Source organism: Vitiosangium sp. GDMCC 1.1324 (assembly GCF_003044305.1).
Taxonomy (GTDB): domain Bacteria; phylum Myxococcota; class Myxococcia; order Myxococcales; family Myxococcaceae; genus Archangium.
Window position 1 is genome coordinate 1 of sequence record NZ_PZOX01000005.1, and the last position, 57671, is coordinate 57671.

At 68.9% G+C, this 57671-nt stretch carries 48 protein-coding genes and 1 pseudogene (1 of these 49 running past the window's edge); 12 read left to right on the top strand and 37 right to left on the bottom strand.

Annotation, left to right across the window (positions count from 1 at the left end; translation table 11 throughout):
- Nucleotides 1-535: hypothetical protein (locus DAT35_RS60710; protein WP_233261509.1), on the top strand; the 535-nt coding region annotated here is incomplete at its 5' end.
- Between the two features lie 398 nt (nt 536-933).
- Here the strand turns inward: DAT35_RS60710 and gmk are convergent.
- A complete protein-coding gene (gene gmk / locus DAT35_RS16070; protein ID WP_108067919.1) occupies nt 934-1581 on the bottom strand; it encodes a guanylate kinase in 648 nt (215 codons plus the stop codon).
- A complete protein-coding gene (locus DAT35_RS16075) occupies nt 1578-2456 on the bottom strand; it encodes a YicC/YloC family endoribonuclease (protein WP_108067920.1) in 879 nt (292 codons plus the stop codon). Before DAT35_RS16075 ends, gmk begins: the two co-directional genes overlap by 4 nt.
- Nucleotides 2457-2532: 76 nt before the next feature.
- Between DAT35_RS16075 and DAT35_RS16080 the strand changes: the two genes are divergently transcribed.
- Nucleotides 2533-3636: a glycosyltransferase family 9 protein gene (locus DAT35_RS16080; RefSeq protein ID WP_108067921.1), complete on the top strand. Its 1104-nt coding sequence runs from the start codon at nt 2533-2535 to the stop codon at nt 3634-3636.
- Here DAT35_RS16080 and DAT35_RS16085 read toward each other — a convergent pair.
- From DAT35_RS16085 to DAT35_RS16110, 6 genes are all read right to left on the bottom strand, one after another.
- Nucleotides 3625-3798, bottom strand: a complete 174-nt coding sequence (locus DAT35_RS16085; RefSeq protein ID WP_108067922.1) for a Trm112 family protein — start codon at nt 3796-3798, stop codon at nt 3625-3627. The two genes, DAT35_RS16080 and DAT35_RS16085, sit on opposite strands and share 12 nt — an antisense overlap.
- 6 nt (nt 3799-3804) lie before the next feature.
- Nucleotides 3805-4296 (bottom strand): adenylyltransferase/cytidyltransferase family protein, encoded by a 492-nt coding sequence (locus tag DAT35_RS16090; RefSeq protein ID WP_108067923.1) that lies wholly within the window; start codon nt 4294-4296, stop codon nt 3805-3807.
- Nucleotides 4293-5306, bottom strand: a complete 1014-nt coding sequence (locus DAT35_RS16095; protein WP_108068410.1) for a bifunctional heptose 7-phosphate kinase/heptose 1-phosphate adenyltransferase — start codon at nt 5304-5306, stop codon at nt 4293-4295. The genes DAT35_RS16090 and DAT35_RS16095 overlap by 4 nt, the downstream gene beginning before the upstream one ends.
- Nucleotides 5307-5355: 49 nt before the next feature.
- Nucleotides 5356-6336, bottom strand: a complete 981-nt coding sequence (gene lpxK, locus DAT35_RS16100; protein WP_233261510.1) for a tetraacyldisaccharide 4'-kinase — start codon at nt 6334-6336, stop codon at nt 5356-5358.
- Between the two features lie 86 nt (nt 6337-6422).
- Nucleotides 6423-7445: a glycosyltransferase gene (locus DAT35_RS16105; RefSeq protein WP_108067925.1), complete on the bottom strand. Its 1023-nt coding sequence runs from the start codon at nt 7443-7445 to the stop codon at nt 6423-6425.
- On the bottom strand, nt 7442-8710 hold the full coding sequence (locus DAT35_RS16110) for a 3-deoxy-D-manno-octulosonic acid transferase (protein ID WP_108067926.1): 1269 nt from the start codon (nt 8708-8710) through the stop codon (nt 7442-7444). The genes DAT35_RS16105 and DAT35_RS16110 overlap by 4 nt, the downstream gene beginning before the upstream one ends.
- 268 nt (nt 8711-8978) lie before the next feature.
- On the opposite strand from DAT35_RS16110, the gene DAT35_RS16115 reads away from it, so the two are divergent.
- Nucleotides 8979-11144: a M4 family metallopeptidase gene (locus DAT35_RS16115; RefSeq protein WP_108068411.1), complete on the top strand. Its 2166-nt coding sequence runs from the start codon at nt 8979-8981 to the stop codon at nt 11142-11144.
- A gap of 135 nt (nt 11145-11279) precedes the next feature.
- Here DAT35_RS16115 and DAT35_RS16120 read toward each other — a convergent pair whose 3' ends face one another.
- The 6 genes from DAT35_RS16120 to DAT35_RS16145 all read right to left on the bottom strand — a co-directional run bounded on the left by DAT35_RS16120 (nt 11280) and on the right by DAT35_RS16145 (nt 20022).
- Nucleotides 11280-12425, bottom strand: coding sequence for a PHP domain-containing protein (locus tag DAT35_RS16120; RefSeq protein WP_108067927.1), 1146 nt, complete (start codon nt 12423-12425; stop codon nt 11280-11282).
- Nucleotides 12422-14203 (bottom strand): ABC transporter ATP-binding protein, encoded by a 1782-nt coding sequence (locus DAT35_RS16125; RefSeq protein ID WP_108067928.1) that lies wholly within the window; start codon nt 14201-14203, stop codon nt 12422-12424. The genes DAT35_RS16120 and DAT35_RS16125 overlap by 4 nt, the downstream gene beginning before the upstream one ends.
- The gene (locus tag DAT35_RS16130; RefSeq protein ID WP_108067929.1) at nt 14203-16086 is read right to left on the bottom strand and encodes a DUF4388 domain-containing protein; all 1884 of its coding nucleotides are present in this window, start codon (nt 16084-16086) and stop codon (nt 14203-14205) included. Before DAT35_RS16130 ends, DAT35_RS16125 begins: the two co-directional genes overlap by 1 nt.
- A gap of 251 nt (nt 16087-16337) precedes the next feature.
- Complete coding sequence (locus DAT35_RS16135) at nt 16338-16964, bottom strand: DUF2378 family protein (protein ID WP_108067930.1); 627 nt, start codon at nt 16962-16964, stop codon at nt 16338-16340.
- A 145-nt stretch (nt 16965-17109) separates the two neighbouring features.
- Nucleotides 17110-17643 (bottom strand): GNAT family N-acetyltransferase, encoded by a 534-nt coding sequence (locus tag DAT35_RS16140; RefSeq protein ID WP_146209737.1) that lies wholly within the window; start codon nt 17641-17643, stop codon nt 17110-17112.
- Nucleotides 17644-17688: 45 nt separating this feature from the next.
- Nucleotides 17689-20022, bottom strand: coding sequence for a bifunctional SulP family inorganic anion transporter/carbonic anhydrase (locus DAT35_RS16145; protein WP_108068412.1), 2334 nt, complete (start codon nt 20020-20022; stop codon nt 17689-17691).
- Nucleotides 20023-20745: 723 nt separating this feature from the next.
- Between DAT35_RS16145 and lpxB the strand changes: the two genes are divergently transcribed.
- The 3 genes and pseudogenes from lpxB to DAT35_RS16160 all read left to right on the top strand — a co-directional run.
- The gene (gene lpxB / locus DAT35_RS16150; protein ID WP_108067932.1) at nt 20746-21900 is read left to right on the top strand and encodes a lipid-A-disaccharide synthase; all 1155 of its coding nucleotides are present in this window, start codon (nt 20746-20748) and stop codon (nt 21898-21900) included.
- Nucleotides 21901-21939: 39 nt separating this feature from the next.
- Nucleotides 21940-22644: a polyprenol monophosphomannose synthase gene (locus tag DAT35_RS16155; protein ID WP_108067933.1), complete on the top strand. Its 705-nt coding sequence runs from the start codon at nt 21940-21942 to the stop codon at nt 22642-22644.
- 8 nt (nt 22645-22652) lie between these two features.
- A pseudogene (locus tag DAT35_RS16160) lies at nt 22653-23279 on the top strand (MarC family protein); the annotation flags it as partial.
- Nucleotides 23280-23305: 26 nt separating this feature from the next.
- Here DAT35_RS16160 and DAT35_RS16165 read toward each other — a convergent pair.
- The 15 genes from DAT35_RS16165 to DAT35_RS16235 form a co-directional block, all read right to left on the bottom strand.
- A complete protein-coding gene (locus DAT35_RS16165) occupies nt 23306-23755 on the bottom strand; it encodes a hypothetical protein (protein ID WP_146209738.1) in 450 nt (149 codons plus the stop codon).
- A 26-nt stretch (nt 23756-23781) separates the two neighbouring features.
- Nucleotides 23782-24798, bottom strand: coding sequence for an OmpA family protein (locus DAT35_RS16170; RefSeq protein WP_108067936.1), 1017 nt, complete (start codon nt 24796-24798; stop codon nt 23782-23784).
- Nucleotides 24799-25021: 223 nt separating this feature from the next.
- Nucleotides 25022-25825: an LpxI family protein gene (locus tag DAT35_RS16175; protein WP_108067937.1), complete on the bottom strand. Its 804-nt coding sequence runs from the start codon at nt 25823-25825 to the stop codon at nt 25022-25024.
- A gap of 6 nt (nt 25826-25831) precedes the next feature.
- Nucleotides 25832-26608 carry an acyl-ACP--UDP-N-acetylglucosamine O-acyltransferase gene (gene lpxA / locus DAT35_RS16180; protein ID WP_108067938.1) on the bottom strand — a complete coding sequence of 259 codons (777 nt, stop codon included), beginning with the start codon at nt 26606-26608 and terminating at the stop codon, nt 25832-25834.
- A gap of 20 nt (nt 26609-26628) precedes the next feature.
- On the bottom strand, nt 26629-27099 hold the full coding sequence (gene fabZ / locus DAT35_RS16185) for a 3-hydroxyacyl-ACP dehydratase FabZ (protein ID WP_369945773.1): 471 nt from the start codon (nt 27097-27099) through the stop codon (nt 26629-26631).
- Nucleotides 27096-28160, bottom strand: a complete 1065-nt coding sequence (gene lpxD / locus DAT35_RS16190; RefSeq protein WP_108067939.1) for a UDP-3-O-(3-hydroxymyristoyl)glucosamine N-acyltransferase — start codon at nt 28158-28160, stop codon at nt 27096-27098. Before lpxD ends, fabZ begins: the two co-directional genes overlap by 4 nt.
- An 11-nt stretch (nt 28161-28171) precedes the next feature.
- Entirely contained in the window at nt 28172-28738 is a 567-nt protein-coding gene (locus DAT35_RS16195; protein ID WP_108067940.1) for an OmpH family outer membrane protein, read from the bottom strand.
- A gap of 104 nt (nt 28739-28842) precedes the next feature.
- Entirely contained in the window at nt 28843-31281 is a 2439-nt protein-coding gene (gene bamA, locus DAT35_RS16200; RefSeq protein WP_108067941.1) for an outer membrane protein assembly factor BamA, read from the bottom strand.
- A gap of 88 nt (nt 31282-31369) precedes the next feature.
- Entirely contained in the window at nt 31370-32044 is a 675-nt protein-coding gene (locus DAT35_RS16205; RefSeq protein ID WP_108067942.1) for an ABC transporter ATP-binding protein, read from the bottom strand.
- A 5-nt stretch (nt 32045-32049) separates the two neighbouring features.
- Nucleotides 32050-34419, bottom strand: a complete 2370-nt coding sequence (locus DAT35_RS16210; RefSeq protein ID WP_108067943.1) for an ABC transporter permease — start codon at nt 34417-34419, stop codon at nt 32050-32052.
- A 12-nt stretch (nt 34420-34431) separates the two neighbouring features.
- Nucleotides 34432-35976 (bottom strand): lysine--tRNA ligase, encoded by a 1545-nt coding sequence (gene lysS / locus DAT35_RS16215; protein ID WP_108067944.1) that lies wholly within the window; start codon nt 35974-35976, stop codon nt 34432-34434.
- A gap of 77 nt (nt 35977-36053) precedes the next feature.
- Nucleotides 36054-36407, bottom strand: a complete 354-nt coding sequence (locus tag DAT35_RS16220; protein ID WP_108067945.1) for an anti-sigma factor — start codon at nt 36405-36407, stop codon at nt 36054-36056.
- Between the two features lie 26 nt (nt 36408-36433).
- A complete protein-coding gene (locus tag DAT35_RS16225) occupies nt 36434-37069 on the bottom strand; it encodes an RNA polymerase sigma factor (RefSeq protein ID WP_369945775.1) in 636 nt (211 codons plus the stop codon).
- A 117-nt stretch (nt 37070-37186) separates the two neighbouring features.
- A protein-coding gene (gene prfB / locus DAT35_RS16230) for a peptide chain release factor 2 (protein WP_233261511.1) occupies nt 37187-38306 on the bottom strand; the annotation gives its coding sequence in 2 pieces (ribosomal slippage) (nt 37187-38236 and nt 38238-38306; 1119 coding nt in all).
- 50 nt (nt 38307-38356) lie between these two features.
- Nucleotides 38357-39673: a DUF4105 domain-containing protein gene (locus DAT35_RS16235; RefSeq protein WP_108067948.1), complete on the bottom strand. Its 1317-nt coding sequence runs from the start codon at nt 39671-39673 to the stop codon at nt 38357-38359.
- A 662-nt stretch (nt 39674-40335) separates the two neighbouring features.
- Here DAT35_RS16235 and DAT35_RS16240 point away from each other — a divergent pair.
- The 4 genes from DAT35_RS16240 (at nt 40336) to DAT35_RS16255 (ending at nt 46198) form a co-directional block, all read left to right on the top strand.
- Entirely contained in the window at nt 40336-42219 is a 1884-nt protein-coding gene (locus tag DAT35_RS16240) for a methyl-accepting chemotaxis protein (RefSeq protein WP_146209739.1), read from the top strand.
- 29 nt (nt 42220-42248) lie between these two features.
- On the top strand, nt 42249-43610 hold the full coding sequence (locus DAT35_RS16245; protein ID WP_108067950.1) for a cytochrome P450: 1362 nt from the start codon (nt 42249-42251) through the stop codon (nt 43608-43610).
- A gap of 28 nt (nt 43611-43638) precedes the next feature.
- Nucleotides 43639-44619 carry a terpene synthase family protein gene (locus tag DAT35_RS16250; protein WP_108067951.1) on the top strand — a complete coding sequence of 327 codons (981 nt, stop codon included), beginning with the start codon at nt 43639-43641 and terminating at the stop codon, nt 44617-44619.
- Between the two features lie 61 nt (nt 44620-44680).
- Nucleotides 44681-46198, top strand: coding sequence for a prenyltransferase/squalene oxidase repeat-containing protein (locus DAT35_RS16255; protein ID WP_108067952.1), 1518 nt, complete (start codon nt 44681-44683; stop codon nt 46196-46198).
- A gap of 103 nt (nt 46199-46301) precedes the next feature.
- Here DAT35_RS16255 and ybeY read toward each other — a convergent pair whose 3' ends face one another.
- The 5 genes from ybeY to DAT35_RS16280 all read right to left on the bottom strand — a co-directional run bounded on the left by ybeY (nt 46302) and on the right by DAT35_RS16280 (nt 54381).
- Nucleotides 46302-47147 (bottom strand): rRNA maturation RNase YbeY, encoded by an 846-nt coding sequence (gene ybeY, locus DAT35_RS16260; protein ID WP_108067953.1) that lies wholly within the window; start codon nt 47145-47147, stop codon nt 46302-46304.
- Nucleotides 47148-47172: 25 nt separating this feature from the next.
- Nucleotides 47173-49665, bottom strand: a complete 2493-nt coding sequence (locus DAT35_RS16265; protein WP_199242918.1) for an HD family phosphohydrolase — start codon at nt 49663-49665, stop codon at nt 47173-47175.
- A gap of 107 nt (nt 49666-49772) precedes the next feature.
- The gene (locus DAT35_RS16270; RefSeq protein ID WP_108067955.1) at nt 49773-50870 is read right to left on the bottom strand and encodes a PhoH family protein; all 1098 of its coding nucleotides are present in this window, start codon (nt 50868-50870) and stop codon (nt 49773-49775) included.
- A 97-nt stretch (nt 50871-50967) separates the two neighbouring features.
- Nucleotides 50968-52149 carry a DUF4388 domain-containing protein gene (locus DAT35_RS16275; protein ID WP_108067956.1) on the bottom strand — a complete coding sequence of 394 codons (1182 nt, stop codon included), beginning with the start codon at nt 52147-52149 and terminating at the stop codon, nt 50968-50970.
- Between the two features lie 12 nt (nt 52150-52161).
- Complete coding sequence (locus DAT35_RS16280; RefSeq protein ID WP_108067957.1) at nt 52162-54381, bottom strand: tetratricopeptide repeat protein; 2220 nt, start codon at nt 54379-54381, stop codon at nt 52162-52164.
- Nucleotides 54382-54489: 108 nt separating this feature from the next.
- On the opposite strand from DAT35_RS16280, the gene mazG reads away from it, so the two are divergent.
- Both mazG and rpsT read left to right on the top strand, forming a co-directional pair.
- Complete coding sequence (gene mazG / locus DAT35_RS16285; protein ID WP_108067958.1) at nt 54490-55668, top strand: nucleoside triphosphate pyrophosphohydrolase; 1179 nt, start codon at nt 54490-54492, stop codon at nt 55666-55668.
- A 114-nt stretch (nt 55669-55782) separates the two neighbouring features.
- Complete coding sequence (rpsT, locus tag DAT35_RS16290) at nt 55783-56061, top strand: 30S ribosomal protein S20 (RefSeq protein WP_108067959.1); 279 nt, start codon at nt 55783-55785, stop codon at nt 56059-56061.
- Nucleotides 56062-56073: 12 nt separating this feature from the next.
- Here the strand turns inward: rpsT and lptE are convergent, their stop codons facing one another.
- The 3 genes in view from lptE to leuS are tightly spaced (at most 31 nt apart) and all read right to left on the bottom strand, a layout consistent with a single transcriptional unit that may run on beyond the window.
- Nucleotides 56074-56616, bottom strand: coding sequence for an LPS assembly lipoprotein LptE (gene lptE / locus DAT35_RS16295; RefSeq protein ID WP_233261512.1), 543 nt, complete (start codon nt 56614-56616; stop codon nt 56074-56076).
- Nucleotides 56617-56647: 31 nt separating this feature from the next.
- Complete coding sequence (locus DAT35_RS16300; RefSeq protein WP_108067961.1) at nt 56648-57232, bottom strand: zinc ribbon domain-containing protein; 585 nt, start codon at nt 57230-57232, stop codon at nt 56648-56650.
- A 13-nt stretch (nt 57233-57245) separates the two neighbouring features.
- A protein-coding gene (gene leuS, locus DAT35_RS16305) for a leucine--tRNA ligase (protein WP_108067962.1) crosses the window boundary here: on the bottom strand, nt 57246-57671 show its end. The gene runs 2073 nt beyond the window's last position; only the last 426 of its 2499 coding nucleotides appear in the window; its start codon lies off the right edge, out of view; its stop codon occupies nt 57246-57248.

The window sequence follows — 57671 nt, forward strand, 5'->3', positions numbered from 1 at the left end:
GACTGCGGTTTCCGCAATCGTCTTCTTCTTGGGCTTGCTATTTGGTTTTCAAAGACCGAGTCGCTTGTTGCTGCCGCGACTTCGTGCTACCGTTTTCTTCACTTCTCGGCTGCACCCCGTTCAACTTCGGGGCCGCCTTCTTTATTTCGAACCGGCTTCCCTGTCAAGCGACCGTTGCCGCTCCGTTTCACCGCTTCGTCCCGACTCGGCTTTGCTCGGCGCCGTTGCGCTTCGCTTTCCTTTTCGGGAAGGGCGCGGAATCTACTGCTTTTCCGCATCCGCTGTCAACCCGCTTCGTCGACTCTCTTCTTCCCGCCGTCTCGACTTCGTCGCCTTGGCGACTTCCGCCGTTTCGAGGGGCTGCGGCTTCTACCACCGCCGCGTCGGGAGTCAACTTCGCTCGCTGACTTTCTATTTCGTCTTTCACTGCTTCGTCGGAGGTCTCCGTCGCCAGTGCGACTTCGCCTTTCCGTCCGAGGGGCGCGGCTTCTACCACCACCGCGTTGAGAGTCAACCGCTCATTCAGACCGATTGATTCCGCTCGCCACCGGCTTTTTCCAGCCGCACTGGCGAGACCCCCAGTATCTAGGACCGCCTTCGGGACTTGTCAACTTCGCTGACTTGCCCGCTCGGCGCTGCCCAGTCACCGCATCTACCTTCTGACGCGGCTCTGGCGAGCCTTCGGTCCATATTGATGCTCAAAAGAACAGTCCTCACTTCGCTGGAATGTTGCCTGCGCGACACCGCGCCGTGAGGTGAGGCGGCTTATCCACCAAGTGATCAGGCAGCGCAAGCTATTTCACCCGCGCCACCCCGTGCGCCCTACCCGAACTTGCCGTTCGAGTCGAAGCGGCGCCTCCCGCCAGGTCATCGAGCTCCGATTCGTTGGCGGTGTAGGGGCAACACTCCCCGAAGCCCGAGCCATTCCCCGAGTCAGGGAACCGGCTCCTTCGTCGCGGACTTCTCCAGCCGGAGTTTCGAGAGATCCACGCGCCCCCGCCGGCAACGCTCGGCGACGACCACCGAGTGCAGATCCCGGTAGGCGCGATCGAAGTCATCGTTCACGATGATGTAGTCGTATGCGGCAACCCCTCGCTCGATCTCCGAGCGGGCGGCCAGCATCCGGCGGCGAATGGTGTCCTCCGCATCCGTCCCCCGGTCGCGCAAACGCCGCTCGAGTTCCTCCATCGAGGGCGGAACAACGAAGACGAGCACCGCATCGGGGTGCTTGCGCTTGATCGCAAGCCCGCCCTGCACGTCGATGTCGAAGATGGCCACGCCACGCCGTGCCCGGGCCTCGTCCACCACCGCCTGGGAGCTGCCGTAGAAGTGCCCGTAGACCTCGGCCCACTCGACGAACTCCCCCCGCTCGATTCGCTCCTGGAAGGAGGCAACGTCCACGAAGTGGTAGTCCACCCCGTGCTGCTCCCGGCCTCGCGGCTTCCGGGTGGTGACACTGATGGAGAAGATGGCGTCCGGCAGCTCGCCAAGCAGACGGCGCGCCAGGGTGGTCTTCCCCGTCCCCGAAGGCGCGGAGAGGACAAGCAGAGTGCCGGGCTGGAGAGTAGTGGGCTCGTTCATTCGACGTTCTGGACCTGTTCGCGGATGCGCTCGACTTCGGCCTTCATCGACACCACGCGCGTGGAGATCTCCGCGTGCTGGCTCTTCGAGCCCGTGGTGTTCACCTCGCGGTGCATCTCCTGAACGAGGAAATCCATGCGGCGGCCCGAGGGCTCGCTCCCCGCCATCAACTGGCGGAATTGCTCGAGGTGACTCGCCAGGCGGGTCATCTCCTCGGCAATGTCCGTCCGCTCGGCGAAGACGGCCACCTCCTGAGCGAGCCGCTGCTCGTCCACGGAGATGCCTCGGGCCAGCTCGGCCACACGCTCGGCCAGCCGCTGGCGGTACTCATCCACCGAACGGGGCGCCAGCTCCGCTACCTCCCGACTCCAGCGCTCGATGAGCCCGAGCCGGGTCTCCAGATCCGCGAGGATCGCCTCGCCCTCCACCTGCCTCATCTGCTCCAACGCACCCAGCGCCTGCTCCAGCGCCTCCCGCACCGCCTTCGTGGCCGACTCCACGTCCACTCCCCGCTCCTCCAGCCTCATCACTCCCGGCTGGCTGGAGACGTGGGTCCAGGACACCTCGGCCATCATTCCCATCGCCTCGGCGACCTGGCGGAAGGCCCGCGCGTACTCCCGCGCCAGCGCAATGTCCACCACCGGCACCGTCCCAGCCGCCGTCGCCGTCTGCCTCTTGATGAAGACCTCCACCGAGCCGCGGGCAAGCCGGTCCTTCACCTGCTTCACCAGCGCCGACTCCAAGGCCGCCAGCTCCCTCGGAAGCCGCGCCTTCACCTCGCAGAATTTGTGGTTGAGGGAGCGCAGCTCCACGGAGAACTCCTCGTCCCCCACTCGCGCGCGTCCCGCTCCGAACCCGGTCATGCTCTTCAGCATTCGCGGCTTGCTAGGCGCTTCCGGCCAGCAGGTCAAGCCACCTGCGCAGATCCTCTCTGCTATGGTCCGCCCCCCGATGGTCTGGCACAAGCGGCTCGAGTTGTGGGCGAAGCTGGCACTCGCCCTCGTAGCTTCCGCCCTCCTCTGGCGCCCCGGCCGCCGGCGGAAGGTGGGCTCCCCCCTCCCCTCCCCCCGGCGCGTCCTCCTGGTCCGTATCGACAACCGGGTGGGCGAGGCGCTCCTCACCACCCCCCTCCTCTCCACCCTCAAGGCCGCCCCACAACCCCCGGAAGTGCACGTCCTCGTCCACGCCAAGGTCGCCCGCGTCCTCGCCGGCCACCCCCAGGCCGACCGCATCATCCCCTTCGACCGCCGCCTGCTCTGGCTCGGGCCCCTCGCCCCCGGCATCCGCGCCCTGCGCCGCGAGCGCTATGACGTCGTCGTCGACTGCGCCAACTGGTCCACCCCCTCCGTCACCTCCGCCCTCATCTCCCGGCTCGTCGGGCCTCGCTCCATCGTCGTCGGGCCCCACATGTGGCCCGTCCACTACCTCCACTCGCTGTCCGTCCCCGCCCGCTCCGATACCAACCACGAGGTGCTCCAGCGCGTGCACCTGCTCTCCCCTTTCGTGGCCGGCGCTCCCCACGAGCGGATGTCCTTCCGCTCGCCCAACGTCAGCGAGAAGTTCCGCGCATGGCTCGAGGCCGGCTCGGGCTCGCCCCGCGCCGTCGTCAACCCCGGGGGCAGACTCGGCTGGCGCCGCATTCCTCCCGAGACCTTCGCCGCGGCTGCTCGCGCGTTGCTCGCCTCCGGACGGACTCCCATCGTCACCTGGGGCCCCGGTGAGGAGGAGCTCGCTCGCACCGTCGTGGCCGCGGCCCCCGGCGCCCAGCTCGCCCCTCCCACCAACATCGATGAGCTCGCCGCCCTCATGCGCTCGGCCGGCCTCACCGTCTGCAACAACACCGGCCCCATGCACCTGTCCGTCGCCGTCGGCGCCCCCACCCTCGGCCTCTTCCTCCGCATGGACATGGACCGCTGGGGCCACCCCTACCCGCCCCACCGCATGGTCGACCTCACCCCCGTGGTCGACTCCGGTGCCGACCTCCAGGCCCGCGTCTTCGAGGAGGTGCGCTCCTTCGCCGCGGCACTCCCCGCCCAGGCCTCCTCAGCTCGCTGAGGGCAGTGGGCGGGCTTCGTCCTGCAACAGCTCCGGCACCCCGTCCCGGATGGGGTACGCGAGACGGCAGCCCGGGCAGTGCAGCTCGTCCGAAGAGAGGGTCAGCGGACCCTTGCAGCGCGGGCACGCCAGCGTCGAGATCCACCACTCGGGAAGCTGCATGGCGGCCTACTTCATCCCTCGCTCCGCTTGCAGCTTCCGCGCGAGCTCCGTCGTGCTGTGGTTCTTCGGATCCCCCGCCACCGCCACCCGGCCCCCGTAGGCCCGGACCTCGTCTCCCTCGGGGATCGTGTCCGGCGTGTAGTCCGTCCCCTTCACGTGCACGTCCGGCTTCAGCGCCCGGATGATGTTCCGCACGTTCGGCTCGTCGAAGATGAGCACCCGATCCGTACACGCCAGCGCCGCCACCAGCTCCGCCCTCTCCCCCTCGGGGATGTGCGGCCGGCCCGGCCCCTTGTACGCCCTCGTCGACGCGTCCGAGTTCACCGCCACCACCAGGTGGTCCGCCAGCTCCTTCGCCCCCTCCAGGTAGCGCACGTGCCCCACGTGGAGCAGATCGAAGACTCCGTTGGCCAACGCCACCGTCTTCCCCTCCGCCCTCCAGCGCTCGCGCTGCTCCACCACCTCCGACAACCGCCGCACCTTGTCCACCGTGCTCACCGCGCGCTCCTCAGCTCGCTCAACAGCTCATCCCGCGCCACCGTCGCCGTGCCCAGCTTCTGCACCGCCAGCGCTCCCGCCACGTTCGCCAGCCTCGCCGCCTCTCCGAAGCCGCCTCCCGCCGCCAGCCCGAGCGAGAACGCCGCGATCACCGTGTCCCCCGCCCCCGTCACGTCCACCGCTTCCTTCGCGCCGTGCACCGGAATCAGGTCCACCCCGCCCTTCGCATCGAAGAGCGCCATCCCGTGCCGGCCCCTCGTTACCAGCAGCGCCTGGCACTTCATCCGGCGCACCATCTCGTGCCCCGCCTCCACCAGCTCCGCTTCCGTCCGCAGCGGCCGGCCCACCAGCGACTGCAGCTCCGGCTCGTTCGGCTTGCACACCGTCACCCCGGTGAACGTCGACAGGCTGTAACGGCTGTCCGCGCACACCGGCAGGCCGTCCGCCGCCAGCCGGCGCAGCGCCTCGCGCATCTCCTCCCCCACCACCCCCGCGCCGTAGTCCGACACCACCACCGCGTCCGCGTCCTTCGCCGCCTCCTCCACCCGCTTCACCAGCGCCCGGCGAACCTTCGAAGGCAATGGGCCTCGCTGCCCCCGGTCCAGCCTCAACATCTGCTGCCGCGTCGTGCTCACCCCTCCCGCCAGGATGCGCGTCTTCGTCTCCGTCTCCACGCCCTTCGCACCCACCGCGCTCAGCTCGATTCCCGCTTCGTCGAACAGCTTGCGCAACGCCCTCCCCATCTCGTCCGCCCCCAACACCCCCACCGCCGTTACCTGCCCCGACAGCGATCGCACGTTCGCCGCCACGTTCGCCCCGCCCCCCAGCTTCACCTCCGAGGACTCGTGGCGGACGATCAGCACCGGCGCCTCACGGCTCACCCGGTCCGTCTGCCCGTAGATGTAGTGGTCCGCGACCAGGTCCCCCACCAGCAGCACCCTCCGGCGCGCGAAGGCCAGGGGAAGCTGGGCCAGGGATGGAATCGCTCGAGCGGGCAGGACGGCAGCCATGGCGGCGCGTTGTCCCATAGCCACTCCCCTTCGACAAGCCGACCTTTTCCTACCCGAGCCCGAGCGCCCGGCGAAGGTGCGGCTCGCCCTCGAGCACCTCCACGCCCAGCCTCACCGTCCACGTCTCGAAGCCTTCCGGCAGCCGCACCCGGTCCTTCTCCGTCGTCACCACTCGAGCACCCAGGCTCGCCGCCCGGGCCCCCACCTCGTGGAGCTCCCGCGCACTGAAGGGATGGTGGTCCGGATAGAAGGCCGTTCCCCGGACGTCCGTTCCCAGCTCGCCCAGCGTCCGCAGGAAGCCCCCCGGCCGAGCAAGCCCCGCCAGCGCCAACACCGGTTGTCCGGTCAGCGCCTCGGGTGGATGGAGCGCTCCCGAGGGGTCCACCCACGCCGTGGGCCGGTACCGCGTCCGGACTCGAGGCGCTGGCAGCGGTGGCAGCGCCGGCCCGGGCGTCGCCGCGGCTCTCACCCAGAAGAGCGTGGCCCGGCTCAAACCGGAGAGCGGCTCGCGCAACGGGCCTCTCGGCAGCATCCGGCCATTGCCAAAGCCCACCGCCTCGTCCACCACCACCACGTCCTCGTCCCTCGCCAGCTTCCGGTGCTGGAAGCCGTCGTCGAGCAACACCACCTCCAGCCCGAACTCGTCCCTCGCCCGCCTCGCCAGCGTCCGGCGATCCGCTCCCACCAGCAGCCGAGCCTCGGGACAGCGGCGCGCGAGCAGCAACGGCTCGTCCCCGGCCTCCTCCACCGACGGCAGTGGGCCCGCTCCTGTGAACGTCAGCGGCTCCTTCGAGCCTCGCCCGTACCCTCGCGTCAGGATGCCCACCCGCCTCCCCTCTTTCACCAGCAGCTCCGCCAGGTACAGCACCGCCGGCGTCTTCCCCGTCCCTCCCACGTTCAGGTTCCCCACCGACACGACGCGCAGTCCCTCCACCCGCTCGCCCCGCCATAGCCCCGCGTCGTAGAGCGCTCCCCTCAGCCGCACTCCCGCTCCGTAGCCCCATGCCAGCACGTCCAGCGGCGCCAGCATCGCCCTCCGGCTCCAGGTCTCCGGCCTCCCTGGATAGAACACTCGTTCGATCGCCGTCGGCCCCTCCTGCCTCCCGGCCGGCCCGCTCACCGCTCCGCCCTCGCCTGTTCGTACAGCGCCAGCACCTCCGCGGCGATCCGCTCGTTGCTCGCGTGCTCCACCAGCGCCCTCGTCCCCGACTCCGAGGCCGCCACCACCGCCTCCGGTGTCAGCTCCTCCACCAGCACGTCCGCCAGCGCCGGCAGGTTGCCTTCCCCCACCGCCACCACGCGCACTCCACACGCCCTCGCCTGCGCCGCCGCCCTCGCGCTCCAGTCGTTCCCCAGCCCCAACACCCACACCTCGTCCAGCGCCCGCAGCCAACGCACGAAGGCCTCGCCCCGCTGGTACCCCGCGAACGTCACCGCCTCCTCCTGCCCCAACGCGCGCACCTGCTGGCGCACCGGTTCCACCAGCTCCCCGTCCCCCACCAGCACCAGCCTCGCTCCCGCGTGCCCCTGGCGCAGCCTCGCGAAGGCCTCCACTCCGAGCGCATGGCGCCTCGAGGCCTGGAAGGTGGACACCATTCCGATCAGCGGTGCGCCCGCCACTCCCAACTCCCGTCTCAGCGCCTCGCGATCCTCCGCCGGCCGGAACCGCGGATCCACCAGCGGCGGCAGCACCCGAACCCTCCGGCCCACCAGCCGCGTGATCACCGAGGACGACGGCACCGTGTACGCGTCCGCGGCCGGCAGCGAGGACCTCAGCGACCTCGGCGCATGCACCGAGCGAATCAACACCGCGCCCCTCGGCCTCCCCCACCTCGCCACCAGATGGTCGTGCGTGAAGTGCGCATGCACCACGTCCACGCTCCGCGCCCTCAGCCGCCTCATGTCGCTCCACACCTTCCACGGCGGCGACTTCACCGACAGCTCCAGCCCTCCCTCGTCCAGCAGCCCCAACGCCTCGAACCGCGGCACCGCCAGCTCCTCCGCCGCCACCTCCGTGCGCCGTCGATCCACCGCCACCGTCACCTCGTGCCCCGCCGCCCGCTGCGCCAACGCCAGCAGCGCCACGTTCTCCGCCGGGCCACTCCAGAAGGGACTCGCGAGCAGGTGGAGGATCTTCACGGGGTAAGCACTCGCGCCATGTGCTCCACGTTGCGCTGGCTCGCGCCCGACACCTGCCGCACCGTCCCCCTCGCCAGCTCCCCCAACGACGCCACCGTCTCCGGCTTCGCCAACAGCTCCGACATCACCCGGTACAGGTGCTCGGCGTCCTTCACCTGGATGCCTCCCCTCCCCACCAACACCTGCACGCTGTCCCGGAAGTTCTCCATGTGCGGCCCGAACAGCACCGGCTTCCCCTGCCCCGCTGGCTCCAGGATGTTCTGCCCCCCTCGCTTCGTGAACGACCCGCCCACGAACACCAACGTCGCCAACCGGTACGCCCTCGACAGCTCCCCGATCGTGTCCAGCACCACCACCCGCCCTCCCTCCTCGTTCCCCTTCGAGCGCAGCCCCACCCCCAGCCCCGCCTCCTTCGCCAGCGCGGCGATCCGCCCCGCCCGCTCGATGTACCTCGGCGCGATCACCAGCCTCAGGTCCGGGTGCTCCTCCAGCAGCCTCCGGTAAACCGCCAGCAGGTGCTCCTCCTCGCCCTCGTGCGTGCTCCCGGCGATCCACACCCGCTCCCCTTCCTTCAGCCCCAGTGCGCTCCGCAGCGCCTCGTCCTCCCGCCCCACGTCCGCCGCCGCCAGCGCATCGAACTTCGTGTTCCCCGTCACGAACACCCGCTCCCTCGGAGCCCCCAGCCCCAGCACCCGCTCCGCCTCGTCCTCCCCCCGCATCAGGAACAGCTCCATGTCCCGCAGCGGGTTGCCGATGAGCGAGAACAACAGCCGGTACTTCCCCTGGTGCGCCGGGGAAAAGCGTCCGTTCGTCAGCGCCACGTGCACTCCCGCACGCTTCGCCGCGCGGATGAGGTTGGGCCAGATCTCCGTGTACTCGAGCACCAGCAGGTCCGGGTGAATGGCCCGCACCGCCCGCCTCGTGGCGCCCCACAGGTCGTACGGCGCGTACACCACCCCGTCCACCTGCTTCGCCAGGCGATCTCGCCCCATCATGTAGCCCGAGTTCGTCATCGTGGAGAGCACGATGCGGCACCCCGGGAAGCGCGCCCTCAGCGGGCCGAACATCGGCGAGAGCGCCAACAAGTCCCCCGCGCTCGCCCCGTGCAGCCAGAACGTCGGCCCAGGCCCTCGGGGTGGCAGATCCCCTGGCGCGTAGAAGCCGAGCCGCTGCCGCAGCCCGTGCCGCGTCTTGCGGTGCAGCGACAACACCGGAAAGAGCACGGCGAAGAGCACATAGCTGGCGAGGACGTAGAGCAGGCGCATGGCAACCCGGGGGCCGCGTCCCTCTACCAGATGCCGTCACTCCCGGCAGCACGCGCAACCCTCCCCTCGGGCCACACCCACAGTCCTGCCTCGGACCCCTTTTTTTCTCACTTTGTGTGAAAACAGTAAAACAGTGTTTATTATGGAATACTTGAAATTGTCGGAGTTATTTGGCACACTGATCATCGTCCCTGGGTCATAGGGATCAGGAGGCAGCACTGTGGAGAATCGTATCCGCGGAGTCATTGGAGTCGCGGCGCTCTCGTTGATGATGAGCGCGTGCACCGAGGGCAGCCCGGCCTCGGCCAACAAGGTAGAGGGAACCCGGACGCTGAAGTCCGCCCTCGGAAACACCGTCGTGGACGCGGACGAAGCGGGAGTCGCCCGCTTCATCACTGGCGAGCTGGGCAGCCTGCCGGCAACCGCCTCTCCCGAGGCCGCACTCAAGGCGGACCTCAGCCCGGCGCTGGCGAGCATCGCGCCCCAGTTCCGGCTGGACCCGGCCAACCTCGTCCTCAAGCGCGCCCGTGCCGACGCGCAGGGGGACATCCACTACCGCTATGGCGTGCGCCACAACGGGCGGGCCATCTACGGCGGCGAGGTGATCCTCCACGCGCGCGGCGGGAAGATCATCGCGGCCAACACCAACGTCCGCGGCGACCTGAAGGGGCCGGAGAAGGCCACGGTCGCCCCCGAGGCCGCCATCACCGCGGCCGCGCAGGACCGCGCCGCGCCCAAGGCCGCCCGCGAGTCGGGCTCGCCGGAGCTCTTCTACTACCGCGCCGGGGACAAGCTCCTGCTGGTCTATGAGGTCCGCCAGACCGGCGAGCAGGCCGATGGCACCCCGGTGGACGACTCGGTGCTGGTGAACGCCGCCGACGGCTCGGTCGTCGAGCGCATCCCCCACGTGCACACGGGCCTGGGCCGGAAGCTGTACGACGGCAAGAACACGTCCACCCTGCCGGGCACCCTGACGCGCTCCGAGGGTGAGGCCGCGGTGGCCGATCCGATCGTCAACGAGAACTACGATCACCTCGGCACGGTCTACAACTGCTACAGCAGCCTGTTCGGCCGGGACTCCATCGACAACGCGGGCGCCACGCTCATCAGCACGGTGCACCACCGCGTGGCCTACGTGAACGCGTTCTGGGACGGCACCCAGATGGTGTACGGCGATGGCGACGGCACCACGGCCATCAACCTGGCCAAGTCGCTCGATGTGACGGCGCACGAGCTGACCCACGCCGTGACGGACTACGAGTCGGAGCTCATCTACTCGGGTGAGTCCGGCGGCCTCAACGAGTCCCTGTCCGACATCTTCGGCGCCGTGTGCGAGTGGTACGGCGACGGCAAGGTCGTCAGCGCCGAGACGTGGCTGGTGGGTGACGACATCTGGACCCCGTCCATCCCGGGCGATGCGCTGCGATACATGGCCAACCCGACCCAGGACGGCGACTCGCTGGACTACTACCCGGACTACTACTCCGGCATCGACGTGCACTACAGCTCGGGCATCTCCAACCTGGCCTTCTACCTGCTGAGCCAGGGCGGCACGCACCCGACGGGCAAGACGACCACGGCGGTGGCGGGCATCGGCATCGAGAAGGCCTCGCGCATCTTCTACAAGGCCAACGCCGACATCATGACGCCGAGCACCACGTTCGAGCAGGCGAAGATCGCCACCGAGCAGGCCGCTCAGCAGCTGGGCTACGACGCGGCGACCATCGCCTCCGTCACCAACGCCTGGAAGGCCGTGGGCGTGGGCGTGCCCATCCCGCCGCCGCCCAGCACGCCGGTCAACAAGAACGTGCCGGTGACGGACATCTCCGGCGCCAAGGGCTCGAAGGTCTACTACAACTTCAACGTGCCCGAGGGTGCGTATGACCTGCAGGTCTCCATCACCGGCGGCACGGGTGACTCGGACCTGTACGTGCGCTTCGCCAACGCGCCGACCACCAGCCAGTACGACTGCCGTCCGTACAAGTCCGGCAACGAGGAGTCGTGCGCCTTCGCCACTCCGTCGCAGGGCACCTGGTACGTCATGCTCAACGGCTACAGCGCCTACTCCGGCGTGACGCTGAAGGTCACCTGGAAGGGCGGCTACATCCCCATCGAGAGCGGCGTGAAGGTCACCGGCATCTCCGGGGCCGCCGGCTCGGAGCAGATCTTCAAGCTCGTGGTGCCCCCGCGCAGCAACGGCAACGAGAACAACCACGTCCACGTGCGCATCTACGGCGGCTCCGGCAACGCGGACCTCTACGTGCAGCGCGCCTCGGCCCCGAACACCTTCGAGTACGACTGCCGCGACGTGAAGGAGCACAACAACGAGAACTGCAACCTCAACAACGTGCCCGCCGGCAACTACTACATCCTCGTCTACGGGGCGAAGGGCGGCTTCGAGAACCTGACCCTCGACGCGATGTACCAGAAGTAATCACCCTCGGGTGACCGGGAGCACCGCGCCGTGCTGGGCGGCGCGGGGCTTCCAACCCGATGGCGCGGTATCAAGAGCGGCTGCTCCCACTCCGGGGGTGGCCGTTCGCTTTTGCGGGCCACGGTTTACCTGGCTTCACCTCCGCGGAAGCACTCGCACCGGGCTCGGGGCAATCCACGGGCGCCACTGCGTGCCGAAGAAGCCTCCCGGCGCACGCACCCACGCCTCCACCTGCACCGCCCCCTCCTCCACCAGCTCCACCGTCCTACCGTCCGGCCGCAGCCGCCCCGCGCCTCGGACCTCCACCCGGACCTGATCCTCGGCGTGCGGCGGCAGGCGCACGGTGAGCACGTCGCCCACGTGGGCCTCCCGGCGCTCGGCATCCAGGCCCTCGAGTGCGAAGCCCTCGGGTTCTCCCAGCGCCTGGAACGCGCAGAGGGCCCGGCCACTCGCGAGCCCCTTCACCACCTGCGCCGCGGCGGCCCGAGCATCCCCGGGCAGCTCGCCGGAATCCGGCAGGTACATCGCCATGGACCGGAAGACGTCCTCGTAGCGCGGCAGCCCGTGCGCGTCGTGCGAGCACAGCGCCACCCGAGGCTTCTCCCGCTCGAGCTCCAGCAGCCGCGCCACGGGCTCCGGCCCCGGCTCGACGAGCATCATCACCCCGTGCACCGGATTGCCGAAGAGCGCCCCCACCGCGGGCAGCAGCCGGCTGAACGGGTGGCGCAGCGCGTCCCGGAAGAACGTGTCCGCGGAGTAGAGCTCGAAGCCATCCGCCCGCCGCGCGGCCTCCTCGTGGCGCCACGGGTTGCGCTGCTGCACCGGGTGGGCGAGCACGCTCACGCCCCCCGCCTTCTCCACCGCCGCCTCGGCCTCCCCTCCATCCATCCACGGCCGCACGCCCTCCAGCGGGCGTTGCATGCCGAACGCCACCAGGTGGCCATGGGCCGTGGAGAGCTCCACCCCCGGCACCATCAGCACCCCGTCCACGAAGGCGGGCTCCGGCGGTACGAAGTCGTTGTGGTCCGTGAGCACCACGAAGCGCAGGCCCGCCGCCTTCGCCGCCGCGGCCACCTCCTCCACCGTCCCCCGCCCATCCGAGCGCGTGGTGTGCACGTGGAAGGCCCCGCGCAGCCATCGGGGCGCGTCCGGTTGGGGTGGCACCACCGGGTACTCGGCGTAGGAGGCCGCCAGGGTGAAGAATCCCGCCCACCCCAGCAGCACCAGCACCAACCCCAACAGCGCCCGGAGCAGCTTGCCCGCAAGCACCGACGGCTTCATGCAGCGCCCCGCTCGGGGCCCGCCGTCTGCAGCGACCACAGCGCCGCGTAACGGCCTCCCGCCTTCAGCAGCTCCGCGTGGCTTCCCCGCTCCACCACCCGTCCCGCCTCCACCACGCAGATGACGTCCGCGTCCACCACCGTCGACAAGCGGTGGGCGATCACCACCGCCGTGCGCCCCGGCAACACCTCCGCGAGCGCCGCCTGTACCTCTCGCTCGCTCTCCGGATCCAGGCTGCTCGTCGCCTCGTCCAGCACCAGCACTGGAGCCCGCGACAGCACCGCCCGCGCGATGCACAGCCGCTGCCGCTGGCCTCCGCTCAGCTTCACGCCACGCTCGCCTACCCGGGTGTCATAGCCCTCGGGCAGCTCCCGGATGAAGCCGTCCGCGTTCGCCACCCGCGCCGCCGTCTCCACCTCCTCGCGCGTCGCGTCCGGCCTCGCGTAGCGCAGGTTGTCCAGCACGCTGCCCGAGAAGAGCAACGGCTCCTGCGTCACCAGCGCGAACTTCGCCCGCACGCTCGCCGCCGTGTAGCGGTCCACGTCCACCCCGTCGAAGCGCAGGTGGCCCTCCTGGGGGCGCTCGAAGCGCAGCAGCAGATGGGTGAGCGTGCTCTTGCCTCCGCCGCTCGGCCCCACCAGCGCCACCACCTTCCCCACCGGCAGCTCCAGCGTCAGCCCGTCCAGCGCCCGCCGCTCCCCGTAGGAGAAGCGCACGCCCTCCACCTGGATGCCCCGCTCCAGCGCCGGCGCCTCCGTGGCCCCCGGCGCGTCCTCCACCGGGTGGCGCAAGTCCAACAGCGCGAAGAGCCGCTCGCCCGCCGCGCCCGCCTGCATCGCGAACTGCGTCACCCGCCCCAGGTCCTTGATGGGCTGGTACACGAGCACCACCGCGGTGAGGAACGACAGCAGGGACTCGGGCTCCATCGCGTGCGTGGCCGCCGCGTAGGCCAGTGCTCCCGCGAGCGCCGCGGCCGCCAGCACCTCCATCAACCCGGGCACGCCACCTCGAGCCCACGCCGCACGCACCAGGGCCTCCTCATGGGCCCGCGCATGCGCCGAGAAGCGCGACAGCTCCGCCGCCTGACCGTTGAAGGCCTGGATGGTGCGAATGCCGCCCAGCCCCTCCTGGAGCTGCCCCGCGAGGTGGCCGAGCTGCACCTGGCCCTCGCGCGTGCCCTTCAGCGCCTTGCGCGTCAGCCTCGAGGCCGGTAGCGCCGCCAGCGGCAGCACGCACAGCATCAACCCGCCCATCAGCGGGCTGATGGACAGCGCCACGCCCGCCAGCACCACCACCTGCAGCGAGTCCCGTAGGTACGAGCCCACGGTGTACATGGCCGCCATCTCCACCGCCTGCACGTCCGCGGAGAAGCGGCTGAGCAGATCTCCCATCCGCTCGCGAGCCAGTTGCGCGGGCGACAGCGAGGAGAGCCGGACGAAGAGCTCACGCCGCAGGTCCGCCACCACCTTCTGGGCGAAGAGGCCCATGAAGTAGAACTGGCCGAGGTACCCCACACCCTTCACCAGCCCCACCGTCAGCACCACCACCGGGAAGCCCCAGAGCGCGGCATCGCGAGGGAGGCCCGACAGCCACGGCACCGGCTGCGCGCCGCCGAAGCCCTGGGCGCCGCCCGACAGGAGGAAGCGAAGCGCCGGGCCCATCAGGTACGCGTACGCCCCGGTGGCCAGCCCCAGCACCGCCATGCACACGAAGGCCTCTCCCAGCACGCCCACGTGAGGCCGGGCATACCCCAGCAACCGCCACAACGACTTGTGCATCACCGACCTACTTTGCGCAGCGCGGCCTTGGCGAGCTGGGCATTGGGATTGAGCTCAAGCACCTTGAGCAGCTTCTTGCGAGCGCCGGACGCGTCATCCATCTCGCTGTCGATGATGGCCGAGATGATGAGCGCCCGCTCCAGGTACGGGTTGAGCGAGAGCGCCTTGCGGAGCACCTTCTGCGCGGACTTCGCCCGGTCCTCCTTCGGCCCCGTGCCGGCCAGGAACGTGGCCCACGCCAGGTACGAGTAGTACTCGGGCTCCTGCGGGTTGAGCCCCACCGCCTCCTCGAAGTGGATGAGGGCCGAGCGGTACTGCTTGCGCTTGAGCGCCGCCTCTCCCCTGCGGAGGATGATCTCCGCGTCCACGTTCACCGTGGTGGCTCGCCCCACGTCCATGCGCGACATGAGGTACTGGAGGTACGCCTTGCGCTTCTCCTCCACCGACAACACCCGGTACGCCGCCGACAGCTTCTCCTGCACCGAGTCCAGCAGATCCTTGATCTCCGAGGTGTCGAACTCGGCGTAGCTGTCCGGGTGAAAGCGCGTGGCGAGCTCGTGGTAGGCGCGCTCCACGGCCTCGGTGTCCGCGGCGATGTCCAGCCCCAGACAGCGGAAGTAGCTGCCGGTGATGATCTTCACCGCGCCGTCCCGGAGGCTCGCCGCCGTCTCCGCGTCCAGCGGCTTGCGCTTGCGCGGGGCGATGGACTCCGGCACGGCCACCACCTCGCCGGGCCCGCTCGCCACGGGAGCCGGAGAGAAGCTCATGCAGCCCGCCAGCTTGAGGAACCACAGCAGCGAGTACCCGCGCCGCAGATCCCCTCGCCCGTGCGCCAGCAGATCCCTGAGCGCGATGCGCCCGTTCACCTGCATGACGATCTTCAGGTCCTCGGTGTTCAGCCCCAGCGCCGACAAGTCCTTGCCAAACTCGGGCGTGCGCACCGGGAACTCGGCCTGGTGGGCGCGCAGCGGCGCGGCCAGCACCTTGAGCGGAATGGCCCGCCGCGCCCCATCGAGGATCGGCGCCAGCGCCGGCGTCTCCACCGTGGCCACCTCGGCCTGGAACTCGTCGCCGGGATAGAAGGCGTAGCGGCCCTCGCGCATGCCGATGACCTGGGCCAGCCGATCCGTCGTGTAGTCGCGCAGCAGCTGCAGCAGCTCCTCGCCCGCCGCCTCCACCCCGGCCTCCGCCAGCGCCGCGCCGATGCGCAGCCCCGAGCCCAGCGCCTGCACCAGCCGCTCCGCCTGCACCTCGGTCACCACCTGGCGCTGCAAGAGGTAGCTGGGGAGCGCGTCCTGCCGCGCGCTCGAGTCGTAGTTCACCGCGCCGCCGCGAGCGAAGAAGACCCGCCGCGTGAGATCCCGGTAGGCCACCACCAGCACGCCATCGCGGCGCACCCGGTACAGCGACACCAGCAGCCCCGGCAGCGGGAAGCCCTTGAGATCGCCGCTGACCACCGCCGGGCGCGAGAGCATCGCCCGCACGCCCTTGAGCGGGGCCTCGTTGCGCGCGGCACCGGTCGTCAGGGATTGCAGCTTGCCCACCAGCTCGCCCGGCTTGAGCGGGTCCGCCACATAGGCATTGACCTTGAGATCCAACACCGACGCCACGCCACGCGCCCGGCCCAGGTGGCCCTTGTCGATGGCCACGATGGGCACGCGCGCCCCCATGCTGTGGTTGCGGATGAGATGCCCCACATGCGTCCCATCCAGGCGAGGCAGATCCACGGACACCACCACCAGGTCCGGGTTGTCGGCGACGAAGTGCTCCATCGCCGAACCGGGGTCGCTCACCGCTCGCACGGTGTACCCGGCTTGAGACAGCAACCCGGTCAGGTGCTCCAGAGTGGGCGGATGGCTCTCGGCCAGAAGAAGCGTCTTCAAGGCCGCCGAGTGTACACATTCAGCCCGCTCGCATCAGTGGGTATCCGCGCCCCCTCCGCTCACAGTTCCCCCACCTCGCCCACGAGCCAGATGGCTGCCTGTCCGCCCAGGGAGAAGAGAAGCGCTCCCCGAGTGAAAGAGTTCAGGGAGACCACCGCGCGAGGACCGCTCACCGTGCAGGAGTACGGCCACCTTGGAAGCAGCGCCGGGACGCCCCCCCACCTTGCCGCAGGAGGTGCGCGAGGGACGGCTCACTCCCAGAAGATGTCGTACTCAGTGTCGAGCATCGCCGTCCGGCACCCGATCACCCAGGAGCGCTGGACGTTCGTCTTCTTCATCAGCTCGAGCAACACGCCCTCGTGGAACGGGTAGGGCATGAAGGTGTTCCTGAGCGAGAAGCGCGCGTGCGCTGGCGCCACCCACGTCACCTCATGCTCGCCGAAGCTCAAGGCCACCCGGTACACCACGGGCAGGCTGTCCAGCAGACGCCGGGGGTCTCCCCCATGCATCACGCCCATGGCCTTGCCCGCCGTGGACTCGCGGAAGTCCATCGCGGCCCTGCGCCCGAGCTGCCGCAGCGCCAGCTCGATGCTCCCGTGCTCCACCGCCAGCAGCCGGATCGCCGTGGAGAGCATCCGCAGATAGGTGGCCATGGGGTAGTTGAAGAGCTCGACGAACTCCTTCTCGCCGCTCACCAGCAGACACCGCTTCACCATCACCCCATCCCCCAGCTCGCCCACGGCTCGCAGAAGGCCGATACAAAACACGCCCCGCGTGGTGTCGGTCGGGCTCGTCAAGGCGATCCGCTGCGCGAAGTCACGCTCCCAGAACTCCGCGTCCTGGTGCTGCTGCGCGGCCGTCTGGTTGTCCTGGCGCATGGCGTCGACCCCCCTGAGTACCCAGCCCCTCGTGAAATTATCGGGGCTGCTCGCACGAAAGTTTCCACGTCCGGATCAGGAAGTCGACAGGGGGACTGTGATTCCTTCGCATCCGCGGCCCCCAGGAAATCTTCACCAGAAATTTTCAGCCGCGTGTCAGTGACAGAGACAGGAATTCCTCGTCGAAATACCGCTCTCCGACATGCAGCGCCCGCTTCTCCACGCCGTAGGACTCGAAGCCCTGCGACTGGAAGAGGGCGCGTGCCCGGACGTTGCCCACCACCACCCCGAGCTGGAGCTGCTCGATGCCGCCCATCCTCCGGCCCGCATCGATCGCCGCCTCGAGCAGGCGCTTCCCGAGCCCCCGCCCCTGGAGCTCCGAAGCGACGTACATGCCCCAGATGCGAGCCTTGTGCGCCTCCTTGCGGAAGGTGTCGCGCCGGATACCGGCCATGCCCACCAACCGATCGTTCACGAAGGCCCCGAGCACGAGGTTGGTGCTGGGAGACTGGCTCTCGAGCCTCGCGCGGATGACATCGAGGGGGACGTTCTCCTCCTCCTCGACGGACGAGGCGAAGGCCTCGGGATGCTCCCGCAGTGCGCGGAGCCGGAGGGCCCAGAAGGCCGCCGCCTCCGCGGGCCGGAGCATCCGGAGGGTGGGTTCGATGGAAGGCGCCATGCCCACAGCCTGATGCGGCCAGGGGGGCGCCGTCTACTCCAGCATTCAGTACGGGCCGGAGTCATCCGGGAGTGGATGGATGCCTGGAGTCCCCCCCGGCAGGTGAGCGGCACCCGGCTCGGGCCGAGCCCCCCTCCCGAGTGGGCCATAGGCGCCCGAATGCGCATCCCACTCGAGCAACTCCGCGCTGCCCACGTCGTAGAACCATGCATGCAGCCGGACCTCGCCCGCCTCGACCTTTTGGCGTAGCACCGGGTAGGAGAGCGCGTTGTCCAACTGCATCAGCGCGTTGTGCCGGGCCGCCTCCTCGGGTGAGCAATCCACCGGGAGCGTCCCGAGCAACGCCCGGGCCTCCTCCAACCAGCGCCGTACGCCCCGCAGCTCGTTGGGCACGTCCCCCCCGAGCAGCACCCGCATGGCACCGCAGCCGGAGTGGCCGCACACGACGACCTCCGTCACGCCCAGCACGCCCACCGCGTACTCGAGGGCACTGCCCACCGCGGCCGCCATGGGCGAGCTCGCACGGGGGATGAGATTGCCGATGTTGCGCACGACGAAGAGCTCACCCGGCTCGGTGGAGGTGATGAGGTTGGGGTTGATGCGGCTGTCCGCGCAGGTGATGAACAGGGTGTGCGGTTTCTGACCATCGGCGAGCCGGTTGAACAGCGGCTCATACCGCTCCCGCTGCTCCTGCCGGAAGCGCTCCACGCCATGCACCAGCCGCTCGTGGGAGGACACGGGCACCGCCCCCTCGAGCAGCAGTGCCGCGTCCGATTCGGTGACGACGAGCAACGGCAGCAGCTCCTGGCCGCCCCGCTGGCGCAGGAGCAGCTCTCGCACCTCGGACCTCGAGCCCAGCAGCGCCACCCGGGCGCCCCGCTCCCGCAACCCCTCCACCAGCCCGAGGAACATCTCCGCGCCCGAGGCATCCATCGCCGTCACGCCTGACAAGTCGATGATGACACCGCGCGAGGTGTCCAGCTCACGCGCCTCGGAGCCCAGCCGCTCCAGCTTCGCGGAGGAGAGGAAGGAGATGGGTCCTCCGAGCAGGAAGCGGTGGGGCCCGTGGGACTCCAGGCGCAGGACGCTGGCGCGCGTGCCGCCCATGCGCACCGCAGAGATGGCCAGCGCCGCGACGAGGCCCGCCTGCACGCCGACGATGAGATCCACCAGCACGATGGCCACGAACGTGACGGCATAGACCGCCGCCTCCGGGCGGGACAGCTTCCAGAGGGCGATGAGCTCGCGAGGGTGCAGCATGCGCAGCGCCACCGAGAGCAGCACGCCGGCCAGCGCGGCGATGGGGATGCGGCCCATGACGGGCGCGAAGAGGAACACCGCCGCCAACAGCACCAACGCGTGGAAGATGGCCGAGCGCCGGGTGCGTGCCCCGGCCTGCACGTTGAGCGCCGAGCGCGCGATGACGCCGGTCACCGGGATGCCGCCGAAGAGGGACACGGCCATGTTGCCCAGCCCCTGCCCCACCAGCTCCTGGTCGGGGTCATGACGCTTCCCCCGGGCCAGCTTGTCCACCGCGCCGCTGGACAGCAGCGTCTCCAGCGAGGCCAGGGCGTAGACGATGAGCGCGGTGCCCAACAGTGCGTCCCAGCCCGACCCGGGGAGCGCAGGCAGCCTGGGCGGAGGCAGGGAGCGGGGCAGCTCGCCGAGGGCCGGTACATCCAGCTTCAGTGCCACACAGAGCACCGTGGGGACGATGACGGCGATGAGCGGAGCGGGCAGGCGCGGCAGCACGCGGGGCAGTCCCAGCACGATGGCCAGTGTCAGCAAGGTGAGCGCGAGCGGGACGGGCCGGGCCGCGTGCAACAACCGCCCCACATGCGAGAGGACATCCAGCACGTGGCTCTGCTCCGGAGGTGGCAGGCCGAGGGCTCGCGGCAACTGGCCGATGAGGATGATGGCGCCGATGCCGGCGGTGAAACCAGCCACCACCGGAACGGGCACGAAACGGATGAGGCGCCCCAACCCGAGCACACCGGTGAGCACCTGCAACAGGCCCACCACCAGGCCGATGACGAGCAGGCCACCCAGCCCGTGCTGCTGCACGGCCGAGGCGATGAGCACCGCCATGGCCGCGGCCGGGCCACTGACCGACAAGGGAGTGCCGCCGAAGAGGGCGCAGACGATGCCCGCGATGATGGCCGTCACCAGCCCCACCTCGGGGGGAACGCCGGAAGCCAGGGCAATGGCCAGCGAGAGCGGGATGGCGATGCACGCCACCGTGAGGCCGGCCAGTACATCCTCCTTGAGGTAGCGGGGGGACAGCAGAGCCTTCCACTCGGGGAGGAGACGGCGCAGACCGAGATCGAGGCGCAACGAGGACGAGCGCGGCCGAAGCCGCGTAACGGAAGACGGATTCATGAGGAGGAAGAACCTCTCGAACGAAGGCAAGGCGCGGCCCTGGCGCCACCGGCTCACACGTCCGGAGGCACACGGGTACCCCGCGCGGTCGAAACCACGAGCGAGCGCTTCAGTCAGGACGCGCACCACCTCGCGGCGTCAGGTGGAGCGGGAACCTCAGGCCCTGATGGGCTCGTCTTCCGGAGGCTGCCTTCGAGGAAGCAACGCCGCGCGCCAGCGAGCACCGACATCCCGGTCCGCGACCGGGGGACACTGCACCTGAAGCGACGGACGCGGGCTCCGGACGTACCAGCGGCAGGTGTCCAGCGGCCTGGCCTGGAGACTCCAACCCACTCCCGAACGGGCGGTGGTAATGGGCAGCTCCACATCCTCCTCGGACGGAGCACCGCTCGACGGGAACTGGCCACAAGACAGGCACAGCCGGCTTCCCACGTTCCGAGCCATGGGCTGCTGTGCCGACAGCACGAAGAGCAAGCCCAGACTGAGAAGGAAGGACCACCTCATCGGCCGCGAGACCCCCAGACGCGCAGGCTGGATAAGTCCCGCGTTCCAAGGAAGCCAGTGCGGACGGTCCGGCGGCTTCGCATTCCCGACACGAATGGCCGGAATGTTCTGCAGGAGAGAGGACGCTCGCCCTCCAGGAGGTAGGCCTGAGAACGAGCCCAAGGAGTAACGAGGCAGGTGTGGCGCGCACCGGTTCGGTTAGGATGCCCGCCGCTTCCCATGTCCCCCGCCCCCCAGATTCTCGTCGTGGCAGGCGAGGCGTCCGGTGACTCCCACGCCGCCGACCTCGTCGCCGCCCTCAAGGCCCGCCGTCCGGACCTCACCTTCTTCGGAATGGGAGGCTCGCGCCTCGCCGCCCAGGGCGTGGAGCTGCTCTACGGCGCCCACGAGGTCAACGTCATGGGCATCACCGAGGTGCTGCCCAAGATTCCACGCATCCTCCAGGTGATGGGGGGACTGGCCCGCGCCGCCGCCGAGCGCCGCCCGGCCTGCGCCATCCTCGTGGACATCCCCGACTTCAACCTCCGGCTCGCCGCCCGCCTCAAGAAGCTCGGCATCCCCGTGGCCTATTACGTCTCGCCGATGATCTGGGCCTGGCGCCGGGGCCGGGTGAAGACGATCGCGAAGCGCGTGGACCGGATGCTCTGCATCCTCCCCTTCGAGGAGGAGTTCTACCGGGAGGCGGGTGTCGCCGCCCGTTACGTGGGCAGCCCAGTGGTGGAGCAGATGCCCTCCCCCGCCAGCGCCGCCGCCTTCCGCCAGAAACTCGGCCTGCCCATGGAGACGCCCACGCTCGCCCTGCTACCGGGCAGCCGGATGAGTGAAATCCGCCGCATCCTCCCCGCAATGGTGGGCGCGGCGAAGCAGCTGGTGGCCGAGCGTCCCGGGCTCCAGGTGGTGGTGCCGGTGGCCCCCACCATCCCGCGCGCGGAGATCGTCTCCCGCTTCGAGGGCAGCGGCGTCCAGCCCGTGCTCGTGGAGGGCCGGGCCCCCGAGGTGGTGGGCGCCAGCGACGCGGCCATCGTGGCCTCGGGGACGGCGGCCCTGGAGGCGGGGCTGATGCAGCGCCCCTTCGTGGTGGTGTACCGCGTCTCGCTCATCACCTACCTCGTGGGCCGGATGATGCTGAAGGTGGCGCACGTGGCGCTCGTCAACCTGCTGGCGGGCCGCCGGGTGGTTCCCGAGCTGCTCCAGGGCGACATGACGCCCGAGCGCATCGCCGGCGAAATCCGCCGCCTGTGGGTGCCAGGCACACCTCGTGAGGAGATGCTCCAGGGACTGGAGGAGGTGCGCACCCGGCTCGGGGAGGCGGGGGCAGCCACCCGGGCGGCCGAGTCGGTGCTGGAGCTCCTCCCCGCCCCCGCGAAAGTCTAGGGGCGGACGCGGCGCCGCTCTGGTATGTCCCGCCGCGCAATGAACCCAGCGCTGGTCTGCATCCCCACCTACAACGAGCGGGACAACCTCGAGCCCATCACCCGCGCGGTGCTCGCGGCCGATCCCCGCGTGGACATCCTCGTCGTCGACGACAACTCCCCGGATGGAACGGGGAAGCTGGCGGACGAGCTGGCGGCGAAGGAGCCGCGCATCCGCGTCCTGCACCGCGAGAAGAAGCAGGGCCTGGGGCGCGCCTACCTCCATGCGTTCCGCGTGGCGCTCGACGCGGGCTACACGTACATCATCGAGATGGACGCGGACTTCAGCCATGACCCGCGCTATCTGCCCACGCTGCTGGACACGGCGCAGGGCGGAGCGGACCTGGTGCTGGGCTCGCGGTACGTGAACGGCGGCGGCACCGTCAACTGGGGCGTGGGCCGGAAGATCATCAGCCGCGGGGGCTCGCTCTACGCGCGCAGCATCCTCGGCGTGAGCACGCGGGATCTGACGGGTGGCTTCAAGTGCTTCCACCGCCGGGTGCTCGAATCCATCGACCTGGAGGCGGTGCAGAGCACCGGCTACGCCTTCCAGATCGAGCTCACCTACCGCACCCTCAAGAAGGGCTTCACGGTGAAGGAGATTCCCATCGTCTTCGAGGACCGCCGCGTCGGGCAGTCGAAGATGAGCCGGAAGATCTTCCTCGAGGCCCTGACGATGGTGTGGAAGCTGCGTCTCTCGGTGTAGGGGGGCGCATGTCCGAGCAGCTCTCCCTCTTCCTGGTGTCGCTCCCGGCGGTCCTCTTCGTGGTGGACCCGATCGGGGTGGTGCCCATCTTCCTGGCCATGACGGCGGGGGACTCGGAGGAGAAGATCCGCAACACGGCGAGGCGCGCGTGCATGGTGGCGTGCTCGCTGCTGCTGTTCTTCGCCGTCTTCGGCGGCGTCATCTTCAAGGTGTTCGGCATCTCGCTGGGCGCCTTCCGGGTGGCCGGCGGCATCCTGCTGCTCATCACCGCGCTGGACATGCTGCGCGCACGAGCGTCAGAAACGCGCACCACGCCGTCCGAGCAGCAGGAGGGCGAGAAGAAGGAAGACGTGGCCCTGGTGCCGCTGGCGATGCCGCTGCTGGCGGGCCCGGGCGCCATCGCCACCGCCATGGTGCTGATGGCCCGAGGCGGGGACAATCTGCTGTCCGCCGTGCCCGTGCTGGTGGCCATCATCCTCACCTTCCTGACGAGCTACCTGGTGCTGCGCGCCGCGGGCTTCGTGCAGCGGGTGCTCAAGCAGTCGGGCGTGGCCATCCTCGAGCGCGTGATGGGGCTCATCCTCGCGGCCATCGCGGTGCAGTTCATCGCGGACGGGGGGAAGGATCTGCTGCGCGAGAAGGCGGAGCCGGCGCGGGTGTCTCAGATGCTGGAGGAGACCCAGGCGCCGCCGTCGTCCTTCGTCATCGCGCCCTTGGCCTCGCCGCCCAGCGACAGCGCGTCCGGGGTGGCGCGCTGCGCGTCGTAGATGTAGCCAGTGCCTCGCGGCTGGAGGAAGAGCACCACGGCCTCGGTGGTGATCTGCTGCACCACCTTGTAATTGGTACCGCCGCAGCTGGGCTCGTCGGCCGCGAAGAGACGCTCGAGCATGGCCTGCTCGGGGCGGCGCAGGAAGACGAGCACCTGCGAGAGCCCATCATGTCCATCCGCGCTCAGTCCGGAAAGGATCTGCTGGGGAACGCGCTCGCGCATGAGCGCCCGGACCAGCTCGCACTTGTTGGCCTCCTCCTCGGGCTTGATGAGGGAAGCACGCGAACGCATGCAGCCAGGGGCGGCGAGGGCGAGCAGGGCGAGCAGCAGGAGTCGCTTCATCCGTCGGTTCTCCAGGGGGAGGTGCATCACAGCTTCCGCCACTGCGGCGGAAAGGGGGTTGAGGACAGGGCGGGCGGCTCCACGGCGAGGATGTACTCGGCGCGGCGGTTGGAGGCCTCGGCCGTCTCGTCCGGGGTGGCCACGAGCGGGGACTGCTCGCCGAAGCCCTCGTAGAAGATGGGCAGCTTGAGGCCCTTCTTGCGCAGGTAGGTGGCGATCGCGCGGGCGCGCTGGAGGGACAGATCGCGGTTGGAGGCCGTGTCCCCCACCGTGTCGGTGTGCCCGAGGATGTAGAGACGCAGCTCGGCGAAGCGGCCATAGCGCTTCACCGCGTCGGAGATGAGCACGTGGCTGGCGTCCAGCTTCCGCCGCTCGGCCTCCGGCACCTGCGCGCTGCCCGAGGAGAAGTTGACCTCCTCATGGGGGATGTCCACCCGCCACGGGAAGAGGTCCACGCCCGTATAGAACTCGGAGGTGTCGAAGGCCTTGAGCGAGATGCGCAGCACGCGCCCCTCCGTCGCCGGCCACGTCACCTCGAGCGGCCGGCCCGCGGGCACGCCGTCGAAGGGGACCTCGCCCTCGAAGGCCTTCTTGCCGGTGTCCATGAGCACCGTCACCTGCGCACGCGACGCGGGCCGGGACAGCGTGAAGCGCAGCGTGCGCCCCGGCACGTCCACGTCCTCGGGGAGCACCGTCAACTTCAGCGGCCCCAGGAGCTCCGCGTCGAAGGACAGCGGCATCGACGCCTCCTCCGCGTCCTTGAAGCGCACCACGAGCTCGCCCTCGTAGTGGAAGCGGCCCTCGGGCTGCTCCAGCGGCAGGGTGCGCGTCACGCCCGGCTCGCCTCCGCCCTTCACCCGCACCTCCTGGCCGTCACCGCGCTTGAGCTTCACCTCGAAGCCGGCGATGGGCTCGTCGATGTGCACCTGCAGGGCCGGCAGCCCCTTGCCCAGCGCGGCCTGGGGCTGCAGCGACACGCGCACCGCATCCGCGAACGCGCACAGGGGCAACAGGGTGAGGCACAGCAGCAGGCGTACATTCATGCGGGATGGCGACCTCCGGGCTGGGACGCACCCTGGCCGGGTCGCGTGGCGCGTGCAACGCGAACCGGGTCGGGTCCCGGAGTTCTGTCCGGAACAGGCCCTCGAGAGGCGAGCATTCCACACAGGTTTTTTTGTGACGAGCCACCCCCTCACCCACTCCCCAGAAGGGAGGGTGAGCAGGCGACCAGGGGCCACCCGGGGTGGGGGGAGCCCGCGGTGACGCTCAGGGGACGCCGACGAGGGAGATGCCCGCCTTCTCGGCCCCCCGGAAGAGCTCCGGAGCGTCCAGCAGCACCGTCTTCCCGGCTTCCAGCGCCAGCACCTTCGCCCCGACCTCCTGCATGACCTCCAGGGTGCGAGGGCCCACCGCCGGCAGATCGAACCGCAGGTCCTGCCCCGGCTTGCAGCGCTTCACCACCACGGCACCGGCCCCACCGTACTTGCCGCCCCGGCGGATGGCCTCGTCCGTGCCCTCCACCGCCTCCAGCGCGAGCACGTGGCCGTTGAGCACCACCACCGTCTGGCCCACGTCCGCCTGGCCCAGCAGCGTGGCCACCTCCCGCCCCAGCGTCACGTCCTTCTCCTGCGCGGGGTGGAGCCGGGGCCCCGCCAGGTGGCCCTCGGGGCACAGCGCCTGGGCCAGCCAGTCCGTGGGCGCCACGATGGTGATGCCGTGCGACTCGAAGTAATCCGCCACCGCGCGCAGCAGGGCGTCATCCCGGAAGCTTCGCAGGCGCGAGATGATGCGCACCGCGCCCAGGTCCGGCCGAGCGTCCGTCAGCGCGCGCACCCGGCCGATGCCCCCGGCCATCGCCGCCCGCTTCACGTCCGCCTTGCGGAAAGCCTTGACGATGCGGTCCACCTGCCCCAGCCGCACCCACGTCAGCTCGGAGACCTCGGCCTCCAGGGCCGGGTCCGCCTCGCCACGGTGGGCCACCGCCACCACCTGCAGCCCCTGCTCCCGGGCCGCGCTCGCGAACAGGAAGGGCAACCGTCCGTTGCCCGCGATGAGGCCGATGCGCTCCACGGTGCGTCAGCGCGTCAGTCCGCGCTTGCTCTGACTGACGAAGTTCAGCAGGTAGTCGATCTCCGACTGGCCACCCATCTCCGCCTTCAGCTGGGCGACGGCCTCCGCCAGTTGCAGCTTCGAGCGGAAGAGGACCTTGTAGGCCTCCTTGATACGGCCGATCTGCTCCTCGGAGAAGCCGTGGCGCTGCAGGCCCACCACGTTGAGGCCGGCCAGCTCCGCCCGGTCTCCCTGCGCCGTGCAGTACGGGGCCACGTCCATCACCACCATGGACCCGCCCGCGACGAACGCGTGCTTGCCCACCCGGGTGAACTGGTGCACCGCGGACAGCGCACTGAGGATGGCGAAGTCCTCGATGTACACGTGCCCGGCCAGCGCGGAGCTGTTGGCCAGGATGCAGCCGTTCCCCACCACGCAGTCGTGGGCCACGTGGCTGTAGGCCATGAAGAGGTTGTTGTTGCCCACCCGCGTCACCCCGCCGCCACCGGCCGTCCCGATGTTGAGCGTGGCGGACTCACGGATGGTGTTGCCATCACCGATGATGAGCTCGGTGTCCTCGCCCGCGTACTTCAGGTCCTGCGGGGCTCCGCCCACCGAGGCGAACGGGAAGATGCGATTGCGCGCACCGAGAGTGGTTCGCCCGTCGATGACGACGTGGGGGCCGATGCGAGAGCCCTCGCCGATCGTCACCCGCTCGCCGATGACGGAGTAGGGACCCACTTCCACCGTCTCGTGGAGACGGGCCCCGGGGTGGACCACCGCAGTGGGGTGAACCTGCGCCATGGTGTCTACCTCGTGCCTTCTCAGGATGCCTCGGCCGTGGAGCCGCTCGCGTCCTTGTCCTTGTCCACCACCGTGGCGAGGAACTCGCCCTCGGCCACCTTCACTCCGTCCACCGTGGCCGTGCCCTTCGTCTTCCAGATGGCGCCCTTGTGGCGGACGACCTCGACGGTGAGCTGCAGCCTGTCCCCGGGCACCACCGGCTTGCGGAAGCGCGCACCATCCACGCCCATCAGGTACGAGACCTTCTGCGTGGGGTCCATGTTCTCGGTCTTGTAGGCGAGAATGGCCGTGGCCTGCGCCAGCGCCTCCAGGATGAGCACCCCCGGCATCACCGGGTGTCCCGGGAAATGGCCGTTGAAGAAGGGCTCGTTCATGGTGACGTTCTTGAACGCCACCAGTTTCTCCCCAGGGACGATCTCCACCACCCGGTCCACCAGGAGGAATGGATAGCGGTGCGGCAACAGCCCCTGGATGTCCATGATGTCCATCATCCGCCCTTCTCCTTCTTCTCGAGCATCTCGACCCTGCGGCGCAAAGTGCGCACTTCCTTGAGCAGATCGCTGATCTGCCCGAGTGCGGCCGACATGCGCAACCATTCGCGATGAGGTACGGCCGGGCTGCCACTTACCACCTGTCCGTCTTCCACGTCATGGGCCACGCCGGACTGGGCGCCGACCTTGGCCATGTCACCCACGCGGATGTGGCCCACCACGCCCACCTGCCCCGCCAGTACCACGCCCATGCCCAGCTCCGCCGATCCGGACACGCCCGCCTGGGCGCAGATGAGCGACAGCGGGCCCACCTTCACGTTGTGGGCGATCTGCACCAGGTTGTCGATCTTCGACCCGCGGCCGATGACCGTCTCGCCGATCGTCGCCCGGTCGATGGTGGTGCAGGCACCGACCTCCACGTCATCCTCGATGCGGACGATGCCCGCCTGAGGCACCTTGTAGTGCTCCGGGCCGCTCTCGCCCTCGGGGTTGAAGGCGAAGCCGAAACCATCCGCGCCCACCACGCACGAGGCATGGAGGATGACGCGCGCCCCCACCTGGCAGTGCTCGCGCACGGTGACGTTGGGGTACAGCAGACTGTCCTCGCCCACGCCCGCCCCCTCGCCCACGTAGACGCCGGGGAAGAGCACCGCGCGAGCCCCCACGGTGGCGCCCTTGTCCACCGTGGCGCCCGCCATCACCGTGGCCTCCGGGTGCACGCGCGCCTCGGGGTGCACCTGCGCCCCGGGCCGCACGCCCGGCGCGTACGACGGCCGCGGGTGGAAGAGGCTGGAGAGCTTCGCGAAGGCCAGATGCGGATTGGACACACGCACCAGCGACACGCCCTCGCGGGGCTCGGCGTCCGATCCCACCAGCACGGCCGAGGCCTTCGTGGCCTCGTACTGCCGGCGGTAGCGGGGGTTGCCGTAGAAGGAGAGCTCGCCCGGGGCCGCCTCGGCGAGCCCGTTGAGCCCTGAAATCAAGAGGCCGGCATCCCCGACGAGCTCGCCGCCCACATGGGTGGCGAGCTCCCCGAGCCGGCGCGGGGTAGATGCGCGCACTGGAGAAGGCCTTACTTCTTGGGGGCGTCCTTGGCGACCGGGGCGTCCTTGGCCTTGCCCTTGGAACCGTTGTACGAGCGGATGACCTCGTTGGTCAGGTCGAACTGGTTGAGCGCGTACACCAGACCGGAGTCCCGCTTCTCGAAGACCATGCTCAGGCCCTCGCGCTCGGCGATGCCGCGGATGACCTCGTCGATCTTCGCGATGATGGGCTCCATCTCCTTGCGCTCGCGCTCGGCGGCCTCACCACGGCTCTTCTCCCACTTCTGGGCGAGGTCGTAGACCTTCTTCTGCAGGTCCGTGGCCTTCTGGACGCGCGTCTCCTCGCTCATGGCGCTGGCCTGCTTGTCCAGCGTCTCCTTCTCCTTGCGCAGGGCCTCCTGCTCGGCGTCGATCTCCTTCTGGCGGCCCTCCAGCCACTTCTGGAGACGGGTCTTGGCGGCCTTGCCATCCTCCACCTCGAGCATGACGCGCTGGTAGTCGACGTAACCGAGCTTCACGTCAGCGGCGGCGGCCAGGGTCGGCACGGCGAGCGAGAGGGCAATGGCCAGGACCGACAGTTTGCTTCGAAGCGACATGTGCGACAGCTCCTCGGGGGAAGGTTTGAGACTCCGACGTCCCGCCCTGGTCCCGTGTTCAACGGCCGGGAAGACGGCCGTTTGCGGACCGGGCGGACGACCTATCAGAAGAAATTGCCGATCGTAAACTCGAACTGGATGGGCTGGTCTTCCGGACGTTTGGTGAGCGGGATTCCCCACTCGAAGCGCAAGGGACCGACCGGCGAGAACCAGCGGAAGCCGAAGCCCACCGAGTGGAAGAGCCCCAGGGGCACGTGATCCTGCTTGTCCTGGAAGAAGCGCTCGTTCTGGGCGAAGGCGTTACCAGCGTCATAGAAGACCACACCGCGGATGCCGGCCTTCTCGAAGACGGGGAACTCCAGCTCCAGGTTGATGATGAGCTGCTTGTTGCCACCCACGTTGAGCTGCTGGATGGAGGCATCGGGCGAGCTCGAGCTGGGCGCCAGCAGCGTGGGGCTGATGCTGCGCAGCAGGTAGCCGCGCACCGAGTTGATACCGCCGAGGTAGTAGAGCTCGGAGATGGGCAGCGGGCGGTTGGCATCCAGCTGCTGGATGTAGCCGATGGTGGCGTTCGTCTTGAAGACGGCGCCCAGGGGCAGCGGGAAGTAGAGGCGCGAGTAGGCGCTGTAGCGGGTGAAGAGGAACGAGCCGCCGAGGAATTTGGGCGCGTACTCCACCGAGCCGTAGTGGATGAAGCCCTTGGAGGGGAAGAGGCGGTTGTTGCGCTTGTCGTAGGTGACGGACAGGCGGACCGAGCTCGTCACGCCGCTGAGGAAGCGGTTGGCCAGCAGCACGCCGCCGAAGTTCTTCGCGGCCGCCACGTCCACGTGCTCCTGCGAGTAGCCCACGTTGACGAGCAGGTCCTCGATGACCTGGTAGCCCAGCGACAGGTTGCCACCCGTCGATTTACGGGTGAAGTCGACGTAGTCCGCCTCGACGCGGAAGAAGTCCGCGGACAGCAGGTAGTTGGTGTCCAGGAAGTACGGGTCGAAGAAGGACACCTGGACGAGCGAGCGCAGGCTGGAGATCTGCGCCGAGGCCGACACGCTCTGGCCCCACCCCAGGAAGTTGTTCTGCGACACCTGGGCCGTGAAGATGAAGTTCTCCACGTTGGAGAAGCCGAGGCCCACCTGGAAGGTACCGGTGGCCTTCTCCTTCACCTCCACCTGCACGACGATGGTGTCGTCGCGGCTGCCGGGCTTCTGCGTCACCTCCACCGTCTCGAAGAAGCCGAGCGCCGTCACGCGCTCCTTGCTGCGGCGCACGCCGGTGCCACTGTAGAGCTCACCCTCGTAGACGCGCAGCTCGCGGCGGATGACCTTGTCGCGCGTCTTGGTGTTGCCGACGATGTCGATGCGCTCGATGGAGACCTGCGGACCCTTCTGCACGTCGAAGGTGAGGTCCACCGTCTTGGTGTCCGCGTTGATGTTGGTGACGGGGTTGATGTTGGCGTACGCGTAGCCCCGGTCGTAATAGACGTCGGTGATGGACTGGATGTCCTGGCCGAGCTCCGAGCGGCTGAAGTGCGTGCCCGACGTGGACTTCATCAGCCGGGCCAGCTCCTCCTTGGGAATGACCAGGTCCCCGGCGAAGTCGATCTTCCCGATGTCGTAGCGCTCGCCCTCGGTCACCCGGAGGGTGATGTAGATGTAGCGCTTGTCGGGCGAGAGCGAGACGGTGGGCTTGTCCACGCGGACGTTGATGAAGCCCTCGTCATAGTAGGTGGCCTGGATGACCGCCAGGTCGCGCTGGAACACCTCCTCGCGGTAGGTGCCCTCGCCGGTGATGAAGGAGAGGTAGCCCCCCTCCTTGGTGAGCATCACGTCCTTGAGCTTGGTGGCGGGAACCTTCTCCGCCCCCAGGAAGACGATGTCCTTCACCATCACCTTGGAGTTCTCTTCGATGTTGAACACCACATCGACCTGGCCACCCGGCACAGGGGCGATCTTGTAGTTGACCTCGGCGAGGAAGTAGCCCTTGTCGATGTACTTCTCGTGGATCTTCTTCTGGGTGCGGCGCACCGCATCCATGTCGAGGATGGTGAGGGGCTTGACCTCGATGGACTCCTTGAGGTCGTCCCCGCTGAGCTCCTCGTTGCCGGCGAGCTTCACGGCGCGGATGGAGGGACGCTCCTCCACCCGGACCACGTAGACGATGCCGCCGTTGGGCAGACGCTGCACCAGCAACTGGACGTCGCTGAAGTACCCGAGCGCCCAGACGGCCCGGAGATCGTCGGCGGTATGGGACTCGTCGAAAATCTGACCCACCTGGGTGTGGAGGGCGCGGCGGATGGCCTCGGCCTCGACGCGGCGATTGCCCTCGATGCGGATGTCGACGACCTCACCCTCGCGGACCTCCCGGTCGGGCTTGACCGGGGTGTCGGAGCCGGGCTTGGCGGGAGCCGAGGGAAGCGCCGAGGGAGGCACGGAGGCCGGCGGAGAGCCCTTGCCGTCCGCCTGCGCGAGCGCGCGACCGGGCAGCACCGTCCATACGGCGACGAGGAGCGGGAGAAGGAACCTGAGCGAGAGAACGGGGAGCCTCAAGAGCGATCGGCCGGTAAAGGGCGGGGCAATCTACGGGAGGATTTCAGCGGGGCTCAATGGGAAATCGCGAGAAGGGGGGGCCAGAGCGTCAAGCCTCGGTCACCTGGCCGGCCACCAACCGGAGCCGCCGGGGCATGGAGCGGGCCAGTGTCTCGTTGTGGGTGACCACCACGGCGGTGATTCCCAGGTCCCGGTTCACCTCTCGCAGGAGCTGGTGGATGCCCTCGCCGGTGGCCGGGTCCAGGTTGCCGGTGGGCTCGTCGGCGAGCAGGACCGCCGGCTTGAGCACCAGGGCCCGGGCGAGGGCCACGCGCTGGGCCTCGCCGCCGGACAGTTCCCCTGGCCGGTGGTCCACCCGGCTCCCCAGCCCCACCCGCTCCAGCAGTTCACGGGCGTAGGAATAGGACTCGGTCCGATCCCTGCGCTGGATGAGCGCCGGCATGGCCACGTTCTCCAACGCGGTGAACTCCGGTAGCAGGTAGTGGCTCTGGAAGACGAAGCCGATGGTCCGGTTGCGGAAGTCGGCGATCTCCGCGTCGTTCATGGAGAAGACGCTCCGGCCCTCGAAGAGCAGCTCGCCGGCGGCCGGCATGTCCAGGGTGCCCAGCACGTGCAGGAAGGTGCTCTTCCCTGCCCCGGACGCCCCGATGAGGCTCACCAGCTCGCCCTTCTCGATGTCCAGGGACACGCCGCGCAGCACGTCGATGCGCTTGCCGTGCAGGAAGTAGCTCTTGAAGACGTTGCGGATGGAAAGCAGCGACATCTTCCTCACTCCGCCTTGAGGCCTTCCACCGGCTCCACGCTGCTCGCCTTGAGCGCGGGATAGATGGATGCCAGGTAGGTGACGAGGACCGCGATGACCACCGAGAGCGCGGTCTGCACCGGCTCGATCTTCACCGGCAGGTTCGGGATGTAATAGACGGACGGGTCCAGTCTGATGCCCACGCGAAGGATGAAGTAGCACCAGCCCAGGCCGGAGAAGAGCCCCAGCAGGCCTCCCGCCACGCCAATCTGCAGGCCCTCGGCGAGGAAGATCTTCACGATGCCGCCGTCGGAGACGCCCAGGGCCTTGAGCACGGCGATCTCCTTGCGCTTCTCCAGCACGAGCATGATGACGGTGGCCACGATGAGGCCGGCCGCCACGATGATGATGATGGACAGGATGATGCCCATCACCAGCTTCTCCAGGCGCAGGGCGGAGAAGATGTTGCGGTGGATCTCTCCCCAGTCGCGGGCGCGGTAGGGGTAGCCGCCCAGCTCGCGCGACACCTGCGAGGCGATGCGCCGGGCGTCATCCACGTCCGACACCTTCAGCTCGATGCCGCTGGGGCCATCCGAGCCGAAGAGCTTCTCGGCCTCGCTGAGCAGGATGTAGGCGAACTTGGCGTCGTACTCGTACATGCCCGAGTAGAAGATGCCCGCCACGCGGAAGGCGCGGCTCTTGGGGATGAGACCCGTGGGGCCCAGCTCGGCGCCCTGTGGGGAGATGACGTTCACCCGGTCGCCCACCACCACGCGCAGGATGGTGGCCAGCTCGCGTCCGAGAATGATGCCGGGCAGCACCTTCTCCTCGGCGCTCTTGGAGGACTTGCCGATGATGGGGTCGACCTCTTCCTCCTCCTCCTGCTTCTGGGAGGACGGCTGGCCGAACCCGCCGAACGCGCGCCGGGGGACGATCTTCGCGGGCGTCTCGAGGTTGTCCAGGTCGCCGCCCGGCAACATGTTCTTGCGCAGGTCCAACACCGAGCCCACGGTCTCCGGGTCGATGCCCTTGAGCACGATGCCCTGCACCTCGTCCTCGGCGAGCACCATGACGGGGTTGTCGATGGAGGGCGTCTGGCCCACCACGCCGGGCACCTTGGAGATCTGCTCCATCAGCCGCTTGTACTCGGTCAGGTGGCCCGCGTACTTCGACACCACCACGTGCGAGTGGGCCCCGAGGATCTTCTTCTGCAGGTCCTCCTCGAAGCCGCTCATCACGGACAGGACGATGATGAGCGCCATCACGCCCACGCCCACGCCGCCCACCGAGAGCGCCGTCATCATCATGGTGGGCGACTGCTCGCGCAGCTTGAGGCGGTTGAGCGCGGACGCGGCGGCGAGCGGATCCTTCATGCCCAGGGAGCGGATGCGGGTGCGCTCCACGGCCGCCTCCACCGCACGGATGATGCCGTAGACGATGAGCGGCGGGATGATGCCGAACATCAGCACCGCCAGCGTCCCCAGCAGCAGCGAGGGGCGGAACACGCCCACGTGACGCCGGGCGACGAAGAGCTCGAAGCGGAGCTTCAGGTCCAGGCGCCCGCTGCCCGCGGCGATGAACCCGGTGTTGATGCCCAGCACCAGCATGAGCACCAGCAGCGAGAAGACGAGCCAGTAGCCCACCACCGGGCGGCCGAGCATGTCCGCCAGGTACGTCACCTCGCGCAGCCGGTAGCCCAGCGACAGCTGGAGGTCCGGAATCTGCTCCATCAGCGTCAGCATCACGGGCACGGGCAGGCCCAGGTAGATGACACCGATGGTGGCCTCGGGCAGGGCCACCCGCCGGGCGCGCGAAGCGCCCACGAAGCCACACGCGAAGGCCACGAACGACGAGACGATCAACGAGATGGCGAAGGCGACCGTCGGCGCCAGACCGCCCTCCCCGCTCCCGCCCGCCCCTCCACCACTGGACAGGAACGTCTGCAGCAGGATGAGCACCAATTCGGCCAGCAGGATGCCGCCGCCATAGGCGCCCAGGGTGCTCCAGTAGAAGTCCCGGTACTGCGCCAGCCGGGGGTACAGCGTCGCCCCAGCGGCCGGACTCGGCCCCTCGGAGGGGGCGGGGGCGCGCCGGATACCGGTGGCGATGATCGCCCAGCCCACCAGCCAGGCGGCCGTGCCGGCGTAGAGATACTCGGTCCCAACGAGCCCCACCGAGGAACGCGCGGTGGACTGGACCGCCGCGAGCCCCAGTGCCTGGAGCGTCTGCACGAGCCCACCCCAGGCGAGCGCGGACAGACCGAGCATGCCCGCCACCCGCTCCCAGGCATCCGAACGGGTGATGGCCACGCCGAGCAGCACGGCGCCAACGAGCGCCACGAGGGCGCCGCTCCAGATGAAACTCCAGCGGTAGACGGTCTGCCGTTCGGCGTTCACGAGGTTTCCTGCCTACTTCGCAAGCGGCTTGAGGAGGGGGAATAGAATGACGTCGCGGATCGACGGCGCGTCCGTGAACAGCATGGCGACGCGATCAATCCCGATGCCCTCGCCCGCCGTGGGCGGCATACCGTGTTCCAGCGCCCGGATGTAGTCCTCGTCGTAGTCCATCGTCTCCTGCTGGCCGCGCTTCTTGGCGTCCAGCTGGGCGAGGAAGCGCTCCTTCTGGTCGAGCGGATCATTGAGCTCGGAGAAGGCGTTGCCGATCTCCCGGCCGGCGATGAAGAGCTCGAAGCGGTCGGTGATGTCCGGGTTCTGGTCGTTGCGGCGCGCCAGCGGGCTGACGGCCGTGGGGTAGTGCGTGATGAAGGTGGGGTGCACCAGCTTCTGCTCCACGTGGTGCTCGAAGAGCGCGCCCACCAGCTCGCCATGGTGCATGGTCTCGATGGCGCGGCGCTCGGACTCCCCGTGCGTCGTCTTGAGCAGTTCGTGGCGCAGCCGGTCCGCGTCCGACATGTCCTTGTCGCTCAGCGAGGGGACGACCTCGCGGATGGCCTCGGTCATGGGGATGCGCTTCCAGCCCTTGCCGAAGTCCAGCACGTGCCCCTGGTAGGACACCTTCGTGTCCCCCGTCACCGACTTCGCCGCGCCCGAGAGCATCTCCTCGGTGAGGTCCATCAGGTCCTCGAACGTGGCGTAGGCCTGGTAGAACTCGAGCATCGTGAACTCGGGGTTGTGCCGGGTGCTGATGCCCTCGTTGCGGAAGTTGCGGTTGATCTCGTAGACGCGCTCGATGCCGCCCACCACCAGGCGCTTGAGGTACAGCTCCGGGGCGATCCGCATGTACAGATCGATGTCCAGCGCGTTGTGGTGGGTGATGAACGGGCGGGCCGCCGCGCCAGACACCAGCGGGTGCATCATCGGGGTCTCCACCTCGATGAAGTCGCGCCCGTCGAGGAAGTCCCGGATGTAGCGGATGAGCTTGTTGCGCTTGAGGAAGGTCTGCTTCACCTCGGGGTTGGACACCATGTCCAGGTAGCGCTGGCGGTAGCGCACCTCCACGTCCGTGAGGCCGTGCCACTTCTCGGGCAGGGGCCGCAGGGACTTGGTGAGCGGCACGAACTTCGTGGCGGACAGGGTCAGCTCGTTCGTCTTCGAGCGGAAGATGGTGCCCTGCACGGCGACGAAGTCACCCATGTCGGTGAGCTTGAAGAGCTCGTAGGCGTCCCCGAGGGCGTCCTTCTTGAGGTGGACCTGGATCTCCCCCGAGCGGTCGCGCACCTTGACGAAGGCGGCCTTGCCGAAGCTGCGCACGGCCACGATGCGGCCGGCCACGTCATAGGCGGTGGGCTCGGCCTTCTCGAGTTCCTCCATGGACTGTTTGTCGTGGCGGTCGAGGATCTCCGCAGCCATGTGCTGGGGGCGGTAGCCGTTGCCGTACGGATTGAAGCCGGAGTCCCGCCATTTGCGCGCCTTGTCCAGACGCTGGTCGTAGATCTCCTGCTCCTTGGACCCGAGGTCCGCTTCGACGGTCTTGTTCTCTGGAGTGTCAGCCATGGGGCATCCCGTAAGGGCGCGGCACCGTAGCCAAGCGCACCCCGGGACGCAACGAATGGACGCGGGATATGTTCCCTTCAGGGCGCGGACATGAGGAGGAAGGCCCCCACCGCGGCCGCGATGAGCAGCGGAATGAGGATCTCCACCGGCAGGCGGTACTGCGCGTGCATCAGGTGCAGCCGCTTCAGCCCGAAGCGCCGCTGCCGCTTCATCCGCGTCATCACCCGGGTGGCCAGCGCGGGCGGAGCCTTTTGCTTCTCCACCTTCCGCAGCCGCAGCACGGTGCTCGAATAGCTCTGCCAGCCCCGCTGGCACTCGCCACAGCCGTCCAGGTGCGAGCGGACCTCCTGCGCCTTGTCGGCGGGGAGCTCCTCGTCGGCGAGTGCGATGAACAGGGCCCTGGTCTCGCGGTGGCTGAGCTGCGCTGGCATGTCCCGGAGTCTCCGCTGAAAGCCGTTCATTCCTCAAGCCGCCCCAGGAGCTCCGCCAGCTTCTCCCGTGCCCGATGGAGCCGACTCTTCACGGTTCCCAACGGTAGCTCGGTGATGTCGACGATCTCCTCGTACGAAAGTCCCTCGATGTCCCGGAGCGCCACCAGCATGCGCGGCTCGGGGTCCAGCTGCGAGATGGCCCACTGCACCCGGGCCTGCTCCCGAGCCGACTCCAACGCCGCGTCCGGCCCCGGGGGCGAGCCCAGGAGCTCCGCCAGCGCCCCCTCGCTCTGCTCACCGTACTCCTCCGACCGTCCCCTCCCCCGCCGCTTCAGGTACTTCAGCCGGTTGATGCAGTGGTTCTTCCCGATGCGGAACAACCACGTGGACAGCCGGGAGTCCTCCCGGAACTTCGAGAGGTTCTGGTGGGCGCTCACGAAAACGTCCTGCACCAGATCGTTCGCCTCCTCCCGGTCCCCCAGCATCCGCACGCAGAAGTCGTAGAGCCGGTCCTGGTGCGTGTGCACCAGCGCCTCGAAGGCCTCGGGCTCACCCCGCCGCAACCGCGCCAGCAGCAGGCGTTCCTCGCGCGAGGCGGCATCGGACTCGCCCGTCACCGGCGTCCCCTCCACATCCATGCCGAGCACCCCGCTCGATGGCACCGGTGGCCTCCCGCGCGGCCTACACCGCGCGCTTCCATCCTACCCCATGCCCCGCGCTCCCCTGTTCCGCGACCTTGGACAGCGAGGCCGCGGAAAGGTTCCCGCGCTTTTTCCAGGCTACTCGGGGACGTTGCGGTTGGGGTTCTTCACGCCCATCAGCTGGGAGGTGACGAACTCCTCGAGATCCCCGTCCAGCACGGCGTCCACGTTGCCCGTCTCCACGCCGGTGCGCAGGTCCTTCACCATGCGGTAGGGCGCGAGCACGTAGGAGCGGATCTGCGAGCCGAAGGAGATGTCCTTCTTCTGGGCCTCGGCGGCGGCCTGCTCGGCCTCGCGCTTCTTGAGCTCCAGCTCGTAGAGGCGGGCGCGGAGGATCTTGAAGGCCATGTCCTTGTTGGCCGACTGCGAGCGCTCCGTCTGGCAGGTGATGAGGATGCCGGTGGGCAGGTGGCGCAGCTGCGCCGTGGAGGAGGTCTTGTTGACCTTCTGGCCTCCCGCGCCACCGCCGCGGATGAACTTCAGCTCGTAGTCCTTCTCCGGGATGTCGATCTGGATGGAGTCATCCACCTCCGGGTAGACGTCCACCGAGGCAAACGCCGTCTGCCGGCGCGCGTTGGCGTCGAAGGGGCTGATGCGCACCAGCCGGTGCACGCCCACCTCGGCCTTGAGGAAGCCGTAGGCGAACTCGCCTTCAATCCGCAGCGAGACGTTCTTGAAGCCGGCCTCTTCACCCGGCACCGAGTCGTTGAGCTCGACCTTCCAGCCCTTGGTCTCGCAGTAGCGCGTGTACATGCGCATGAGCATGGCGGCCCAGTCCATGGAGTCCGTGCCGCCGGCGCCCGCGTTGATGTCCATGAAGCAGTTGGAGCGGTCCTGCTCGCCGGAGAGCATGCGCGCCAGCTCCAGCTTGGAGACCTCCCCCTCGAGCGAGGTGAGAGAGTCCTCGGCCTCCTTCGCGCTGTCGGCGTCGTTGGCCTCGGCCGCCAGTTCGAAGAGCACCTGGGCGTCGTCCAGGCCGCGCAGCGTCTTCTCGAAGGTGTTCACGCTCGACTCCAGCGTGGACTTCTCCTTGAGCATCGCCTGCGCTTTGGTGTTGTCGTCCCAGAAGTTGGGGAGCGTGGATTCGCGCTCGATCAGCGCGATGCGCGACCTCTTGCGGTCGAGGTCAAAGATGCCCCCTGAGCGCCATCAGACGCTCGCGAAGCCCGCCGATCTTCTCCATCGAGTCGTTCGCCATATGTTCCTCAGTGTGCGCACGGACGGAGCCCGCGCGCGAGTGCTGAATCTTCAGCTTCCAGAAGCCTTGAGGGAAGGAGCGAGTGGCTCCACGGCCCGGCCCTCCACCGGGGCCCGGCTCCGGGCCAGCGTCAGCGCCGCCGCCATGCCCAGCGAGATGGGCAGGATGAGCGCGATGAGGCGCCAGTTGTCCTGGTCGAACGGGGGCAGCACCTTGAGCGCCAGCCCCAGCACGCCCAGCGCCGCCAGCACCCGCCACAAGAGCCGCATCCGCTCGCGGGCCTTCTCCGAGCCGAGCATCAACCGGATGCCCAGGGGCAGCATCACCAGGGTGAGCGGATTGGCCAGGAAGAGGTTCTCATTGTGGTACGTCACCGAGTGCTCGGTGAACAGCCACATGATGAACAGCGCGAAACCGGGAATCCCAAACACCAGCCCGATGAGCACGTTCTGCAGGCCGAGCAGGATGCGAGGAGCCCGGCCGCCGCTGCGCCGGCCCCACAGCGCCAGACCCACCGCACCGCCTCCGAACGCCAGGCCGAGCAGCAGCAGCACGGGCCCGTACTTCGGCGGCTGCTCGGGGAGCGCCGGACGGCCCTGCGCCGTGTAGTAGTTCACGGTCTTCGCCACCAGCGGGTGCTTCTGCCCATCCGCCCCCACCACCTGCATCTCCGCCACCTGCCGCTCCAGCTCGTCCGGGAGGAACGCCTCCTGCCAGCGGGTGATGGGCTTGTCGATCTCGTCGTTCATCAGGAAGTCGAGCAGCACGCTCATCGCCGGGCCCACCGCCGTATAGCGGCGCGTGTGGCCTCGCAGCGTCATCCGCCCGGGGACGCTCATCGCTTGGTGGAGCTGCCCGCCCAGCACCTTGTCGATGCCGTCGCGCAGCCGCGTCACGCAGTTGTCGTCGTAGTGCTGGTACAGGTAGTTGCGGTTCTCCGGCAGCACGTTCACCGCCAGTAAGCGCCCCAGTTCCACCTTCTGCGCCGGCGTCAGGTTGAGCTCCTGCAACCGCACGTCCCGGTTCAACGACTTGTAGAAACGGAACGTCCCCGCGGCGCTCGCGTCGTCCACCCAGAACTCGAGCCGCCCCATCGCGTAGCGCAGCAGCATGCTCGAGTCGAAGGAGAACATCCCGTAGTTGTAGAGGCGCGTCTGGTGCAGCCGCTGGTCCTCCACCACGAGTGAGCCGTGCCCCCACCAGGAGGCCACATCGTCGCCGGGCCCGAAGGTGGCCAGGTAGATGGACAGATCCTCGCCCCGGCTCTCGCCCGTCCCCCAGGGGGGCATCTCCTGGGCACGCGCCGAGGGGGCGGCCAGCAGCAGCAGGCCGAGCACGCAGGTCAGCAATGAGGCGATGCGGGGCATTGTCCGTCCCAACAAATGAGGGCGGGCCTACCTATCATGCGCGCCGCCCGACTCAACCCCGAGTGTGCCTGCCCGGGGACCGGACGTTCAATGAGAGCGTCGAGTCAGCACCAGGTCCCCGGCACAGCGGGCAGGGGGCCCGCCGTCGGTAGGCGTCGAGCCCAATTCCTGCCAACCCTGGCTTCCAATGAATTGTGACACCTGGCCGCCACGGAGTGCACTGGGCCTCGAAGATCTCACCGATGCCGACGTTCTGCTGCGCCACTGCGGCGGAGCGCTGCCGGACGAGAAGTTGCCGTTCTCGTTCACCCAGCAATATCCTCCTGGAACCCCACCACCTGGGTCAGTCTGACGCAACAATTACGTTGCCACTTACCAGGCGTTTACTCCGAGGGGACTGCGTGGCCTCTCCATCGGCCGGGCGCACCACTCGTGCGGCCCTCATCAGCAGCCCCTCCGATCCAGCCCCCGCCTTCTAATGGGCCTCCCATCTTTGTTACGCTTATGCTTTCGTGTCGGGCAGCGAGAGCACACCAGCAGCCCCCGGGGGGCACCTTGGCCTGTGAACCTTCCAGCCTCCATTCCCTACTGGCATTGCCCCCGCTCCATGCACGGAGCGCGGTAACGGCGCAGCTCCGTGTCATCGTTGGAGCCAGCTTACCATGACTTCTATAGACCAGGCTGAGATCAGGAAGCTCATCGTGCGGTTGTTCATCGCCGCGAACTCGAAGTCCTTCATCGTGTTCCCAGCAGTGGTCTACATGCTGGCGCTGATCACCGGGCTCTCCCGGGAAGAGAGCATCCAGACCGCGACCGTCCTGCTGCCCCCCGTCATGATCATCTTCGGCGGGGTGGTCCCCTATCTGATCATCCGCACGACGGTGCATGGCGCGTTCGCGGAGATTCCAGGAGAGCCGTCCGGTGCGCGCCTGACACGCATCCTGAAGATTCCCCGCAAGCTCGAGCTGGGAATCGAGTCCCAGACGGCGGCGGCCATCGCCGTCTACACGGGGCTGCCCGCGCTGTACTTCCACAAGAGCCTGTGGACGGTCCCCTGGGGTACCCTGGTCGTCTCCCTGCTCATCTCCCTGATGATGATCCAGCAGCGGCTGGACTGGGAGCGCATCCTGCGCCCCCATGCCATCGCGGAGTTCCACCGGGATCCCGAGGCCACGCCCAAGGGCGCGGGCATCTTCTGGGTCCGCCAGCGCTGGTACCTTCCGTACGTGCTCGGCCTCTTCGTGGCCAGCACCCTGACCACCGCCATGACCGTGGTCATGCGAGAGGCCTACGACGGCTATCAGCACTTGAGGGAGCAGGCGCAGAACCAGGCGACCACGGCCCAGTTCGTCGCCATGCTCGACGAGACGGCGCAGAAGCTGGCCAAGGACGCGCTCGTGCCCATCAGCATCCTGGGAGCCTACATGCTGCTGACGGCGGCGGTGTCCGCCTGGCAGCTCTCGCGCTACCAGACCGAAGGCGCCCAGAGCGTGCAGGATGCGGTGCAGGCGCTCGCCGGAGGCCATCCCAAGCTCCCCCAGTGGGTGGCGAGCGACGAGGTGGGCGACCTGGCCGCGGCCACCGCCAGCGGCTTCGAGCGCCTCAAGGCCTTCTCCAACTCGCTGGGAGATTCCGCCCATGCGCTCTGGCGTTCCGCCGAGCAGCTGGGGCAGTCCGCCAACAAGCAGGCCGAGGCCCTCACCCATCAAGCCTCCGCCCTCCAGGAGACGCAGGTCACCACCCAGGAAATCAAGCAGACCTCCGCCCTCACCGCACAGAAGGCCGAGAACATCCTCCAGCAGGTGGAGAAGGCCGATGAGATCAGCCGCGCCGGCGAGCTCGCCATCCAGCAGAGCCTCGATGGCCTGCTGGGCGTGGGGGAGATCGTGAAGGAGATGGCCCAGCTGATCCGCAACCTGGACATGCGCACCCGGCAGATCGTCAACATCACCAGCACGGTGAAGGGCCTGGCGGATCAGTCCAACATGCTGGCGCTCAACGCGGCCATCGAGGCCGTGCGCTCGGGCGAGCACGGCAAGGGCTTCGGCGTGGTGGCGCGAGAGATCCGCAACCTGGCGGATCAGTCCGTCCGGGCCACCAACAACGTGCGCAACATCCTCGATGACATCAGCTCGGCCATCACCAATGTCGCCATCATCTCCGAGAGGGGTTCGGAGAAGGTGGAGAACAGCCTGGTGCAGATCCGCGCGTTCGAGAGCAACATCCGCCAGCTGTCGGGCATCGTCCGCGACAACGCGGCGTCCGTGCGGCAGATCACCGTGGCGGTGAATCAGCAGAACACGGGCATCGCGCAGATCTTCCAGGCGGTGAACGATCTGTCGCGGCTGATGGAGCAGACGATGGAGCAGCTGCGCTCCTCGGATGAGGCCCTGACGTTCGTGCGTGGCGTGACGGACAAGGTGGCCACCATGGCGGGGCAGAGGACATCGGCGCCCACGTCCGCGAGCGCCAACGGGAGTTCACTCCAGGCGCGCGCGGCCCAGACGCTCGCAGTCCTGTCCGATGTGTCCGCGCATGAGTCGTAATCCCCGACGCACCCCAAAGGTTCGTGAAGATGACGGCCCCTCGCTACAAGACCATTCCGCAAGTACGCCAGCCGCTGCTGTTCGGCAGTTGGTCCGAGTTCCGGCATGATCGCCTCGGCCTGCTCGAGCGGGTAGGCAGGGAGTGTGGTGAGATCGGCTCGTTCCGGATTGGGCCGGTCACGATCATCGTTCCCAACTCCGCGTCCATCCTCCAGACGCTGCTGGTGGACAGGGCCTCCAAGCTCCAGAGCGAGGTCTTCTTCAAGAGCGTCAGCCCCGTCATGGGAAAGACGGCCCTGCCCGGCATCCACGGGGACTACCACCTGCGGATGCGGCGGATGCTGGCGCCGCTCTTCACGCCCAAGCGGCTGCTCGGCTACGCCCAGCACATGGTGTCCTGCACGGACGACATGCTGCGTCCCATGCAGGACGGAGCCGAGATCGACTTCGTGCACATGATGCACCGGCTGACCCGGAACATCATCGCCAAGAGCATGTTCAACATGAAGGGCGATGAGGACGAGAGCTTCTTCGAGTCCATCCGTGTCTCGACGGAGTACATCGCCCGCCTGGTGGCCAACCCCGTCGCCCTGCCGCTGAGCGTTCCCACCGGGAACAACCGGCGCGCCCGGGGGGCTATCTCCATCCTGCGCCGCCGGGCCAGGGAGCTCATCGAGGAGGCCGGGAACCGCGACGAGGAGGCCGGGGATCTGCTCTCCCTGCTCTTCCGCACCCGGGATGAGGATGGCTCAGGTCTGACCGAGGAGGAGCTCATCGATCAGTCCCTCACCATCTACCTGGCGGGGCATGAGACCACCGCGAACTCGCTGTCCTGGGCCTGGCTGTTCATCGCCCGGAATCCGGAGATCCAGGCCCGGCTCCAGGCCGAGGTGGACGAGGTGCTCAACGGAAGGACCCCGACCCCCGCCGATCTCCCCAGGCTGCCCTACGCGCTCCAGGTCCTGAAGGAGTCGCTGCGGATGTACACGCCCTCCTTCCTCTTCGGCCGCGCCCCCCTGGAGGACATCGAGGTCGAGGGCTATCAGTTCCGCAAGGGGCAGTTCATCATCATCTCGCCCCATGTCATCCACCACAACCCGCAGTACTACCCGGAGCCGGAGCGCTTCGATCCCGAGCGCTTCACGCCGGAGAACGAGAAGAAGCTGCCGCGCTGCGCGTACATGCCCTTTGGCATGGGACCCCACATCTGCATCGGCCAGCACTTCGCGCTGATGGAGATGCATCTGGTCCTCACGCACATGCTGCAGCACCTGAGTGTCTCGCTCGTGCCCGGCCAGCAGGTACGCCCCCTGCCCCTGGCGACGCTGGCGCCCTCTCCCTTCACGCTCAAGGTGACCCTGCGCCGGCCAGTCCTGGCACTGGCTTCCTGACGGGACGCTCTCCCCCCACGGAAATCCGATGCCCTCTCCCGACAAAGCCAGCCTCCTCAAGAGCAAGTATCTCTCCGCGCTTCCCAGCGACGTCCAGGCCCGCGTCTTCGAACTGACCGCCGAGCTGGCGCGCCCGCTGGGTGAATGGGTCGCCCGGTATCCGTTCATGCGCGCGGTCCGGGTTCCCCAGATTGCCCTCACCCTCGCCGCGGCGGGTCCGTTCCGTGACGCTCCCGCGCTGCTGCCCTGCACACGGCTGGTCGCGTGGATCTTCGCCGTCGATGACATGATGGACGAGGGGCTCATCCCCTATGCCGAGCTGTGCGCGCGGGTGGAGCGGTGCCTGCCCATCCTCGATGGGGCGGAGGGGAGCACCGGACAGGACGATCCCCTCTTCCAGGGTCTGAGGGAGATCCGCGACGAGTTCGCGCGCTCCCCGCTCTTCCCCGCGCTCCAACCGCACTGGTCCCATGCCACCCGGCAGCTGCTGGGCGGCATGCAGCGAGAGGACCAGTGGAGTGCGCAATACCGCGAGAGCGGGCAGCGCGAGCGCCCCTCGTTCGAGGCCTATCTCGACAATGGCTTCTACAGCATCGGCGTGCCCGCCACCTACCGGGGTGCCCTCATCACCCTGGGTGACGAGTCCGTGCCGTCACACCTGCCCAGGCTCCGCGAGATGGAGCGCGAGGCCTCCATCTGCGTGCGGCTGGCCAATGACGTCCGGAGCTACGAGCGCGAGGTGGCCGAACAGAAGCTGAACTCCCTCACCCTGCTGCAGCAGGAACTCGTCCGGAGCGCGGGGCTGACGGAGGCCGCGGCGCTGGAGCAGGCACGCGCCACCATCCAATCGAGCATCCAACAGGGCCTGGAGCGCTGCACGGCGCTCGCTCGGACCGGGCAGACCACCACGGGCTACCCCGAGCGCTTCATCCTGGGGATCGCCGGATTCGCTTGCGACTTCTACACCCAGCACGATTACCACCACATTCTCGTGAGGCAGAATGGTTAGGTCGATGCTCGCGCGGACGCTTTCTCCTGAGCAGAACCCCTCTCCGCAGCGGGGGGATGCCATGACACCCCTGACGGCCACCGACATCCTGGCAGAGCTGCGCGCCCTGCTCGGGGAGCTCGGCCGCCATGGAGGACTGCAGAGCAGTTCCGTCTACGACACCGCCCAGGTGATGCGTCTGGCCCCACCCGAGGAGGGCGTCGACGCGGCCGTGCAATGGCTGCTGGGACAGCAGCACGAGGACGGCGGCTGGGACAACCCGAAGGTGCCGCAAGCGCGCGACACGCCGACGCTCGCCGCCGTGCTCGCCCTGCACGTGCACGGCAAGGACGAGCGGGCCCGGCGGGCCGTGGAGCGCGGGCTGGAGTTCCTCCGGAGGCAGCGCCCCTTCTGGGCCTGGACCCAGCCCCCGGATGACCTCCTGGTGGGCGTGGAGCTCACGCTGCCGCGGTTGCTCGAGGACGCCGTGGCCCTGGGCCTGGAGGTGCCTGTGGACCAGTACGCGGCGCTCTGCGAGATGGGCCGGCGGCGCCGCGAGAAACTGCTGCGCATGAAGCACTACCCCGGCACCCCACCCGTCCACTCGTGGGAGGGCTGGGGGACGGAGCCGGACCCGGCGCTGATCGACGCCTCGGGGGGCGTCGGGTTGAGTCCCGCGGCCACCGCCGCCTGGCTGCACGCGGCGCGGGGCCGGCCCGAGCTCGAGCAGGCCTGCAGCTCGGCGCGGCGCTACCTGAAGAACGCCGAGGTGGGGTCGGACGCCGGCATCCCGGGCGTGGTGCCCCCCTCGTGGCCCATCAACTGGATGGAGCAGGAGTGGGGCCTGCTGGCACTGATGTGCGCCGGACTGCTCAACCACCCGGAGCTCGCCGACGTGGTGAATTCGCACCTCGACAAGCTCAGCGCGGCGTTCACCCCGCGCGGCATCGGCTTCACGGACTACTTCATGCCGGATGCGGACTGCACGGCCGTCACCCTGGCACTGCTGATCACCGCGGGCCGGCCCGCGGACATCGGCCTGCTCGATCAGTACGCGAGGGAGGAGCACTTCATCACCTACCCTGGCGAGTCCAACCCCTCGCTGACCACCACCGCGCATGCGGTGATGGCGCTGAACATCGCCGGCCGGGACACGTCCCGCTGGGTCGACGCCCTGCTGCGCAAGCGGGACGAGGACAACCTGTGGCGCCGGGACAAGTGGCAGACGTCGTGGCTCTACACCACCACCCACGTCATGTTCGCCATCGCGCAACCCACGGCGATGCGCTCCTCCATCGAGACGCTGCTGCGCAACCAGCGGGAGGACGGTGGCTGGGGGGCCGGCAACCAGGCGACTTCCGTGGAGACCGCCTTCGCGGTGCTGGTGCTCCACTGGCTGCGCGACAAGGGCGTCGAGCAGGAGGCCATCCACGGCGCCCTGCAGCGGGCCCAGCGCTACCTGCAGCGGAACTACGACCCGCGCCCGTCCACGCCGGAGCGCGAGCCCTTGTGGATCTCCAAGGCGCTCTACTGCCCCTACCGTATGGACCGGGCCTTCGAGCTGAGCGCGATGCTGGCGCTGGCGCTGTCGGCCCGCTGAGACGTCATCTCCAGGGCCTCACGGGCACCTTGCCCCCGTGAGGCCACGCCGTCCTCCGCTAGCGAAGGGGAGGGAAACCTGCTGCCTGGGCTCGCCCCGGCGCTCAGGTCATGAGCTTGCGGGCCCGAGGGGCCACGGCATCGCCCACCATGCCGCTCTCGCCGAGCAGCCGCTCCTCGGCGCGCGCCATCTTCTGCGCGTCCTTGGGGCGCTCGTGATCGTAGCCCAGCAGGTGCAGCAGCCCGTGCGCCAGGTAGCGCGCCACCTCCGAGTCGAGCGTGCGCTCGTACTCCTTGGCCTGCAGCTTCGCCGTGTCCAGGGAGATGACCACGTCGCCGAGCTGCCTGGGCCCGGGCGTGCCCTTGGGCAGGTCGCCCGCCGGGAAGCTCAGCACGTCCGTGGCCTTGTCCTTCTTGCGCCAGGTGCGGTTGAGCCGGCGGATGGCGTGATCGCCCACCAGGGAAATGGACAGCTCACAACCCGTGAGCTCCAGCTTGCGCAGGAACGTCTCCGCCAGCTCCGTCACCTGCTTCGCGAAGCGCTTGCCCTGCGGGTGCGCCACCTGCACCGTCACCCGGTTGGCCTCCAGTTCCTCGGGCTCCTCCTCGAAGTGCGCCAGCTCCTCGCGGAAGGCCGGCGCGCACACCGAGTAGTAGTCACACGCGCCCTGCCCGTCGTTGCGGAACACCACCCGGTGGCCTCTGCGCAGCAGCCCCAACTCCCCTTCCCCGATGAGCTGGCGCCGGCCGTCCACCACCAGCGTCAGCTCGCCCTTGAGGACGATGACCACCTCGTCGAACTCGGGAGTCCGCGCCGGACCGGACCAGCCCGGCGGCGCCAGCATCCGCGCCACCGACAGGGAGTCGGTGCCCGTCGTCGCCACACCCACGAACTCCTCGATGCGCTTCCCATCGTCGCGGGGGATGATCTTCCCCTTGCGCAGCTTCACGTTCGCCCTCCTCCGACGGTGCGCCTCAAGTGCCCGTCCCCGCCGAGCGCGCCTTGCCGTCCTGCTTCGTCCCCGCGGCCACCGTCAGCGCCGCCCCCTTCGGACCCGCCTGCAGCGCTCCCGCCGGGTACTCGGGGCGCGCATGGTAGATGCCCTCCAGCGTGTGCAGGAAGGACTGGGCGATGAGGTTCAGGTCCCTCAGCGTCAGGTCACACTCGTCCAGCTGGCCCTCGGAGAAGATGAGGTTGATCATCTTCTGCACCTGGGCCTGCAACCGGGCCGTGGTGGGCTCGGGCAGCGCCCGCGTCGAGGCCTCCACCGCGTCGGCGATCATCACCAGCGCCGCCTCGCGGAACTGGGGCTTGGGACCCGGGTAGCGGAAGATGCTCTCGTCGATGGGCGGAGCGCCTTCCTTGCCCTCCTGATCCTTGACGGCCTTGTGGTAGAAGTAGCCCACCAGCCGCGTGCCGTGGTGCTGAGGAATCGCATCCGCCACCAGCTTGGGCAGCCGGTACTGGCGCGCCATCTCCAGCCCCTCGGTGACGTGGCGCTTGATGATGACGGCGCTCATTGCCGGGGCGAGGCTGTCGTGCTTGTTGTCGCCCTTCTGGTTCTCGCCGAAGTAGAGCGGATTCCGGCCCTTGCCGATGTCGTGGTAGTACGCGCACGAGCGCGCCAGCAGCGGATTGGCGTTGATGGCCTCGGCCGCGTTCTCCACCAGCGTCCCGATGATGATGGAGTGGTGGTAGGTGCCCGGTGCCTGGACGATGAGCTCCTTGAGGGCCGGGTGGTTGAGGTTGGCCAGCTCCAGCAGCTTCAGGTCCGACGCATAGCCGAAGACGGACTCGATGAGCGGCGTGAGCGCCATCACCACCACCGGCACCGCCAGCGAGGTGCCCATGAAGGCGAACAGCGCAGTGAGGAGCGTGTCGCTGGTGAGCCCCTTGCCCTCCGCCAGGAAGAGGCAGAGCACCCCCACCAGGTTGGTCGCCCCGGTGGACAGGCCCGCCTTGAAGATGCCCACGCGGTCCTTCGCATTGGTGATGCGATCCGCCGCCACCAGCGAGCCCAGCAGCGCGTAGATGCCGAAGGACAGCGAGTTGCCCAGCATCACCCCGGAGAGGCACGCCAGTACCAGCGCGAAGAAGAGCGCCAGCTCCTCGGAGAGGACGAAGCGCACCAGCATCGCCCCGGCCGCCACCGGGAACGCGTAATAGAAGGCCTCCAGCGGCAGCACCGTGTACCGGTCCTGCACCGCGTCCGCGATGGACACCCACAGCTGGAGCAGGCCCAGCTTCGTCACCAGCAGCAGGCCCAGCAACACCCCGTCCTTGCGCGTGGGCCGGAAGCGCCGGAAGGCCGCCCGGCAGAAGACGTACGTGGCCGAGATGAGCAACGCCACCAATCCCGTGCCGCCCACCTGCAGCTGCACCTGGTCCAACCGGTCCGTCTGCGCTCGCATGCCCCGGATGGCCACCAGGTGTGTCTCATTGACCAGCTCGCCATCCCCGATGACCCGCTGGCCCTTCTTGATGGAGATGACGGCGTCCTTCACCGCCGCCGCCGCCTGGCGCCGCCGCGCGTCCGTCTCCGCCAGGTTGATGGTGACATTGGGCCGCACCAGCCGCTTGGCCAGCCGCAGCACCGCGCGCCGCTGCACACCCGGCGCGTCCGGCAGCAGGTTGCCCGGAATGGAGGCGAAGCGATCCAACTCCGTGTGCGCCTCGCGCACGTCCACCACCGTGGGCGCCGTGCCCGGCAGTGTCTGCTCGCCGCTGTGCCTCAAGTCCCGGATGGTGATGCCCTGCGGGCCCTCGCGGGAGAGTTCCTCGCGCGAGTTGGCGATGTAGACGGGCGCGGGCTCGGAGAAGCCATACGCACGCTCCACCAGCGCCAGCGTGGCCGCCTCCACCGCGTCGGAGAAGTGCGCCGCGGACAGCGCCTGGAAGTCATCGGACTCGAGCGCCGCGTCCCTGCGCCCGAACAGGAGCACCTGGAAGTCCTCCCGCAGCGCGTCCAGCTCACGGCGCTGGCGCTCACGCTCCTCCGGCGGCAGGGCCGACTTGCGCGGCTTGCGTCCCTCCACCCCCTCCGCCGCGGGCTCCTCGACGGGCGCCTTCTCCTTGAGACGCTGGCGCATCTCCGCGAAGGCCCCACTCACCGCCGCGCGGATCTCCGTCACCACGCCCGGGCTCAGGTCGTACACCGGCCGCACCGCGCCGCGCGCATCCTGGCGCCGCTGCTCGGTCATCGCCTGGTGGACGATCTCGTAGTCCCGCCCCGCCTTGAAGCCCGCCGGGGAGCTCGCCCGGAAGGGCTTGCCCAGGTGCTCCTCGGTGAGGGCGGGAATCTGCTGGCTATAGAGGCCCGGGGAGATGACGAAGCCGGCCGCCACCGACACCGCCAGCAGCAACACCACACTCGTCAGGCGCCGGCCCCACCGGGGGCTGATCCGGAAGCGATGCGCGAGTGCGTCCAGCGGACTGGGTCCGGGGGGCGACGAGTCCGGTTCGGCCATGGGATTGCTCAACCTATGGGAGGCGTGACGGGTTCTTCAAGCAAAGCGGGCGGCGGAAGCAGATTCCGCCGCCCTTGCCTGCTCGGCCGTCAGACAGTCCAGGAAAATCAAGGGGTTGCCGTGTCGGGTTCCGGAGCGCCAGCCGCTTGCGGCACCTCGGATCCCTCGGCGTCCTTGTCCAGCGCCTTGGCGGCCTCCTTGGCTGCCTGCTGCGCCGCATCATACCGATCGTACGCGCGGATGACTTCCTGCACCAACGGGTGACGGACCACGTCCACCTCGGTGAACTCCGAGATGTTGATGCCCTCGACGTTCTTGAGGATGGAGCGCGCGTGGTGCAGGCCGCTGGCCTTGCCCACGGGGAGGTCCACCTGCGTCACGTCGCCGGTGATGACCGCCTTGCTGTTGTAGCCCAGGCGGGTGAGGAACATCTTCATCTGCTCGATGGTGGTGTTCTGCGCCTCGTCGAGGATGACGAAGGAGTCGTTGAGCGTGCGGCCACGCATGAAGGCCAGCGGGGCCACCTCCACCACGCCCTCCTCGATGAGGTGCGTGGCGCGCTCGACGGCCATCATGTCGTGCAGCGCGTCGTAGAGCGGGCGCAGGTAGGGGTTGACCTTCTCGGCCAGATCACCCGGGAGGAAGCCCAGCTTCTCGCCGGCCTCCACCGCGGGGCGCGCCAGGACGATGCGCTTGACCTTGCGCTCCTGCAGGAAGGACACCGCCATGGCCATGGCCAGGTACGTCTTGCCGGTACCCGCGGGGCCGATGCCGAAGACGATGTCGTGCGCGCGGATGGCGTCCACGTAGCGCTTCTGCGCGATGCTCTTGGGGGAGATCTGCCGGTTGCCCGAGCTCTTGAGCACGGGGCCCAGCATGACGTCCTGGAGCGACTCGGCGCCGCCACGGCCGAGCACCTTGATGGCCTGCTCGACGTCCTCGCGGTAGACGGGGCGCCCGGCGCGGATGACGCCTTCGAGGTTCTCCACCAGCCGCACCGTGAAGGCCACGGCATCCGCCGGTCCGGACAGATGGAGCTCGGTCCCCCGCTGTCCGATCCGGACGCCGAGGCGGCGCTCCATGAGCTTCAGGTTCTCGTTCTGGTTGCCGCAGAGCGCCAGGGTCGTCGCGTTGTCACGGACGTCCACCTTGGCGGAGGTGGGGCTGACTGCTGCTTGAGCCTCTACAGTGGCGGGGTTTCGCAATGCGTCCAATCCCTCGGGGCGGGGTTTCCGAAAATCCAACCTCACTTCAAGCTAACGTCCTCGCGCAAGCAGCGAAAGGCGGAAGCAAGCGGCCCTCCTAGCGCAGGGGAGACAGGAGGATGAACTGCCGGTCCGACGTACGGCGATAATAATAGTCGTCCCGCCATGGGTAGCGCAGGTCCTCCCGCTGTAGGAGACCCACCTCCACCAGGGCATCGAGGCGCTCGGGGAGGGCTCCCTTCTCCAACCGGAACACCTCCAGCGCGGCCTGGATTCGGGCCTGTTGGGCGGTGGCCAGCAGCCGCTGGGCCGCCGGGTCCGCGAACGAGGAGGCGGAGTCATCACCCAGGTCCCAGGTGTCCGGCCGCAACCGGGAGCCGACGAAGCCGAGCGCGGCCAGCACCACCACGGTGACGACGGCGCGGGCCACCATGCCGCCCACCCGCACGAGCAGGCCGGCGCCACCCGCGGAGACGGAGCGTCCCGAGGACTGGTGCGCGCGGACGTACTCGAGGTTGAGCAGGTTGACGAGCGCCTTGCATGTCTCGAACTCGCCCATGCAGCTGAGGTCCACCAGCTTGCGCACGTCGCGGCCGGGGGCGATGAGCTCGTAGACCTTGCGCTCGGAGCTGCCGATGGACTTGAACTCGCCCTTGTTCTCGTCCTTCTTCTCCTCGGAGAAGGCGTCGTCGAAGGCGGCGTCGAAGTCGTCCTCCTTCTCCTTGGCCTTGGAGGCGGGCAGCTCCTTGATCCGCTCGAAGGTGATCGCCTCGTGGGGGAGCTTCTTCCGGACGTGGGGCCACTCGTCCACCATCCGGAAGCCTTCCATCAGCACGCTCTCGGCGCGCAGCGGCGTGATGGACTCGCCGTCCGCCTGGACATCCTCCTGCTTGAACTCGTAGGTGCCCGCCTTCCAGGAGAAGAGCCCGTAGAGGGTCTCCGTCACCTGGAGCTGCATCATCTGCTTGAGCTTCTGGGCGGTGATGGCGCCGCTGGCGGTGAGCACGTCCCCGAGCCGCTTGAGGGTGCGCTTCTGCGTCTCCAGCGCGCTCTCGAGCTGCTGCTCGGTGATGATCTCCGCGCGCACCAGCATGCTGCCGATGAGGTCCTTCTTCTTCCGGGTGATGCTCTCGGCACGGACGATGTTGCCGTCCCGGAAGTAGACCTGGACATCCTGATCCTTGCTCTTGAGGTACAGAACACCGGTCTTCTGCTGCTGGCCGATGAGCTGCAGGATGTCCGCGATGCCGAAGTCCTTGAGGGTTCCCGTCAGGGCCATCGTCGTTCCGGTCTACTCGTTCTGGCGGCGGTACAGCCCGCGCAACGTCAAGAGGTGGAGGGGGATGAGCAGCAGCAGCAGTGGGGCCAGCTTGAGGTAGAGCGGCGCCTCGCCGTAGGGCGAGCGCAGCACCCCGGAGCGCAGCAGCACCCCCGACACCGCGAAGAGGAAGAAGAAGGCGTAGATGGCGCCGCGCACCGCCAGCCCGTGGAAGAGGTGGCCCGCGCCGGACACCAGCGCGCCGAAGGCGTACGACACGCCGCTTTCCCACCGGCGGTTGCGCTCGATTTCAATCTGCTTGCGGGCCCGGACACGCGCCTCCACCGCGCCCTTGCGCGAGAAGACGTTGACGCACTGGGCGCACATCTTGCTGGCCACGCCCAGCTCCTTGTCGCACCGCCGGCACACCGGACGGCCGCACTTCTCGCACTCGTATGAGGCCTTGAAGGCCTTGCGCGCGAAGCCCAGCGCCAGGGCGCCCAGCGCGCCCAGCACCGGCAAGCCCCAGGCGGTGGCACCCGAGCCTCCCCCGAGCAACCGGCGCGACAGCTGCGCTTCCACGCGCTCCGCCGCCACCGTGTCCTCCGTCACCGGCAGATCCGCCTCGGCGATGGGTGGGCTGATCAGCAGCCGGTTCATCAACAGGCGATCATCCGGCGGGCGCTGCCACATCAGCAGGGTCGAATCCAGGCGCTGCGCGGCATTGAGCGCATCGCGCGCCTTCTGGTTCTCCGAGCCGATCTCCGAGTCCGGAGCCACCGCGGCACGGCGGCGGTACACCTCGGCCAGGTTGAAGGCGGGAGCGGCCAGGCCCGGGTCCGCCGCCGAGGCCTCGGCGTAGAGCCGCGCCGCCCCGTCCGCATCGCCCAGGGCCAGCATCGCGTTGGCCATGTTGGTCATCAGCCCCGCATGCCCGGAGCGCAGGGCCGCCGCGGCCTTGTAGTGCGCGATGGCCTCGTTCAGTTGACCCCGCCGAGCTTCGAAGCGCCCGAGCGCGTACAGCTCCGCGAAGTCCGCCTTCTTCTTCTCGTGCCGGGCGCGCACCCGCTCCGCCACCGGCTCCGCGGCGAGTCCACCGCGCTCCAGCACGTAGACGTCCTCGGCCACCGTCCCGGCGAAGGTCGAGGACTGGGCGATCTTCCCGGCGGCGAACGGCACGAAGGCCGCCACCACCAGCAGCGCCACCGCCACCGCCCGCTCGATCGTCGAGAGGTACATGGCCACCGACGCCAGCAGGATGAGCAGCACGGGCACCAGACCCAGCCGCAGCGCCAGCGGGGTGCCGATCAGCAGCAGCACCGCCAGGGCCGCCGACTGCCACCTCGCCGCCGCTCGCGGAAAGAGGTGGTGGAAGTCATGGAGGAAGAAGCGCACCCGGCGCAGGAAGAGCACCCCCACCACCACCGCCGCCGTGGCCAGCACCGTCATCAGGAGCACCGCCCCCAGGTCCGCCAGCGCCGGGCGCCGGTAGCGTGGATCCTTCAACTGCACCGCGACCGCGGCCTTGATCTCCCGGGAGTACGCGCCCACGTCGCCAGGAGAGCGGCGGGCATAGGCCTCGGCGAGCGCGAGCCGGGCGTAGGGAAGGTTCGGCGAGAGCGACACCGCGTGCTCCACCAGTTGCAGCGCGCCGCCCGAGTCGTTGGCCTTGCGCCGCCCCTCGGCCGCGCGGATGAAGCCGATGCTGAGCGCCTCCATGTCCAGGGCCGCCACGTCGTCCTTGAGCGAAATCAGCTCCTGCTGGGCCTTCCGGGCCGCCTCCATGTCCAGCGCGGCCACCGCCTTCTGCCACTTGTCCCAGGCGGCCTGCAGATCCGCGTCGGTGACCCTCGGGGCGAGGATGGGCGGAGGCGGAGGCCGCACCACCGGCGCGGGCGCGGCGGGCTGCGCTTTCGCGGGGGCCGCCGGGGTCTCCACCACCTTCCCCTCTGGAGGTATGGCCTCCTCCTCGGTCCCCTCGCCCTTCGACTTGTGGCCCTTGCGGTTCTTGCCACGGCCGTGACGCGTGGAGCCCTCGTCCGTCGTCTCCTCGTCGGAGGAGTCGTCGGAGATCTCCTCGGGAACCGCCATCTCCTCCGGCTCCAACATCGAAGGATCCTGGTAACCGGGCTTCTGTGCTGCAGAGGGGGCCGGCTGACGCTGGGGCTTCTGCGCATGGGCCTGTCGCACGGGCATCCACAATGCGAGGCACAGCAGCAGTGGCAGGAAGCGCAAGAGGGAAAGGCGCGGCATTCGAGTTCCGGATGATAGGCGACGCGCTCCCCCCACGGAAGTTGTCACGACCCCCCAGTGGTTTCACTGTGTTACACGAGCCCGCCCGCCTGGAGAGGAGCTGGAACCATGAGTGCAGCAGGGGAGCAATTGGACAGGATGGTGGAAATCATGGCCCGCCTCCGAGCGAAGGACGGCTGCCCGTGGGACAGGGAGCAGGATCTGCGCTCGCTGCGTCCCTACCTGATCGAAGAGGCCTTCGAGGTGCTCGACGAGATGGACCGGGTGGCCGAGGGCGGGCCGTGGCGCCCCCTGTGCGAGGAGCTGGGGGATCTGCTCTTCCAGATCGTCTTCCACGCCCGGCTCGCCGAGGAGCTGGGAGAGTTCTCCATGGCGGATGTGGCCCAGGCGATCGGCGACAAGATCACCAGCCGCCACCCCCACGTCTTCGGTGAGAAGCAGGCGGACGGCACCCCGCAGCCGCTGGCCAACTGGGCGAAGCTGAAGGCACAGGAGCGCAAGAAGAAGACGGGCCGCGAGGGCTCGGTGCTCGACGGCGTGCCCACGGGCGCCCCGTCCCTGCTGCGCGCCGAGCGCCTCACGGAGAAGGCCAGCCGGATCGGCTTCGACTGGCCTGGCGTCCAGGAGGTGCGCGCCAAGCTGTACGAGGAGCTGGGCGAGCTGGATGAGGCCATCGCCTCGGGGAACCGGGACGAGCTGGAGCACGAGCTGGGCGACGTCCTCTTCTCCCTGGCCAACCTCGCGCGCTTCCTCCAGACGCCGGCCGAGGACGCGCTGCGAATGGCCATCCGCCGCTTCACCACGCGCTTCCAGCACATCGAGTCCTCCCTGCGCGCCGAGGGTGTTGCCCTGGGCGAGGCCACGCTGGAGCACATGGAGCGCCATTGGCAGGCCGCCAAGACGGTGGAGAAGGCCCTGCCCCCTCCGGCCCGGGTCCCCCGGGCGCCCCTGATCGCGCTGCGGCTGCCGGTGGCGGACCTCGCCGCCCAGCGGGCCTTCTGGGATCGCACCGCCCCGCTCCTCGGTTGGAGCGCCGAGCGGGGAGGCACCGGCGAGGCCGTCTACAGCGACGGGATGTACCGGCTCACCTTCACCCAGGGCCCCAGCGCCCCCTCCCCCGCCACCTTCACCTTCGGGGCGCCCTCGGCCGCGGCGGTGGAGCGGCTGCGCACCACCCTGGAGAGCACCTCCCCGGGCAGTGTCCTGGAAGGCCCGGGCGCTATCGGCCGGATCTCCTTCCGGGATCCCGCCGGCCTGCGTTGGGAATATGCCTTCGGAGACCGCTGATTGATGTTTCCCGGGCGTCCGGACGATGGCACGGATCACGCAGACCTTGACGCTCGGTAGGCGCCAAGAGTAGGTACGGCGCCTCTTTTCCACAGAAGTAAGCTGGAGATCACCTTGGCCAACACCAAGTCCGCAGAGAAGCGTAACCGCCAGGCCCAGAAGCGCCGCGCGCGCAATGTCAACGTCCGCACCACCGTGAAGGACGCCGTCAAGAGCCTGCGCGAGACCCTCACCACCACCAAGGACGCGGCGAAGACCGGCGAGGCCCTCAAGGCCGCCACCCGCACCATCTCGAAGGCCGCGTCCAAGGGCGTCATCCACAAGCGCGCCGCCTCGCGCCGCATCTCCCGGCTCGCCAAGGCCACCAACCGCGCCAAGGCCGCCGCGAAGTAGTCGTCGCGCCGTTCACCAGTTGCTGGCCAGCCGATCGTACCCCTCGCGCATCAGCGTCTCTGAGAGACGGTGGAGCGCGGCCTGACGGTTGGCCTCGACTTCCAGAACATCGCCGGTCACGCTCGTCGTGCCCGGCAGGAAGTCCTCGCTCCCGGAGACCGTCGTCTCCGACAGCACCCGTCCATCCCTCATCAGCTTCAACAGCACCGTCGCGGTAGCGCGATAGCTGGCCAGCTGTGGGGGGGCTGCGTTCGTGTTCCCATTGAAAACGGGCTCGGCGACGGTCGTGGGCGCACTGTTCACACCCATCACCACGCCCTCCACGGTGGCCTCGCAGGCCCCCGTTCCGCCGAGCACCCCGGCGCGCACCAGTTCCTGGCGGAAGTTCTGGGTGAAGAGCACCTCCAGGCCCGGCTCGGGCGTGTTGTTGCGGAAGACGGGCGCGCACACCGAGCGCACTCCCCCGGGCAGCCCCGCGCCCCTCGGCGTGAAGCGGTAGCCGCAACCCAGGCCCGACAACAGGAGAACCCACCCCACCACGCGCATCCGGGACATGGCGCCCACAGTAGCGGCGCGAGCCCGGCGGTCAAGCGTCCGAGGTGCCCCGTCTCGAGGAGGAGGGCTCGCTCACCTGCACGCCGCGCGCGCGCACCACGTCCGAGAGCGTGAGCCAGGCGGCCCGCACCCGCTGCTCCATCGGAGAGCCCCGCCGCACGGAGCCCAGATCCCAGCGCGTCTCCACCGCGCCCGAGGACTCCAGGACGAGCGTATAGCGCCGCTCGGTGAGGGCGAGGGCCACGCCCACCAGGGCCAGCAGGCCGAGCAGCACCCGCACCGGCCCCGGAACGAAGGGCAGCACCCCCAGCGCCACGGCGGAGAGGATCAGGACCTCGTAGTGCGGCCGGTGCACCAGGGTGAGCCGGCGCAGACCTGGCAGCTCGAGGAGAAAAGGCGTGGCGGAGGCGCCCGGACGGAAGGAGAGACGATTGCCCACGCCCGTGAGGACCCGCCCACCCGCGAGCTCCGCCGAGAGGAAGGGCGCCGCCGGAGTGCTGGCCCCCGGAGGCAGGGGCGCCTCCGGCAGCTCCGCACCACACGCCGAGCAGAAGCCCGCCCCGGCCCGCTGCGGGCGACCGCACCGCGTGCACATGACGAGGACCTCGGCCGGCACCGGGCCTCCCGTCTCAGCCGACGACGAAGTTCACCAGCCGCTTGGGCACGAAGACGAACTTGCGCAGCGTCTTGCCCGCCATGGCCGCCTTTACCCGCTCGTCCGACTCGGCCGCGGCCCTCACGTCCGCCTCGGCCGCGTCCGCCGGCACGCGGATCTCCGCACGCAGCTTCCCGTTCACCTGCACCGCGTACGGAATCACGTCGTCCACCACCAGCGATGGATCGAACTCCGGCCAGCCCTGCGTGACGACGAAGTCCTTCGCGCCGTAGGACTCGGCGATCTCATCGGACAGGTGCGGGGCGAACGGCGCCAGCACCACCGTCAGCGTCCGCATGGCCTCGGCCATGGCCGCCTTCTCCGAGGGAGTCTCCGGCGTGCCCAGCGCATACAGCGCGTTCACGTACTCCATGGAGCCGGCGATGGCGGTGTTGAAGGA

Bases quoted from the DNA above. Each gene is read 5' to 3' on its own strand.
- fabZ (WP_369945773.1), bottom strand. From the start codon at position 27,099: ATGATGGACATCATGGACATCCAGGGGCTGTTGCCGCACCGCTATCCA.
- DAT35_RS16205 (WP_108067942.1), bottom strand. From the start codon at position 32,044: ATGTCGCTGCTTTCCATCCGCAACGTCTTCAAGAGCTACTTCCTGCAC.
- DAT35_RS16165 (WP_146209738.1), bottom strand. From the start codon at position 23,755: ATGAAGCGACTCCTGCTGCTCGCCCTGCTCGCCCTCGCCGCCCCTGGC.
- DAT35_RS16280 (WP_108067957.1), bottom strand. From the start codon at position 54,381: ATGCCGCGCCTTTCCCTCTTGCGCTTCCTGCCACTGCTGCTGTGCCTC.
- DAT35_RS16085 (WP_108067922.1), bottom strand. From the start codon at position 3,798: ATGCAGCTTCCCGAGTGGTGGATCTCGACGCTGGCGTGCCCGCGCTGC.
- lpxB (WP_108067932.1), top strand. From the start codon at position 20,746: ATGTCCCCCGCCCCCCAGATTCTCGTCGTGGCAGGCGAGGCGTCCGGT.
- DAT35_RS16135 (WP_108067930.1), bottom strand. From the start codon at position 16,964: ATGCGCCAGGACAACCAGACGGCCGCGCAGCAGCACCAGGACGCGGAG.
- DAT35_RS16120 (WP_108067927.1), bottom strand. From the start codon at position 12,425: ATGAAGCCGTCGGTGCTTGCGGGCAAGCTGCTCCGGGCGCTGTTGGGG.
- lptE (WP_233261512.1), bottom strand. From the start codon at position 56,616: ATGTCCCGGATGCGCGTGGTGGGGTGGGTTCTCCTGTTGTCGGGCCTG.
- DAT35_RS16125 (WP_108067928.1), bottom strand. From the start codon at position 14,203: ATGCACAAGTCGTTGTGGCGGTTGCTGGGGTATGCCCGGCCTCACGTG.
- DAT35_RS16140 (WP_146209737.1), bottom strand. From the start codon at position 17,643: ATGGCGCCTTCCATCGAACCCACCCTCCGGATGCTCCGGCCCGCGGAG.
- DAT35_RS16245 (WP_108067950.1), top strand. From the start codon at position 42,249: ATGACGGCCCCTCGCTACAAGACCATTCCGCAAGTACGCCAGCCGCTG.
- DAT35_RS16235 (WP_108067948.1), bottom strand. From the start codon at position 39,673: ATGCCCCGCATCGCCTCATTGCTGACCTGCGTGCTCGGCCTGCTGCTG.
- DAT35_RS16195 (WP_108067940.1), bottom strand. From the start codon at position 28,738: ATGTCGCTTCGAAGCAAACTGTCGGTCCTGGCCATTGCCCTCTCGCTC.
- DAT35_RS16250 (WP_108067951.1), top strand. From the start codon at position 43,639: ATGCCCTCTCCCGACAAAGCCAGCCTCCTCAAGAGCAAGTATCTCTCC.
- DAT35_RS16095 (WP_108068410.1), bottom strand. From the start codon at position 5,306: ATGGCTGCCGTCCTGCCCGCTCGAGCGATTCCATCCCTGGCCCAGCTT.
- DAT35_RS16110 (WP_108067926.1), bottom strand. From the start codon at position 8,710: ATGCGCCTGCTCTACGTCCTCGCCAGCTATGTGCTCTTCGCCGTGCTC.
- DAT35_RS16145 (WP_108068412.1), bottom strand. From the start codon at position 20,022: ATGAATCCGTCTTCCGTTACGCGGCTTCGGCCGCGCTCGTCCTCGTTG.
- lpxA (WP_108067938.1), bottom strand. From the start codon at position 26,608: ATGGCGCAGGTTCACCCCACTGCGGTGGTCCACCCCGGGGCCCGTCTC.
- DAT35_RS16075 (WP_108067920.1), bottom strand. From the start codon at position 2,456: ATGCTGAAGAGCATGACCGGGTTCGGAGCGGGACGCGCGCGAGTGGGG.
- DAT35_RS16080 (WP_108067921.1), top strand. From the start codon at position 2,533: ATGGTCTGGCACAAGCGGCTCGAGTTGTGGGCGAAGCTGGCACTCGCC.
- DAT35_RS16155 (WP_108067933.1), top strand. From the start codon at position 21,940: ATGAACCCAGCGCTGGTCTGCATCCCCACCTACAACGAGCGGGACAAC.
- gmk (WP_108067919.1), bottom strand. From the start codon at position 1,581: ATGAACGAGCCCACTACTCTCCAGCCCGGCACTCTGCTTGTCCTCTCC.
- lysS (WP_108067944.1), bottom strand. From the start codon at position 35,976: ATGGCTGACACTCCAGAGAACAAGACCGTCGAAGCGGACCTCGGGTCC.
- DAT35_RS16170 (WP_108067936.1), bottom strand. From the start codon at position 24,798: ATGAATGTACGCCTGCTGCTGTGCCTCACCCTGTTGCCCCTGTGCGCG.
- DAT35_RS16240 (WP_146209739.1), top strand. From the start codon at position 40,336: ATGACTTCTATAGACCAGGCTGAGATCAGGAAGCTCATCGTGCGGTTG.
- DAT35_RS16275 (WP_108067956.1), bottom strand. From the start codon at position 52,149: ATGGCCCTGACGGGAACCCTCAAGGACTTCGGCATCGCGGACATCCTG.
- DAT35_RS16220 (WP_108067945.1), bottom strand. From the start codon at position 36,407: ATGCCAGCGCAGCTCAGCCACCGCGAGACCAGGGCCCTGTTCATCGCA.
- DAT35_RS16265 (WP_199242918.1), bottom strand. From the start codon at position 49,665: ATGGCCGAACCGGACTCGTCGCCCCCCGGACCCAGTCCGCTGGACGCA.
- lpxK (WP_233261510.1), bottom strand. From the start codon at position 6,336: ATGCTGGCGCCGCTGGACGTGCTGGCATGGGGCTACGGAGCGGGAGTG.
- DAT35_RS16115 (WP_108068411.1), top strand. From the start codon at position 8,979: ATGATGAGCGCGTGCACCGAGGGCAGCCCGGCCTCGGCCAACAAGGTA.
- mazG (WP_108067958.1), top strand. From the start codon at position 54,490: ATGAGTGCAGCAGGGGAGCAATTGGACAGGATGGTGGAAATCATGGCC.
- DAT35_RS16255 (WP_108067952.1), top strand. From the start codon at position 44,681: ATGACACCCCTGACGGCCACCGACATCCTGGCAGAGCTGCGCGCCCTG.